This window comes from Rhodococcus sp. GQ147 (genome assembly GCF_059759155.1).
In genome coordinates this window covers 56,531-98,497 of record NZ_JCAXDU010000019.1, presented here as the reverse complement: position 1 = coordinate 98,497, position 41,967 = coordinate 56,531, and the positions used below count along the sequence as shown (strand labels likewise).

Sequence of the window (41,967 nt, the reverse complement as noted above, 5' to 3'; positions counted from 1 at the left end):
ACGGGGCACTATCGAACCGAGGAAGGTGTGCAGCAACCGACGACCGCACTCCGCTCCGGTGGACCGGATTCGTTCGTTCCGTGGGATTCTCTCGGGTGGCAGGGGCGGATCTTCGTCGGGCAGGGGCCGACCACCGAACAACTCGGTGAGTTCACCGAAGGTCCTGCCCTCGAACCGATCCGGATCTACGCCGGCCTGGCATCGGCGGACGACACCGAGGATCGCGCGTCCCTCGCTGTCGAGGACCTCACCCGGGCAGGAGGATTCGAGCGGAGCAACCTGGTCGTCGTGACGACGACGGGGAGCGGCTGGGTGGACCCTGCCCTGGTGGACTCCGTCGAGTACCTCACCGGCGGCGACGTCGCGACGGTCGCGATCCAGTACTCCTATCTGCCCTCGTGGATCTCCTATCTCGTCGATCAGTCGAAGGCGCGGGAAGCCGGACGCGACCTGTTTGACGCGGTCTACGACGTCTGGTCGAAGCTTCCCCAGGACGCCCGCCCCCGACTGCTCGTGGCTGGGGAGAGCCTCGGTTCGTTCGGCGGGGAGACCGCCTTCAGCGGCGAGTACGACCTGCGCAATCGCACGTCGGGCACGGTCTTCGCCGGACCTCCGAACTTCAACGTCCTCTTCCGGGAGTTCAGCGATCGCCGGGAGGCCGGCAGCCCCGAGATCGAACCGGTCTTCCGGGACGGCCGCACGGTGCGGTTCACGAACGACCCACAGGCGGAGATCCCGCCGACGGACGAGCCGTGGGAGGGGAGTCGGGTGCTGTATCTGATGCACCCGTCGGACCCGATCGTCTGGTGGAGTCCGCACCTGATCACGAGTGAGCCGGACTGGATCGGCGAAGCCCCCGGCCGCGACGTGCTCGAGGACATGGTGTGGATCCCGTTCGTGACCTTCTGGCAGGTCACGGCCGATCTGCCCTTCTCCACGGGTGTCCCGGCCGGGCACGGCCACAGGTACAGCACCGAGTACGTCGACGCCTGGGCTCTCGTCCTGCAATCCCCGGAGATCACGCCCGACGACATCGACGAGGTGAAATTCATTGTCGGAGCAGAGGAGTGACGAGTCCGACCGGGAGCGTCGCTCGACGGCACGTCAGTGCGCCGCGAGTCGCCGCCACCAGGAGGTCTTCGGTGCGGGGACGGAGATCTGCGGGACCGGGGTGCGCAGCGTGAAACTCCAGGTGTCGATGTTCCGTGGGTCGAGTTCGTCGTCGCGGCGCCCGACATAGCGGAACCCGAGCCACGCCCCGTGGGCCTCCTCGACGAGCTTGCGAGGGTGGAAGGGCAGGGACTCCGGGGGAGGGGGTACGTTCGGCGGCCAGCGGAGCGGATGCTCGCCCGCCCAGAACGGCCGCTCCCATACGAACGGGATTCCCTGGTCCTCGAAGAACTCGACGGTGTTCGCTCCGAAGCCGCGGCGCAGCCGGCCGCACTCCCACACGGCGAACGATCCCCACGCACCGGCCGGATCGGATGCCAGCAGGCACGTGCGTTCGGCGGCGGGCGTGCGCAACCACATCGTGGGCAGCTCCGAGGGGTGGCGTAGTGCGAATCGGGGGCTCGACACCACCGTCACACCGGGATAGCTACCGACCCGGAATTGTTCGGCGCCATCGTCCTCGCCGGTGCCCCCGGCGTCGGCGAGCGGTACCCGCGCGCCGGGATCGACCTGGAACTCCGGGAACAGACGCGACAGAAGTGCTCGCGCCGCATCGCGGTCCGGAGAGAACTCGCGCAGCACCGCTACGGGATCGGGTGCGTCGACGTACCAGAGCGTCGACACTGTCGCCGACATCGTCGACGACTTCCTCAGACGCGTCCGTTACTGCGCACACCGAGCAGCACGTCGTCCCACGAGGGGAGCGCGGGCTTGCCGCGCTTGTCCTTCGCGGGAGCCTGCGACGCGCGCGATGCATCGGCGTCGTCGGGCACCGTGACGGCGACGGTGGTCTCCTCGTCGGCGACCGGCTCCGGAGCCGGTTCATCGGAAGCGGGAGCCTCCAGCGCGATCGGGGCGTGACGGTCGGCGTTCTCCACCTCAGTGGAATCGTCGACGTCGCGCGCCGAGTAGACCGGGGTCAGGTAGCGCAGGGGACGGCCGCAATCGGGATCGACGAGATCGGCGGCAATGTCGTCGAGCGCGGTGATCGTGCCGCCGTGAGCGTCGGGCTGGTAGCGCCAGTGCGCGCGGTTCGTGGAACGACCGGCGTGCCACCGCAACTGCGCGACCCAGAAGCCCTCGTCGTCGCGCCAGGCGTCCCACTCGGCTTCGTCGAGGCTGTGCCCGCGAGCGCGGAAGGCCTGCGTGACGATCTCGTGGAGGGTCTCGACGGCGGGACCGTCGGGGCGGACGGGATGGCCTTTCTTGGCCATGTCGGCGGCCCGGGACCGCTCGAGCAGGACGGGATAGGCGAACCGTTCAACCTTGGCGACCGGGACGCCGGCCTCATCGGCCACCTGTTCGACCGAGGCGCCGCCGCGGATGCGGGCCTGGATCTCGCGAGGGCGGAGCTGGCTGGTCGTCTCGATCTGGATCTGGCCGAGACGGGCCAGATCTCCGCGAGCGGCCGCGCGCAGGGTGTCGTCGACGGGAATGCGGAACTTGTCCCCCGTCGTGGGATCGGCGAGCACCACATGCTTAGCATCGGGCTCGAGACCGACCACTCGAAGCTCTCGCACCTTGACCTCCTCGCGCCGATCGCGATTGACCCGCCCGACTGTAACCGACCTGGATATTTTTCGTGGCCGGACACGCCGCGCCACGCCGAGCGACATCGCAAGAAATCCGACGCGGCGCGTTATCGTCCAGGGTTCGCCGAAATGTCTCGATGCGAGGTCGAGACTATGACAACAACGGGGCCGGATCCGACATCGGACCCGGCCCCGCTGTGCGGCGTACTCAGAGCTGGGAGACGACCCAGTCGATGCACTTGGTCAGCTGCGTGACGTCCTCGGGATCGATGGCCGGGAACATACCGATGCGCAGCTGGTTGCGGCCGAGCTTGCGGTACGGCTCGGTGTCGACGATGCCGTTGGCCCGCAGGATCTTCGCGACTTTCGCCGCGTCGACGGAGTCGGCGAAGTCGACGGTGCCGACGACCTGCGAACGCAGCGACGGATCGGCGACGAACGGCGTCGCGTACTCGGAGGCCTCGGCCCACTCGTACAGGCGCGAGGACGAATCCTTCGTGCGCGCCACGGCCCAGTCGAGACCGCCGTTGCCGTTGAGCCACTCGATCTGGTTCGCGAACATCAGCAGGGTGGCCAGTGCCGGGGTGTTGTAGGTCTGGTCCTTGCTGCTGTTGTCGACGGCGATCGGCAGCGACAGGAACTCGGGGGTGAAGCGACCCGATTCCTTGATCTCGGCGACACGCTCGAGCGCTGCCGGGCTCATCAGCGCGATCCACAGGCCACCGTCGGCGGCGAAGCACTTCTGCGGGGCGAAGTAGTACACGTCGGTGTCGGAGATGTTCACCGGCAGGCCGCCGGCACCCGAGGTCGCGTCGATCGCGATCAGGGTGTTGTCGGAACCGGCGGGACGCTGCACCGGAACCGCGACACCCGTGGAGGTCTCGTTGTGCGCCCAGCCGATGAGGTCGGCCGATGCGTCGGCGACGATCTCCGGAGCCGAGCCCGGCTCCGAACCCACGACGATCGGATCGCCGATGAACGGGTTCTTCTTCGCGACCGTCGCGAACTTCGACGAGAACTCGCCGTAGGTGAAGTGCTGCGAGCGCTCCCGGATCAGACCGAAGGCCGCAGCGTCCCAGAAGGCGGTGGTGCCGCCGTTGCCGAGGACGACCTCGTAGCCCTCGGGCAGGGAGAACAGGTCGCGCAGACCCGAGCGGACACGGGCGACGACGTCCTTGACCGGCTTCTGCCGGTGGCTGGTGCCGAACACCGAAGCGCCGACATCGACCAGCGACTGCAGCTGCTCGGGACGAACCTTGGACGGGCCGCAGCCGAAGCGGCCGTCTGCGGGCTTGAGGTCGGCGGGAATGATCGGTGACGCGTCTGCCATCGGAATGCGTGTCCTAAGAGTCGAGGGACATGGTGCACAGGCAGTCTAGACCGCCCCCTCGGAACCCCCGCCGGGCGCTGGTCGGCCCGGCAGAGGAAGAGGCATCAGCGATGCGTGATCGAATCCCAGCCCGTGACCTCGGAGGCAGGGCGCGGATCGGGGCCGGTGTAGATCGCCGCGGGACGCACGAGCTTGCCCAGACGCTTCTGCTCGAGGATGTGGGCGCACCAGCCGGCGGTCCGTCCGCAGGTGAACATCGCGGGCATCATCGCCGCGGGGACCTCCGCGAAATCGAGGATCACCGCAGCCCAGAACTCGACGTTGGTCTCGATCGCCCGGTCGGGACGACGCTCGCGCAGCTCGGTGAGGGCGGCCTGCTCGAGCGCGGCCGCCGCCTCGAAGCGCGGAGCGTCGAGCCGCTGGGCGGTGCTGCGCAGCACCCGGGCGCGGGGGTCCTCGGCGCGGTAGACGCGGTGACCGAAGCCCATGAGCTTGTCCTTGCGGTCGAGGATGCCCTTGACCAGACCGCGCGGATCGCCGGTGCGTTCGGTCTCCTCGATCATCGGCAACACGCGCGCGGGGGCACCGCCGTGCAGAGGGCCCGACATCGCGCCGACCGCGCCGGAGAGCGAGGCGGCCGCGTCCGCGCCGGTCGAGGCGATGACCCGGGCAGTGAACGTCGAGGCGTTCATGCCGTGCTCGGCCGCCGACACCCAGTAGGCGTCGATCGCCTCGACGTGCTTGGGATCCGGGTCGCCCTTCCACCGCACCATGAAGCGCTCGGTGACGGTGCTCGCCTCGTCGATGCGCTGCTGCGGCACGGCGGGCTGGTAGATGCCGCGGGCGGACTGCGCCACATAGGACAGGGCCATCACCGCGGCGCGGGCGAGATTGTCGCGGGCGGTCGCATCGTCGATGTCGAGCAGCGGACGGAAGCCCCAGATGGGTGCGAGCATCGCCAGACCGGCCTGGACATCGACACGCACGTCGCCGGTGTGGATCGGCAGGGGGAACGGCTCGGCCGGGTGCAGACCGCGACCGAACTCGCCGTCGACGAGCAGGGCCCACACGTCGCCGAAGGTCACTCCCTTCTCGACGAGCTCTTCGATGTCGACCCCGCGATAGCGCAGTGCGCCACCGTCCTTGTCGGGCTCGGCGATGTCGCTCGTGAAGGCGACCACGCCTTCGAGTCCTGCGACGAAATCCTCGGGAACTGACGCGCGCGCTGCCATGACGGTTGGGCTCTCCTCGTTCGAGCACGGCCCGGTCCGAGCCGCGCTGCCGGTGGAATGAGGTCACCGTCAGGTGTGATCGGCGCCCCACTCGGGTCGTCGGGAAAACTGTAGCCCCCGTGGTCCGAGCGTCGCCGCCCGGATGCCGGGAGTACCGTCGTCGTTCGTGCCGTCCGATTTCCCGTTGCCGCGCCCCGAGGGTGACGACCTCGCGCGTATGCGTGTCGACTACAGCCCGGCAGGGCCGACCGACGAGTCCCCGGCCGACCGCGATCTCACCCCCGGCGATGTCGCCGAGGGCTGGCTTCCGCTGGTGCGTACGTGGTTTGCGAACGCGGTCGCCACCGCGGTGCCCGAGCCGAACGCGATGGTGCTCGCGACCGTCGACGAGCGCGGCCACCCGGCGACCCGCACCGTGCTGTGCAAGAAGATCGACGCCGACGGTCTGACCTTCTTCACCAACTTCGAGTCCGACAAGGGCCGCCATCTGGCCGGGCACCCCTACGCCTCGGCGACCTTCCTCTGGTTGCCCGTCTACCGGCAGGTGACCGTACGCGGGCCGGTCGTGCGCGTGCCCGACGAGGAGACCCTCGCGTACTGGCAGACGCGGCCGCGCGGATCCCGCCTGGGCGCATGGGCGTCGCAGCAGTCGCGTCCGGTGGCGGAGCGCGCCGATCTCGAGCACGCCCTCGTCGATGCCGCCGAGCGCTACGAGGTCGACGACGACATCCCGGTGCCGCCGTTCTGGGGTGGATTCCGCATCGTGCCCGAGTCCGTCGAGTTCTGGCAGGGACGACCCAACCGGTTGCACAACCGGATCCGGACCCGCCTGGTGGACGGTCGCTGGATCGCCGAGCGTCTGCAACCGTGAGGCGCCTGCTCGCCGACACCACACCGCTGCGCAACAAGGACTACGCCCGGCTGTGGTGGGCCGGGATCGTCACCGTCATCGGTGCGCAGATGGCGGTCGTCGCCGTACCCCAGCAGATCTACGAGATCACCCGGAACTCCGCTTATGTGGGGTTGACCGGCGTGTTCGGACTCGTGCCGCTCGTGGTGTTCGGCCTGTGGGGTGGAGCGCTCGCCGACGCGATGGACCGCCGGAAACTGCTCATCGTCACCTCCACCGGTCTCGGTGTCACGTCGCTGTTGTTGTGGGCGCAGGCCGCGATCGGTCTGAACAACGTGTGGGTACTGCTCTGTCTCTTCTCGGTGCAGCAGGCGTTCTTCGCCGTCAACCAGCCCACCCGGGCGGCGGTGATCCCGCGGTTGCTGCCGGTCGGGCAGATCGCGGCGGCCACCTCGCTGAACATGACGGTCGTGCAGTTCGGGGCGATCGCCGGTCCGTTGTTCGCCGGCGCTCTCATTCCCGTCGTGGGTCTGTCCACCCTCTACCTGCTGGACGCGATCTTCCTGCTCGCCACGCTGTGGGCGGTGGTCCGACTCCCGGCGATTCCGCCGCTCGGTGAGGTCACCAAGGCCGGATTGCGCGCGGTCTTCGACGGTTTCCGGTACCTGTCGGGCCAGAAAATCCTGCTGGCGTCGTTCGTCGTCGACATCGTCGCCATGGTGTTCGGGATGCCGCGCGCCCTGTTCCCGCAGATCGCCCACGAGTCGTTCGGCGATCCGGCGCAGGGCGGCTTCGCCCTCGGTCTGCTGTTCGCGGCCATGTCGGTCGGCGCGGTGATCGGCGGCGTCTTCTCCGGATGGCTGCCGCGGGTGCAGCGCCAGGGTCTCGCCGTGATCGTGTGCATCGTCCTGTGGGGCGTGGCGATGGTCGGCTTCGGTGTCGCGGTGTGGTGGGCCGAGCCCGACGGCAGCGGTCTGCTGCTGTGGGTCGCCCTGTTCTTCCTGGCGTTCGGCGGGGCGGTCGACATGGTGTCCGCGGCCTTCCGCTCGACGATGCTGCAGACCGTCGCCACCGACGAGATGCGTGGCCGCTTGCAGGGCGTGTTCATCGTCGTCGTCGCGGGCGGACCGCGCATCGGCGACGTGCTCCACGGCGCCGCCGCAGCGGCCGCAGGCACGGCCGTCGCGGCTGCCGGTGGCGGCGTCCTCGTCATCGTCGGCACGCTCGTGTGCGTCGTCGCCTTCCCGGCCTTCGTGCGCTACCGGGTCTCACGCACTCTCGGATGACGCGCCTGCGGAGTCGCACGGCAAGGGAGCACGCAACTCCGTGACGGCGATGCGCGCGGCCTCACCGATCGCTGCATCGACGACCGGCAGTACGGGATCCGCGCGGGCGGCGCGGGTGAACACCGCGACGGCGATCGGATACTCGCCGGGGAACTCGACGACCGCCACCTCGTTGCGGATGATGCCGATCGTGCCGGTCTTGCCGGCGATCGCGACCCCGCGATGCGGGAAGCCCGACGCGATGCGGTGCGGCCAGACCTGGGCGCGCATCACCTGCTGCGCGAAGGCGGTGCTCTCGGGCGAGAGCACCGAGCCCGACCACACGGTCTCGAGCAGCCGGGTCATCTCCTCCGGGATGGTCGCGCTCGTGTAGGCCGGGTCGTACGCCGAGACCGTCCAGGCCGCGTCGATGTCGGTGAGCGCCCGGAACGCCTCGACGGTGGTGCGGGTGTCCGTCTCCTCGACGAGGCGCTGATAGACGTCCGCCGTGCCACCGATGATCCGGGTCCGCGTGAGTCCGAGGCGCGCGAGGAGTTCCTCGACGGTGGTCGTGCCGATCTCGCCGAGCAGCACATCGGCCGCCGCGTTGTCGGACACCGTCATCATCGATGCGGCCACGTCGCGTCGGCTCATCGTCACCGGATCCCGGAAGCTCGCGATCCCGGTCGGGCCGGGGGTGCAGTCCGACGGCACGATCCGCAGCTGACCGGATGCGTCGAGTCGGCCGGCGTCCACCTCCGCGCAGAACGCGAGGAACAGCGGAAGCTTGTACACCGACGCGAGGACCACGCGTTCGTCCCCGCGCACCGACAGCGTCGCCGCACGTGGATCCGAACACCGGCGGGCGTGCAGCCATCCCGTGCACCCGGCATCCGCGAACACCGCGCGGATCCGGTCGACCGCCGTGTCTCGCCGTTCCCCGCCTTTCACCGGACGCGTTCCTTGAACAGCACGCGGTCGAGGGCGTCGACGTGCGCACCGACGTCGGCGTCGGCACGTCGCACGATGCGCACCCGCAGGGCCAGCGCGGACGGAGCCCAGTCCAGCCAGGCCACGCCGGGCACCGAGCCGGGCGGTGAGGTCGACATCCCGAAGTGGGTACCGGCGGCCACGGCGGCGAGCACCGCGCGGTCGTCCGCCGCCGGGGTGGTCTCGACATCGAGTCCGCGTTCGCGCAGCAGATCCTGCGCCGCGTCGAAGGCCGCCGGGTTCCCCGTCCGCGGCGGCGCGGCGAACGTCAGGTCGGAGAGCATCGGCAGACGGGGCCGGTCGGAGCGGGCGCTGCGGTGGTCGGCCGGCACGACCAGCCATCGCCGGAGTTTGACCACCGGGCCGGCCTCGAGTCCTTCGGTCAGAGTCGGATGCTCGACGACGGCGAGATCGCACATGCCCGAGCGGACAGCGTCGACGAGTTCGACCGTGCTCGCGGAACGCGTCGCCACCGTCGCCTCACCGCGTCTGCTCAGAACGGTGACGCACAGGGTGACCAGGCGATCGGGTAGTACGCGGGTGGCACCCCAGTGCAGAAGACCCCGGGCGCGGGCGACGCGCCCGGCCTCGGCGAGGAAACGATCGGCGTCGTCGACGAGGAGACGAGCGCGGGGGAGCAGTTCCGCTCCGGCGGGCGTGAGGACCGCTCCCTGCCTGGTGCGATGCACGAGTTCGGAACCGAGATGCTGCTCGAGTTTCCGAAGTCCTTGTGACAGAGGAGGTTGCGTCATGTCGAGCACCGCCGCGGCCCGGCCGAAGTGTCCTTCCTCCGCGACGGTGACGAAGAACCGGAGGTGGCGGATCAGGTCCATGGCAGGGGATTCAATCAGCACGGGCGGACGATTCACCGACCCGGCGTGTCGCGCGGCCGGATCCCGTCCGTCGTCCCCGCCTCCAACAGCGGCGATAGTTCTTCCGACTCGTGCGGACGGCGGGTGGGTATTGGCGGGGCGACTCCCGTCGGTGGTGTCCTGTCGGCATGACTTCCACCGATTCACTGCACCGGAAAGGATTGTCGCGCAGGGGTTTTCTCCACTCCGCCCTCGCCCTGTCCTCCGTCGCCGCGGCGGCGGCCTGCGGGTCGCCGGACGGTCCGGTCGCCAGGGGGCCGTCGACGACGGCCGATTCGGTACCCGGCACACATCTGCTCGCCGCCGGTGTCGACGAGCGTCTCCGGGAGATCGAGGACCGCTACGCCGTGCGGCTCGGTGTGGTCGCGCAGTCGCCGGTGACCGGGCGCGTCCACACCTATCGGGCCGACGAACGGTTCGCGATCTGTTCTCCGTTCAAGGTTTACGCCGCCGCCGCGATCCTGCGACTCGAGGCGGAAGGATCCCTCCGTCTCGACGAGACCCTCCCGATCGACCCGGAGGACATCGTCGTCAATTCGCCGGTGACCTCGGAACATCAGGGGCGCGTACTGCCGATCGACCGGCTGTGCGAGGCCGCGCTCACCCGCAGCGACAACACTGCCGGAAACCTGATGCTCCAACGGATCGGCGGACCCGGGGCCGTCACCGCCTTCGCCCGTTCCGTCGGGGACGAGACCACCCGGCTCGACCGCTGGGAACCCGAACTCAACGAGGCGGCACGGGGCGACGAGCGCGACACCACCACCGCTGCCGGACTCGCTCGCGGCTTCCGGGAGGTGCTCCTCGGCGCGGGGTTGCCCGCGCCGCAACAGCGGACACTGCTCGGCTGGATGCGCGCCACCACCACCTCGGACACCCGGATCCGCGGGGGATTGCCGCCGGGATGGACGTCGGCGGACAAGACGGGCGGGGGCAATCACGGGACGGTGAACGACGCCGGGGTGGTGTGGTCGCCGGACGGGCAACCGCTGCTGCTGGCGATCCTGTCGGACTCGACCACCGGCGACCCCGACGCACCCCTCGAGGGCGCGCCCGTCGCGGAGACCACCGCCGTGCTGGTCGACGCACTCTTCGCTGTGCCGTGAGTACAGTGTCCGGCGTGGGGCGCCGGATACGCGCAGATCCCCGCGTAACGACCTTGGTGAGACCCGGGTAGTATTGCCGCAGGTTATCGGCGTGTGCCGGCCTTGCGGCGCAGTCGCGGAGGGTGCGGGCGAGCGTTCGGAACCCACATGGACGACATACCGATCGGGGACTTTCGGCGGACCCTGCCGCAGCGCATACCCCGCGCTACGGCTAGGTTCTACGTGAATGTCCGGAAGTTTCTCGTAGGTCTGAGCTTGAGAGGGATCCTTCGTGCCCGCTGAGAATGACACCAACCCCACCCTCAGCTACCCCGGTGGCGAACACACGATGTCGATCGCCAAGGCGACGGAAGGCAATGACGGTATCGAGCTGGGCAAGCTCCTCGCGGCGACCGGGTACACCACCCTCGACCCGGGTTTCGTCAACACCGCCTCCACGAAGTCGGCGATCACGTACATCGACGGCGAGAAGGGCATTCTGCGGTACCGCGGATACCCGATCGAGCAGCTCGCCGAGAAGTCGACGTTCATCGAGGTCAGCTACCTACTGATCTACGGTGAGCTGCCGACTGCGGAGCAGCTCGAGGTCTTCACCGACAAGATCCGCCGCCACACCCTCCTGCACGAGGATCTCAAGCGGTTCTTCGACGGCTTCCCGCGCAACGCGCACCCGATGCCCGTCGTGTCGAGCGCGGTCAACGCCCTGTCGGCGTACTACCCCGACTCCCTCGATCCGGACGACTCCGAGCAGGTCGAGCTGTCGACGATCCGTCTGCTCGCCAAGCTGCCGACCATCGCGGCCTACGCCTACAAGAAGTCGGTCGGTCAGCCCTTCCTCTACCCCGACAACTCGCTGTCGCTGGTCGAGAACTTCCTGCGCATGACCTTCGGCTTCCCGGCCGAGCCCTACGAGATCGATCCCGAGATCGCTCAGGCGCTCGACATGCTGCTCATCCTGCACGCCGATCACGAGCAGAACTGCTCGACGTCGACGGTGCGCCTCGTCGGTTCCTCGGACGCCAATCTCTTCACGTCCATCTCGGGCGGCATCAACGCACTGTGGGGCCCGCTGCACGGCGGCGCCAACCAGGCCGTGCTCGAGATGCTCGACGGCATCCACAAGTCCGACGGCGACGTCAAGGACTTCGTCCGCAAGGTCAAGAACAAGGAAGACGGCGTGAAGCTCATGGGCTTCGGGCACCGCGTCTACCGCAACTACGACCCGCGGGCCGCGATCGTCAAGAAGACCGCCGACCGCATCCTCAAGAAGCTCGGTGCGGGCGACGAACTGCTCGAGATCGCCATGAAGCTCGAAGAGGCCGCCCTCACGGACGACTACTTCATCGAGCGCAAGCTGTACCCGAACGTCGACTTCTACACGGGCCTGATCTACCGTGCGATGGGCTTCCCGGACCGCATGTTCACCGTGCTGTTCGCCCTGGGTCGCCTGCCCGGCTGGATCGCGCACTGGCGTGAGATGCACTCGGACCCGACCCTGAAGATCGGCCGTCCGCGTCAGATCTACACCGGTTACACCGAGCGCCCGTACACGTCCCTCGAGGAGCGCTGAACCCTCGGAGCGACCGGAAAGATCGACCGAATCCCGACGAGGAGACACGCATGACAAAGCCTGAAATCGAGTTCCAGGAGGGTCCCGCCCCCACCCAGTTGGTCATCAAGGACCTGGTGGTCGGCGAAGGTGCCGAAGCGGAGCCCGGATCGAAGGTCGAAGTCCACTACGTCGGGGTCGAGTTCGATACCGGTGAAGAGTTCGACTCGTCGTGGAGCCGTGGTGAGTCCATCACCTTCCCGCTGTCCGGTCTGATCGCCGGCTGGCAGGAGGGCATCCCGGGTATGAAGGTCGGCGGCCGTCGCCAGCTGACCATCCCGCCGGAGCTCGCCTACGGTCCCGCCGGGTCGGGCCACCGCCTGTCGGGCAAGACGCTCGTGTTCATCATCGACCTGCTCGCCGTGCAGGTGCCGCCGGAGGTTCCGACGGTCGAGCCGGCGACCGGCCCGGCGCCCGCCGATCTCGTCATCGAGGACATCACCATCGGTGACGGCGACGAAGCGCAGCCCGGCGGCGTGGTCGACGTGCACTACCACGGCGTGGAGTACGACACCAACGATGTGTTCGACTCGTCGTTCGCTCGCGGCGACTCCGTCCGCTTCCCGCTCGGACGACTGATCCCGGGCTGGCAGGAAGGCATTCCGGGCATGCGCGTCGGTGGACGCCGCAAGCTCACGGTGCCCCCGCAGCTCGCGTACGGACCGGCCGGTTCCGGGCATCCGCTCGGAGGCAAGACGCTGGTCTTCGTAATCGATCTGCTCGGCGTCGGATAGCCGGACCTGCAACGACATCCGAGGCCCGCAACACCGGTGAGACCACCGGGGTTGCGGGCCTCGTCTTCGTTCAGTTACGGGGCGCCCCGAGCATCGACAATGCGAGGCCGACGTAGTTGCGGGCCAGATCGTCGACGTCCACGCGGCCGGGCCGGTACCAGCGGGCGACGTCGATCCCCAGCGACAGGATCGCCAGTGCTGCGGTGGGCACGTCGCCGACCCGGAACGCGCCGATGTCGACCCCCGAGGAGATGACCTCACGGACCACCGCGTCGGTGCGCCTGCGGATCTCCGCGATCTCGCGGTAGTGCTCCTCCGACAGCGCATGCAGTTCGTACTGCGCGACCCGGCAGGTGGTGTGGTGCACGGCGTGGATCCGCACGAAACGGTCGACGATGGCGCGGATCCGCTCGATCGGGTCGGTGGAACTCGTGGCGGCGCTCTCGACCTCCTCGAGGACGTGGAGGTGCCCGTTGCGGCCGGCCTCGAAGAGCACGGCCTCCTTGGACGGGAAGTGCACATAGAGCGCTGCGGGGCTCAATCCTGCGCCGACGGAGATGTCTCGGGTGGTGGTCGCGTGGTAGCCGCGGCGTGCGAAGGACTCCACCGCGGAGGCGACCAGCCGGCGCGCGACCTCGGATCCACCGCTCGGGAGCGCTGCGACAAGAGAGGCGTCGGGGGTCTGCTCGGGTGTGTCGGTCACGGGGTCCGTCCTGCGGGTCGCGGAGAAGGCGTCGTTGACATCATGCACCGTCGTTGGTCTACTGAGTGAGCGCTTAGTTCGTTCCTGCTGAGTTCGTTCCTGCTACGGCCGATATCCGAGTCGCCCGAAAGGATCCTCGATGCCTTCTCCAGTCCTGTCCCGCCGCGACCTGGACTTCCTCCTGTACGACTGGCTCGACATCGAGTCCCTCACCGCTCGCGACCGCTTCGCCGAACATTCACGGGAGACCTTCGACGCCGTACTCGACCTGAGCGCCGACATCGCCACCAAGCACTTCGCTACCCACAACAAGAAGGGCGACGCTCAGGAGCCTCGCATCGGCGAGGACGGTCGCGTCGAGATCATCCCCGAGGTCAAGGACGCGCTCGACCTGTTCTGCAAGGCGGGACTACTCGCCGGCGGGTTCGACGAGGAGCACGGCGGCATGCAACTGCCGGTCGCCGTGCAACGTGCCTCGATGGCGTGGTTCCAGGCCGCGAACGCCGGCACCTCGGCGTATCCCTTCCTCACCGCAGCCAACGCGAACCTGCTGGTCACCCACGGCAGCGACGAGCAGATCGAGACATTCGTGCCGCCGATGCTCGAGGGCCGCTTCTTCGGCACCATGTGCCTGTCCGAACCGCAGGCCGGTTCGTCGCTCGCCGACATCACCACCAGGGCCGTGCCCGCCGCCGACGGCACCTACCGGCTGACCGGCACCAAGATGTGGATCTCCGGCGGCGACCACGAACTCACCGAGAACATCGTCCACCTCGTCCTCGCCAAGATCCCCGGCGGGCCGGACGGGGTGAAGGGCATCTCGCTGTTCATCGTCCCGAAATTCCTCGTTGAGGCCGACGGCACGCTCGGCGAACGCAACGACGTCGCGCTCGTCGGCCTCAACCACAAGATGGGCAACCGCGGCACCACCAACACTCTGCTCAACTTCGGCGAGGGTGTCCACACCCCCGGCGGCGAGGCCGGTGCGGTCGGCTACCTGCTCGGTGAGCCGCACAAGGGCCTGTCGTACATGTTCCACATGATGAACGAGGCCCGGATCGGCGTCGGCTTCCTCGCCACCTCCCTCGGCTACGCCGGGTACCTGCAGTCGCTCGACTACGCCCGTACCCGCACGCAGGGCCGGCCGCTCGGCGCCAAGGATCCGGCCTCGCCGCAGGTGCCGCTCGTCGAACACGCCGATGTGCGACGAATGTTGTTGGCGCAGAAGTCCTATGTCGAAGGCGCTCTCGCGCTGGGGTTGTACTGCTCGAAGCTCGTCGACGTGCAGCGCACCGCCGAGAGCGACGACGAGCGCACCCGCGCCGGTCTGCTGCTGGACCTGCTCACGCCCATCGCGAAGTCCTGGCCGTCGCAGTGGTGCCTCGAAGCCAACAGCCTCGCGATCCAGGTGCTCGGCGGCTACGGCTACACCCGCGAGTTCGACGTCGAGCAGTTCTACCGCGACAACCGACTCAACCCCATTCACGAAGGCACGCACGGCATCCAGGGCCTCGACCTACTCGGCCGCAAGGTGATCATGCAGGGCGGTGCCGCTCTCGCGCTGCTCGGCGAAGCGGTGGGCGAGACGATCGCGCGGGCGACGCAGGCCGGGGGCGACGCCGCCGCCTACGCCCAGCAGTTGGGCGCGGCCGTGGCGCGCGTCGCGGAGACGACCGCGACGCTGTGGTCCACCGGCGATCCCGCTGTGGCCCTGGCCAACTCGTCGGTCTACCTCGAAGCCGTCGGGCACGTGGTGGTGGCGTGGATGTGGCTCGAGCAGCTTCTCGCGGTGGGCGACCGCGAGGGCGACTTCTTCGACGGGAAGCGCGCCGCCGCACGGTATTTCTTCCGTTTCGAACTGCCCAAGACCGGTCCGCAGTTCGATCTGCTCGCAAGCCTCGACCGCACCACCCTCGACGTGTCACCGTCGGTTCTGTAACGACACCTTCCAGATGACCGTCACCGACCCGCCGACCGGTAGCGCATGCCACCGGTCGGCGTAGTCGTCGAAGGTGTCGACGATCCGGTCGACCACCGGGGTGATATCGTGCGCGGACACATATGCCGGAAGGCCCGACGCCAGGCCGCGTCGCGCCTCCCAGACGGGAACGGCGATGCGCGCCAGTGTCTCCGACCTGATCATGTCGGCCTCCGCGCGCGGCGGCATCGCATGCTTCTTCGAGCGCCGACGCCGACCCGCTCTGGTCCGCTCCGCATTGTCGACGGGCCAGAACATGCCGTTGTCGCCCGCGGCCAACTGCCCGAAGACACCGAGTTCGATACCCGCCTCGTTCTCGACCAGCAGGTGCACGAGGTCGTGGGGGAGATAGGGGTGACCGCCCGGGCCGTTGCGCGGAGCGAGCTCCGGACCGATGTCGCGGTGCACCGCGATCTCGTACCCGATCCCGGGGCCCTTCGTGAAGACGACGCGCATGTTCGTCACGTTAGGCCCGCGGGTGGAAGATCGCATCCGATTTTCAGGCGGATGCGCGCTCGACGAGCAACGACAGGGCGTGACGCACCGTCCTCGCGAGCACGTCCTGGGGATCACCGTCGAAGCGCTGCTCCTCGCTGCGGGTGCCGTCCGGACCGGTCGTCGCGAAGCACACCGTGCCTGGCGGGCGGCCGTCCTGCGGGTCGGGCCCACCGGCTCCGCTCACGGCAACAACGATGTCCGCGCCCAGGAGGCGGGAGGTGCTCTCCGCCATCGTGCGGGCCGCGCTCTCGGACACGACGGGGCCCTCCGGAACCTCGAGCAGGCCGTACTTGACCTCGCGCGAGTACGCGACGATGCCGCCGCGGAACCAGTCGGAGCTGCCCTTCGCGGCACCCAGGCGGGCTGCGAGCGTGCCCGCGGTGAGCGACTCCGCGCAGCCGAGCGTCAGCTCCTTGTCGGAGGCGAGCTGTGCCAGCTGCTCGATCAACTCGTCGGAGGTGTCCGTCCCCTCCACCACGTCGTCATCGGCCATGCGTGTCTCCTTCCAGAGCATCGGGTCGCACCCAGCGGGTGAGCAGGGTGCCGTCGTCGTCGCACACCAGGTGCGCACGTTGCAGGGGTGTCAGAGCGGCCGTCGGCGAATGCGCGATACGCGCGGCGCTGCCGGCGGCCAGGACCGGAGCCCAGGTCAGACACAGCTCGTCGACGACGCCGTCCTCGATCATGCGGCCGAACAGATTCGGTCCGCCCTCGCACAGCACCCGGAGCCATCCCGCCTCGCCGATCGCCGCGAGCAGGGAGGGGCCGTCGATCACTGCGTCGGCGATGACGCGGACGTCGCCTCCGGCGGCCTCCACCGCGCGCCGGGCGGTCTCGGGGGCCCGTGCGGTCGTGAAGACCACGGGCGGGATCGTTGTGTCGGTGAACAGACGCAGGTCGGGCGGCAGGTCGCACGAGGCGGTCACCACCGCGACCGGCGGTATCGGAGCGAGTCCGGCCTCCTCGCGGCGCACGCGCAGGGCCTCGCTGGTCCTCGCGCCGCCGTAGTTCTCGGCCCGCACGGTGCCTGCGCCCACGAGGATCACATCGGCGAGTTCGCGCAGCAGCCCGAAGACCTTCTTGTCGGCGGGCGAGCCGAGGGCGCCCGATCGTCCCTCGACCGCCACGGCTCCGTCGAGGGAGGACACGAAGTTGATCCGCATCCACGGCCGGGACAGGTCGTCGGGATAGGCGTAGAGAGCGCGCAGCGCCGTGTCGTCCACGTGCTGCGTCGCATCGGTGCCGTCGAGTCGTCGCATGACGCCGATCAGACCACTCCCGCCCGCCGGATGCACGTCACGCGCCGTGCCCGGCGTCGAGATCACCCACGGACTTGAAGGTCATGAGGCGGTCCAGGTCGCCACGGAGCTCACCGCGTTCGGGTTCGAGGAGGAAACCGCCGTGGTCGCCGGTCGTGAAGGTCTCGAGGATCCGGCCGACGAACCACGCGCGCGGGCCGTCCAGCACGGGTAGTGCGTGGGGTCCCTCGTGCCACGAGCAGCGGTCGAACTTGTCGATGTCGTCGCCGGTGTGCTCGCCGAACAGCGCTGCCAGTTCGCGGTCTGCCGGGGTCAGGACGTGCACGGCGAGGTGCTTCGCCTTCGACGCCACCCGGTAGGTCCGGTTCTTGTTCGACAGCGCCACCAGGAAGCGGGCCGGATCGATCGCGGACTGGGTCGCGAAACCGATCAGGCAACCGCTGCGTTCCTCGCCGTCGAATGCGGTGACGATGAACATCGGGTAGTCGAGCTGCGAGGCGATGCCCGCGAAACCGTCGGCGGATCCTTCGAGTGGGGTGTCGGCCATGAGCCGAATCGTACGGCCGTCACACCGATGCGGCTGTGGTTCGGCCGCGGTGCGGCTGTGAGTTTGGTCGGTGTGCGAGGTGGGGTACCCGCCGCAGTATGGACGCCGAGCACAGAGGTGATGGATCGTCGGGTGCCACCCTCGCCCCCGATGACCCGCGCAAACCCGACTCACCGACCGATCTGTCCACGCCGTCGTGGAAATATGTGCTGCGCAGGACGATTCGGGAGTTCAGTCGGGACCAGTGCACCGATCTCGCAGCCGCACTGACGTACTACGCCGTCCTGTCGCTGTTCCCTGCGCTGCTCGTCGTGGTCTCGTTGCTCGGCGTGTTCGGCCAGGGACAGACGACGGTCGACACCGTGCTCGGCATGGTCGAGGACCTCGGCCCGTCCTCCGCCGTCGACACCCTGCGAGGACCGATCGAACAGCTCGTGTCCGCACCGACAGCCGGATTCGCCCTGATCGTCGGTATTCTCGGCGCGCTGTGGTCGGCCTCGGGATATGTCGGCGCCTTCGGCCGCGCCATGAACCGGATCTACGAGATCGAAGAGGGCCGGCCCGTCTGGAAGCTGCGTCCGCTGATGCTGCTGATCACCGCTGTGGCCCTGGTGGCCGCCGGGACGACCGCCCTGATGCTCGTGATCAGCGGCCCGGTCGCACGCACGATCGGCGACGTCATCGGCCTCGGCGACACCGCCGTGACGGTGTGGAACATCGTCAAGTGGCCCGTGATGCTTGCGCTGGTGGTCATGATCGTCGCGGTGCTGTACTACGCGACGCCCAACGTGTCCCAGCCGAAGTTCCGCTGGGTCAGCCTCGGATCTCTCATCGCGATCGTCGTGTGGATCGTGGCTTCGGTGGCATTCGCCTTCTACGTCTCGAATTTCGGCAGCTACAACAAGACCTACGGCTCACTCGCCGGTGCGGTGATCTTCCTGTTGTGGTTGTGGATCACCAATCTGGCCTTGTTGTTCGGTGCCGAGTTCGACGCCGAGATGGAACGTGGCCGCCAGCTGCAGGCCGGTATGCCTGCCGAGAAGACATTGCAACTGCCCGAACGTGATTCGCGCGCGAGCGAGAAGAACGCCGCCAAGCTGGAGGAACTCGTCGAGCACGGGCGGAAGCTGCGCGAAGCCCACAGCGCCGACGGCTCCTCCGGAGAGGCGGCCGACCCCGTGGGCCCTACCGGGCCCACGACGGAAAGGAATCCGCGATGACGACACCCGGCAATGCGCGCCCCGTAGCCGAGCAACCGAAGAACCTGTCCACTGTCGAACTCACCGAGCGGCTCACCGAACAGGTCTCGACCCTCGTGCGGACCGAGGTCTCGCACGCGCTCGAGGAAGTCAAGTCCAAAGGCACCCGCATCGGTGTGGGCGTGGGGATCTCGGGTGCGGGAGCGATCCTGTTGTTCCTCGGTCTGGCGACCCTGATCGCGACGGCCGTGCTCGGCCTCGCCACCGCCGTCGAACCGTGGCTCGCGGCCCTCATCGTCGCGCTCGTGGTGCTCGCGGTCGGTGGCATCCTCGCCGCGGTCGGTGCCTCGAAGGCGAAGAACGCCGCACCGCCCGTGCCGGAACGCACGGCCGCCAGTGTCCGCGCCGACATCGACGCCGCGAAGGGAGCAACGAAGTGACCGCATCCGACAACGGTGGTCGTCCGGACGAGGTGGCCGACATCGAACGTCAACGGGCCGAACTCGCCGCGACCGTCGGCGAACTCACCGACAGACTCGACGTGCCCACCCGGGTCAAGCAGTCCGCGGCTGAACGGGCCCAGGAAGTCCGCAACCGGCCCGATCTGATCGCGGTGGCCGGCGGGGTCCTTGCGGCCGTGCTCGTGCTGGTGCTTGTGAGGCGCAGACGGAAGAAGTGACGTAGGCGTACTCGAGCGGACGGATACTCGTGTTCTGCACCGAGTATCCGTCCGCTGCTGTGTGCAGGCTCAGCGGGGCGTGCCGTCAGCCGCCGAGCTGTTCCTTCAGCGCGTCGAGCACGGCCGGGTCCTCGATCGTCGACGGCACGGTGTACTCCTCGTGGTCGGCAATCTGCCGCATGGTCTTGCGGAGGATCTTGCCGGAGCGCGTCTTCGGCAGGGCCTGGACCACGGTCACGTCGCGGAAGGTCGCGACCGCACCGATCTGGTCGCGGACCATCGTGACGAGTTCCTGACGCAGGGTCTCGGGCTCGATCTCCACACCGGCCTTGAGCACCACGTAACCCGAGGGGCGCTGGCCCTTCAATTCGTCGCGGATGCCCACCACGGCGCATTCGGCGACAGCGGGATGCGAGGCCACCACGGCCTCCATGCTGCCGGTCGAGAGCCGGTGCCCGGCAACGTTGATCACGTCGTCGGACCGGCCGAGGACGAAGACGTAGCCGTCCTCGTCGACATAGCCCGAGTCGCCGGTGAGGTAGTAACCGGGGAAGGTGTCGAGGTACGACCGGCGGTACCGGTCGTCGTCCTGCCACAGGCCGGCCAGTGTGCCCGGCGGCAACGGCAGGCGGATGACGATGTTGCCCTCGGTGTTCGGATCGACGCGCTTGCCCTCTCCGTCGACGATCTCGACCCGGTAACCCGGCACGGGGACAGTGGGGGAGCCGGCCTTGAGCGGCATCGCCTCGAGCCCACGCAGATTCGCCGCGATCGCCCAGCCCGTCTCGGTCTGCCACCAGTGGTCGACCACCGGGCGGCCGAGCACCTTCGTCGCCCAGTGGTAGGTGTCGGGGTCGAGGCGCTCACCGGCGGCGAAGAGCGTCTGCAGCGAGTCGATGGGGTACTTCTTCAGTTCCTCGGCGTTCGGATCCGCCTTGCGCACAGCGCGAATCGCCGTGGGAGCGGTGAACAGTGCCTTGACGCCGTTCTCGGCGATGATCCGCCAGAACGCACCCGCATCGGGGGTGCCGACGGGCTTGCCCTCGTACATCACCGTCGTTGCTCCGACCAGCAGCGGGCCGTAGACGATGTAGGAGTGGCCGACCACCCAGCCCACATCGGACGCGGTCCACCACACGTCGCCCGGATCGATGTCGTAGATGTTGCGCATCGACCACGTCAGGGCCACGGCGTGCCCACCGTTGTCGCGGACCACGCCCTTGGGCTTCCCGGTGGTGCCGGAGGTGTAGAGGATGTAGAGCGGGTCGGTCGCCGCGACCGTCACGGGCTCCACAGGGGACGCGTCGGCGCACAGTTCGTCCCAGTCGAACCACGCCGCCGAGGACGTCTGGTAGTCGGCCGCCGATCCGGGGATCTGCTCGCGGTTCTTCACGATCACGGTGTGCGGCGGGGTCGGCGACAGGCCGATCGCCTGCTCGACGATCGGCAGGTACTCGACGGTGCGGCCGGGTTCGAGACCACCGGAGGCGGTGACGAGCACGACCGGCGTGGCATCGTCGATGCGGGTCGCGAGTTCCTTCGCGGCGAACCCGCCGAACACCACCGAGTGCACCGCCCCGATGCGGGCGCAGGCGAGCATCGCGATGGCGGCCTCGGGGATCATCGGCATGTAGACGATGACGCGGTCGCCGGCGGCGACACCCTGGTCGCGCAGCACACCGGCGAACTTCGCGACCTCGTCGAGCAGTTCGGCGTAGGTGTAGGTGCGCTTGGCCGGGACCATCGCCGAATCCCAGATCAGGGCCGGGCGGTCGCCGTTGCCGGCGTCCACGTGCCGGTCGAGTGCGTTGACGCTGGTGTTCAGGGTGCCGTCCGGGAACCACTTGTACGACGGTGCCGCCGAGTCGTCGAGAGCTCGCGTCGGCGCGCTCTCCCACTCGACCGCGCGGGCGGCCTCGAGCCAGAATCCCTCCGGATCCTCGGTGCTCCGACGGAACGCCTCCTCGTACGAGCCCATCGTTCGTGTCCTTCCTCGACGGCGGTTGTGGCCCGAACCACTCTATGTGACCTGCAAGGGGGTGGCTGCAGGTCTGCGTCGGACGGACACGACCAGGCGACGAACGGACGAAGTGCCTACCCTGAGCCGCATGACCTCGATCGCGGAAGACCTGCTGCTCCTGCTTCTGGACGACGAATCGGGAAAGGCTCTCGTCGACGGAGTGAAACTGCCCCGCGTTCTCGCGGGTGCGGTGCTCCTCGAACTCGCCCTCGACGACGTGGTGGCGGTCGACACCGAGGGGGAGCAGGTGAAGAAGGGGCGGATCGCGATACGCACCGAGGCACGACCCGCCGATCCGATCCTTGCCGAGGCAGTCGAGCGTCTCGGCTCGGGCAGGCCGCTGAAGCCGACGTCGGCCATCGAGAAACTGCAGAAGGACCTGCAGGAGAAGCTTCTCGCGCGGGTCGTCGAGCAGGGCTGGGTCTCGGAGGAGCGCGGGAGGATCCTCGGCGTGTTCCCGACGAAGAAGTGGCCCGCGATCGATTCCACCCACGAGCAGCGCGTCCGCGACCTGATCCGCGCGGCGTTGATCGACGGCCTGACCCCGGAGCCACGCACCGCGGCGCTGATCGCGCTGCTGTCGGCGGCGGATGCGGCGCCGAAGGTATTCCCGGACGCCGACAAGCGGACGGTGAAGAAACGGGCGAAGGAGATCGCGCAAGGCGAGTGGGCGGCCAAAGCGGTGCGCGACGCCGTCGCGTCCGTCAACGCGGCGATGACTACGGCCCTCATAGCCGGCGGAGCGGTCGCGGGTTCGAGCTGATCCGGATCGCGCCGCGTCAGGACGGGACGCCGAGCTTCCGGTACCGCTCGATCCGTCGCCGGTAGCGGTCCTCCGCGGGTTCCTCGGTGAGGATCGCGAGTTCGCGGGCCACCGCGGCACCGATCCGCTTGACGAACGAGACGGGTTCCTCGGTGGCGTCCGGATGCTCGGGGACGACCGCGTCGACGACACCGTTGCGCAGCAGATCGCGGGAGCGGATCCCCTGATCCTGCGCCATGGCCGGTGCGTGGGTGGTGTCGCGGTGCACGATTGCACTCGCGCCTTCGGGCGGGAGCGGGGCGAGCCAGCCGTGCTGCGCGCACAACACGCGGTCGGCGGGCAGCAGGGCGAGCGCGCCGCCTCCGGTTCCCTGACCGAGCAGCACCGAGACCGTCGGGGTGGGCAGAGTGACGAGATCGGCGAGGCAGCGGGCAATCTCGGGTGCGAGCCCGCGTTCCTCTGCCTCCTTCGACAGCGACGCGCCGAGGGTGTCGATGACGAGCACGAGCGGCAGGCGCAGTTCGTCGGCGAGACGCATCGCGCGGCGGGCCTCGCGCAGTGCTCCCGGCCCCATCGTGCGTTCGGGTGACTGTCCCGCGCGGTCCTGGCCGAACATCACGCACGACACGCCGCGGAACCGGGCGAGGGAGAGCAGGACGGTGCGATCGGATTCGCCCTCACCGGTCCCGGACAGGGGGACCTGCGCGGAGGCGGCGTGACGCAGCAACTGCCGGATACCGGGCCGTTCGGGCCGTCGGCTGAGCATTACCGAATGCCAGGCCGGGATGTCGGGCACGTCGTCGACGGTGGTGATCGCCGGACTCGACGTCACCTCGGGCCGGTTGCCCTCGACGAGTACGCGCAGCAGCCGGTGCACGACCTGACGCACACCGCCGAGGGGCACGACCCCGTCGATCACGCCCTTGCGGTACAGGTTCTCCGCGGTCTGGACGTCCTCGGGGAAGTTCTCCTGGTAGAGCGCCTTGTAGACGCGCGGGCCGAGGAACCCGACGAGCGCGCCCGGTTCGGCGGCAGTGACGTGCCCGAGCGACCCCCACGACGCGAACACCCCGCCCGTCGTCGGATTGCGCAGGTACACGAGATAACCGAGATGTGCGGCCTTGTGCGCAGCGACGGCGGCGGCGATCTTCACCATCTGCACGAAGGCGAGGGTGCCCTCCTGCATGCGGGTGCCACCCGAGGTGGGCGACGCGAGCAGGGGCAGTCCCTCGGCGGTCGCGCGTTCGACGGCGGTGACGATGCGTTCGGCGGCGGCGACACCGATCGAGCCTGCGAGGAAGGAGAATTCGCACACGATCAGAGCGACCCGGCGGCCGTGGACGGTGCCCGAACCGGTGAGCACGGATTCGTCGACCCCGGACTTCTCGGCGGCCCTGTCCAGATCGGCGAGGTACTTCTCGCCGGCCCCGACATCGATCGGCGGAACGTCCCAGGAGACGAAGCTTCCCGGGTCGAGCACCTTGTCGATGAACTCCTGCGCCGAGATCCTGCTACCGGCCACGTCGCCTCCACCTGTCCTCGTCCGTCGCGGTCAACCTATACCGGCGCGAACGAGGGGGAGGACATGTGCGTGTTCTTGCGACACACCGCATATATCCTCCCCCTCGTTGTGGGATCGGCTATCGGCCGAGCGCTTCCTTCCACGTGACCGTCCGGCCGATGCGCAGGATCGACCGCTGGTAGATGCGCGCGGCGATCACACTGAGCATCGCGATCGCGGCGACCATCAGCACGATGGTGCCGACGATCTGCACCGGCGTGGCCACGCCCGCCGCGATGCGCAGCGGCATGAGGATCGCGGAGAACGGCGGGATCCAGCTCAGCGTGGTGCTCCATCCGGCCTCGGGGTCGTCGACCGACGAGAACGCCGCGAAGAACATCGCGAGAATCAGCATCACCAGCGGACCCGAGGTGGAATTGACGTCCTCCTGCCGCGACACCATCGACCCCGCCGCCGCGTAGAGGACGGCGAAGAACGCGAAGCCGAGGACGAACCAGCCGAGGGTGCCGGCGAGCACGCCGAGGGCGGTGCCGGTGATCGTGAGGGTGTCGGTGGCGAGCGCCGTGCCGACACCGACCGCGCCGTAGGCGGTGAGTTGCAGGAGCCCGACCGCGCCGATGCCGAGGATCTTGCCCCACAGCAGTTGCAGGGGACGCAGCGTGGACAGCAGCAGTTCGACGACACGCGAGGACTTCTCCTCGACGACACCCATCGCGACGTACATGCCGAACATCAGGATCTGCATGTACAGCAGGATCACCGCGATGATCGAGAGGATGATGCGTTGTCCCTGTTCGGGGTCCGGCGGGTCGATGGCGTCGACGGTCACGGTCGCCGCCGAGACGTCGGCCGCGACCGCGGCGGGATCGACGCCGCGGTCGGTCAGCGCGGCGACCTGGGCCTGCTGCACGACAGCGGCCTCGACGACCGCGCGGACGTCGGTGTCGAGTTCCGATTCGGTGATCGCTGTGACGGATGCGCCGTCGCCGGGGACGAGCGCGACGTCGAGATCGCCGGAGGACACCTGCTCGCGGGCGGTGGCGGCGTCGGGAACGTCGGAGACCTCGAGCGGAGTGCCGACGGTCTCGCCGAGCGACTCGATCGTCGTCTGCAGCGCGGGCGCCCCCACGACTCCGACGGTGGGCCGGTCGTCGTCACCGCCGGACAGGATCGAGGTGGCGACGATACCGACGACGATCGCGACGAGGATGATCGCGTTGCTGATCAGGAAGCTCTTCTTCTGAACTTGCGTGACGAACTCGCGCGACGCGACGAGACCGACCGCGCGGGCGTTGCTCAACGGGGCGCTCATGCGGAAACCACCTCTCGGAACAGCTCGGTCAGGGATGGGCGTCGGAGCGAGAACTCGTGGACCGGGCCGGTGGCCAGGGCCGCCTTGAGGATCAGCTGGTCGTCGGCGCCGGGGGTGATGGTGAGCACGGTGCGCTCGTCCTCGTACTCGGCGTGCGTGACGCCCGGCAGACCGTGCGCCCAGCCTCGGGGTGCCTGCGGCGCGTGGACGACGAGGAGCGCGTCGCCCTTGGACCGCAGGTCGTCGACGGTGCCCACGGCGCGCATCCGGCCGGCGCCGATGATGCCCACGCGGTCGCACAGGCGCTGGACGAGGTCGAGCTGGTGGCTCGAGAACACCACCGGCACGCCATCTTTCGCCTTCTCGAGCAGGACGTCGCTCATGACGTCGACGGCTACCGGGTCGAGGCCGGAGAACGGCTCGTCGAGGACGAGGACCTTCGGGTCGTGCACGAGAGCCGCGGCGAGCTGCACGCGCTGCTGGTTGCCGAGCGACAGGGCGTCGACGGTGTCGCCGAGACGTTCTGCGATGCCGAGCCGTTCGGTCCACCGTTGCACCGCCTCCGACGCCTCCGACTTCGAAAGGCCGTGCAGCCGAGCGAGATAGGACAGTTGCTTGCCGACCTTCATCTTCGGATACAGGCCGCGTTCCTCGGGCATGTACCCGATGTTGCGGCGCATCTCGAGGTCGACCGGCTTCCCGTCGATGCGGACCTCGCCGGAGTCGGCGGCCAGGACGCCGAGGGTGATCCGCATAGTGGTGGTCTTGCCGGCGCCGTTGCTGCCGACGAAACCGAACAATTCGCCGGGGCGGACTTCGAAACTCACGCCGTCGAGAGCGACCGTGTCGCCGTAGCGCTTCGAGAGATTGTCGATCGTCAGTGTCACAGCAGGTCCTCCGGATCGTCGTCGGGGCGGGTCCAGGCGAGCAGAACGGCGGGCAGGCAACCGCTGAACAGTATCGAGGCGAGAGCGAATCCGCCTGCGGAATAGGCGAGTGCCCGATGGTCGATCGAGTCGATCGCCGGGCTCCACAGCAACGCGAAGATCGGGATCATCAGCAGGCCCTGCGCCACGGACAGACCGATCGAGCGGGCGCTGTTGCGCTCGGCGATCTCGCGTTCATCGAGGGCGCGACGGGGTGCATCGGACTGCCTTCCCGACACGATCTGCAGACACGTCCAAGTGGGCAGGAACACCAGCGTCACCGGCAGCCAGGCGATCGCCGCCGCCATCGTGAAGTACGACGCGATCGACGCGACGAACATCAGCGCGATCAGCACCATGACGGCGACGGCGAGGATCCGGCGGCGACGGCGGGTACGCCAGTTCGGCATCCACCCCCCGGTGATCTCCTCGTTCTTCAGGAACCTGCGGGTGCGGTACTCCTCGTAGCGATCGAGCAGGGATTCTGTGGTCATCTCAGGCCTCCTTCCGGGGCTTGTACAGCTCGGTCGACAACGGCGTGAACTCGGTACGGGAGAAGACGGCTTCGACCGGTAGTCCGAAGACATCGCAGATGCGGAAGGCGAGATCGAGGCTCGGATAGTGGTCGCCGCGTTCGAGTGCTCCGACGGTCTGCGGGTTCACATCGATGAGCGCGGCCAGTTGTGCGCGGCTCATGCCACGCTCCGCGCGCAGGACGCGGATGCGGTTGTAGATGGGGAGAGCTTCCCCACGACGTACCGGACTCATGGAACAAAGTGTTGTGAAAACCCAACGCTTTGTCAATGGGAGAGGATGGATCGATATGTCGTAGTGTTGTCAGTCGTCGGCGAAACCGCGGAGACGGTCGAGTTCGCGGCGTTCCTTCTTCGTCGGACGGCCCGCCCCGCGGTCGCGGCGGGGGAGCGCCGCGAGGATCTCCTTCGGTGGAGGCGGGGGACTGTGATCGATGTAGGCGGTCGCGGCGATCGGTGCACCCACGCGCTTGTTCACGAGCTGGGTGACTTCGACGATCTTCTCCGTTCCGTGCGCGCGTACGCGGACCTCGGCTCCGATCGTCACCGGCGTCGACGGCTTGGCCGTCACACCGTCGACGCGGACGTGCCCGGCGCGGCACGCGCTCGCCGCGGCGGACCGGGTCTTGAACAGCCGGACCGACCACGTCCAGCTGTCCACGCGCACGCTTCCACCCATCTACATCAACTCCTCGCTCAGCTTCCCGTCGTCGAGCATCCATCGACGTGTCGTCCGTGTGGTCTCCAGCATGCGGCGATCGTGCGTGATCAGCAGTAGGGTTCCCTCGAAACTGTCGACGGCCTGCTCGAGTTGCTCGATCGCCGGCAGATCCAGGTGGTTGGTGGGTTCGTCGAGCACCAGCAGATTGACGCCGCGTGCCTGCAGCAGTGCGAGTCCCGCGCGGGTGCGTTCGCCCGGCGACAGCGACGACGCCGTCCGCAGGACGTGGTGCCCTTTGAGGGCGAACTTCGCCAGCAGGGTCCGCACGTCGGCGTCCGGCCAGTCGGGCACGTTGCGCCCGAACGCCTCGACCAGCGGTTCGTCCCCCTCGAACAGGCTGCGGGCCTGATCGATCTCGCCGACGAGAACACCCGACCCCAGCGACGCGCGACCGGTATCCGGTTCGATCGTGCCGAGCAGCAACCGGAGCAGCGTAGACTTCCCGGCGCCGTTCGGGCCGGTGACGACGATGCGGTCGCCCCACTCGACCTGCGTGGTGATCGGCCCGAGGACGAAGTCGCCCCGCTGGACGACGGCCTCGCCGAGGGTCGCGACCACCGTGCCGCTGCGTGGGGCGGCGGCGATGCACATGCGCAGTTCCCATTCCTTGCGCGGCTCCTCGACGACGTCGAGCCGCTCGATGCGCCGCTGCGTCTGACGCGCCTTCGCCGCCTGCTTCTCGGTGGCCTCCGCGCGGTGCTTGCGTCCGATCTTGTCGTTGTCCTTGGACTTGCGGCGCGCGTTGCGGACGCCGTGTTCGAGCCAGTTGCGTTGCATCCGGGCGCGTTCCTCGAGCTGCGACTTGGTGTCGGCGAACTCCTCGTACTGTTCGCGCGCGTGTCGGCGCGCCACCTCGCGCTCGACGAGATACGCTTCGTACCCGCCCTCGTAGACCGAGATCTGCTGCTGCACGGGATCGAGTTCGACGATGCCCGTCACCGTGCGCGCGAGGAATTCGCGGTCGTGGCTGACGACCACCAATGCCGTGCGTGTCTCGTCCACGAAGCGTTCGAGTCGTTCGAGGCCGGCCAGATCCAGGTCGTTCGTCGGTTCGTCGAGCAGGAGCACGTCGTAGCGCGACAGCAGCAGTGCCGCCAGCCCGGCGCGGGCGGCCTGGCCACCGGAGAGCGCCGTCATCGGAGCGTCGAGGCCCGCTTCCAGGCCGAGGTCGTCGATCACCTTCTCGGCGCGCTCGGCGAGGTCGGCCCCGCCGAGCGCCAGCCACCGTTCGAGCGCCGGGGTGTACTCGTCCTCGTCGGAGTCTCCGAGTCGCTCGGCAGCGGCGTTCATGACGTGTTCTGCCGCCGCGACACCCGTGCGACGTGCGAGGAAACCGAGGATCGTCTCGCCCGGCACCCGTTCGGGTTCCTGGGCGAGATAGCCGATGGTGGCGTCGGGCGGGCTGAGGACCACCGAGCCGGTGACATCGGCGTCACCGACCCCTGCGAGGGTCGTGAGCAGCGTCGATTTCCCGGCGCCGTTGGCCCCCACGAGGCCGATCACATCGCCGGGTGCGACGGTGAGATCGAGTCCGTCGAACAGGACACGTTCCCCGCGGGAGGCCGACAGGCCGTTGATACGAAGTGTTGCGCTCACGCTCCGAGTATCCCGGGTGCGACGAATCCGAGGTCCGGCGCGGGTCGGTACCGGCCACGAGCGGCCCCTCAGCCGCCGCACTCCGCGGGCACGATCCCATCGTCGCCCACCGGGACGGCGTCGAGTGGATTGGCGATCTCGTCGCGCCGCGTCCGGGCCGCGACGATCACGATCACCGCGGCGACGGCCGGCACCAACCCGGCGATCGCGAAGGTCGGCGCGAGCCCGACCGTGAGGGCCAGCGGCCCGGCCACGGCCATGGACAGCGGCATGAACACGATCGAGACGAAGAAGTCGAGACTCGAGACCCGACCGAGCAGGTGCGCGGGCACCCGCCGTTGCAGCAGCGTTCCCCACACCCCCGGGTGACCGATCAACCGATTTTTCCGTGAGCGTCGCCGTCAGCGTGCGGGTCCGACTTCGAGAACGATTTCTGCGGAGCGTCTTTCGTCGTTCTCGGTGGTCCACTCGATCGACACGACGTCGCCGGGACGGTGACGGAGCAGACGTTCCTCGAGTTCTCCGGTCGACGAGACGCGCTCCCCGTCGAACGACACCACGACGTCGCCGGCGTCGAGACCGGCGTGATAGGCGGGACTGTCGTAGGACACCCACAGCACCTCGGCCCCGAGATCCTGCCCGTCCTTGCGGGCGGTGGTGACGCTCGCGCCCAGCCGGGGCGTCGGGCCCACGTGCACCGACCCTTCGCTCACTCCCGTCCGCACCTGCTCGACGACGGTGATCGCCTCGGTGATGGGCACGGCGTACGCCTCGGGGGTCGTATCGGGCGAGGTGTCGATGTTCCGCTGCACCGCACCCGCGGTGTTGATCCCCACGACCGTTCCGTACTCGTCGACGAGCGGCCCGCCGGAATCACCCGGCCGGATCGGGGCATCGGTGCGGATCATCCCGGTGAGGCGGTGACGTGAACCGTCCGTGGCGTCGCGCACCACCACATTGCGGTCGAACTCGACGATGGTGCCGGGGGTCGCCACGACGACCCCACCGCCCTGGGAATTGCCGAAGGCCGTGACCCGGCTGCCCACCGGCGGCAGGTCCTCGGCGATCGCGGCGGCCGGAAGATCGCTCGCGGTGCCGAGCCGCAGGACGGCGAGATCGCGCTCGCGGTCGTAGCCGAGGACCTCCGCGTCGTAGATCAGACCGTCCGCGCCGCTCACCGCGCTGATATCGGTGGCTCCGCTCACCACATGATGGTTCGTGACGACCGTGCCGTCGGGGGTGATCACGATCCCGGTGCCCGTCATGCCCGTCCATCCCGCGCTCGCGTCGATCGTCACGACGACCGGCAGGGTGCGCGCGGTGAGTTCGTCGGCGGTCAGCGGTGTCGGGGAAGGAGCGACCGGCGCCGGCGGTGGGGGAGGGAGTGCGACGTCGACCAGGGCCGGTGCCGATGCGACGAGACTGGCGGTGGTCGCGAGCGCGACCAGCAGCACCGATCCGCCCCGCCCGCTCACTGCTGCGGCACCTCGCCGGTGAGATGGTCGACCAGTTCCCGGGCCGCGGCGCGACCGGCGCGGTTCGCTCCGATCGTGGACGCCGACGGGCCGTAGCCGACGAGATGGATGCGCGGATCCTTCGCGACGCGGGTCGCGAGCCGGCCGTCCATCGTGATGCCGCCACCGGCGTTGCGCAACGACAGCGGTGCGAGATGGTCGAGGGAACTCCGGAATCCGGTGCACCACAGGATGACATCGACGTCGAGTGTCCGGCCGTCGCTCCAGCGGACGCCGGTCTCGGTGATCTCGGAGAACATCGGGGACCGCTCCAGCGCGCCGCGTTCGCGCGCGGCCCGAAGCGCCGGGGTGAGCGGGAGCGCGGTGACGGAGACGACCGATCCGGGTGGCAGTCCGCGTCGTACCCGATCCTCCACGAGAGCGACGGCGGCGTGACCGCGCTCGGCCGTGAAAGGTTCCTCGCTCCAAGCAGGTTCGCGTCGCGTCACCCAGGTGGTCTCGGTGACGCGGGAGATCTCGTCGAGGAGCTGGACCGCGGAGATGCCGCCACCGACGACGAGCACGTGCTGCCCGGTGAACTCCTCGGCCGTTCGGTAGTCCTTGGTGTGCAGCTGCCGTCCGGTGAACCGCGCGGCGCCGGGATACCAGGGGACGAAGGGGCGCTCCCAGGTGCCGGTCGCGTTGATGATGCCGCGTGCCGCGTAGACGGCCGATTCGGTCTCGACCCGCAGTCGCTCGCCGCGGTCGCACACGACCCGCACGGTGGTGGGGCGGTGGACGGGAAGGCCGAACTCCTTCTCGTAGGCGGCGTAGTACTGCGGTACCGCAGAGGCTGCCGGAACCTCGCCCGCGGAGGTGTCGACGACGTCCGCGAACGCGAGGCCGGGCAGGTCGTGGACGCCGTTGACGGTGCTCAGTGTCAGTGATGGCCAGCGGTCCTGCCATGCCCCGCCGGGGCCGAACGAGCGGTCGAGGACGACGAATCCTGTTTCGGGTGCGACTCCGAAGCGGGTGAGGAAGTAGGCGGTCGACAGGCCGGCCTGCCCGGCGCCGATCACGACGATGTCGACCGGCGCCGCATCGGCGGTCTGTACCTCGGCCGCATCGAGTGCCTCGTCGGCGAGCATCGCGAGCCTCCCTCTCGGATCGTTGTCCTTCATCATGCCGCGATCGCGGCCGGTGCGCGGAGGGAACGCTGTCCGCAGCCGTAGAAATGTGATATCACTTTAATATCGCTTTGATCCTGGGAGGTAGGAACATGGATGTCGTGCAGTCGCCCGTGACCGTCGAGCGGCCGGGTGCCTCGTCCAACGGCTGGTCGGTACTGATCGCCGCTCTGGTCGCAATCGCCGTCGGCGCCGGTCTGATCGGCTGGGGAGCAGTGGATGTCACCGTTCCGCTGATCGTCGCCGGCGCCGTCATCGTGGTGCTCGCCCTCGTGCCGCTCGCCGGACTCGTCCTCGTCGAACCGAACGAGGCCCGTGTCCTCCAACTCCTCGGCAGCTCGTACACCGGCACCCTGCGCGAACCCGGTCTGCGCTGGATGAACCCGCTCAACACCCGCCGCAAGATCTCCACCCGCATCCGCAACCACGAGACGGGCAGAGCCAAGGTCAACGACGCCGACGGCAACCCCATCGAGATCTCGGCGGTCATCGTGTGGCAGGTCGAGGACACCGCGCGCGCCGTCTTCGACGTCGACGACTTCGAGGAGTTCGTCGCCGTGCAAACCGAGGCCGCGGTCCGCCACATCGCCGGTTCGTACCCATACGACGCTGCGCCGGAAGTGATGTCGCTGCGTCAGAATGCCGACGAGATCACCACCAAGCTGTCGGCCGAGGTCCACGACCGCGTGCAGTCCGCCGGTATCCGCGTCATCGAGACCCGCATCAACCAGCTCGCCTACGCACCCGAGATCGCCCAGGCGATGCTGCGACGTCAGCAGGCCGGCGCTGTCATCGCCGCCCGCGAACAGATCGTCAAAGGTGCCGTCTCGATGGTCGGCACCGCCCTGGCCCGCCTCGAGGCCGAACACACGGTCGAACTCGACGAGGAACGCAAGGCCGCGATGGTCTCGAATCTCCTCGTCGTGTTGTGTGGAGACCAGAGTGCTCAGCCCGTCCTCAACACGGGATCGCTGTACCAGTAGGGATCATGCGGCATGGTCGAACGTAAGAAGGTGCTGCTGCGCCTCGACCCGGCAGTCCACGACGCGCTCGCGCGGTGGGCTGCCGACGAGTTGCGCAGCACCAACGCCCAGATCGAGTTCCTGCTCCGGCGGGCCCTCACCGAGGCCGGTCGGATGCCGCGCGAGGTGGGGCGCATACGCGGACCGGGCCGTCCGCGTGCCGATGCCCACGACGAGGAGTGAGCAGACATGGCCGGCACGGCACGACGGGGAGGCACCACCGACGAGACGGGTCGCTACGCGGTGCTCTATCCCGCGCTCGCCGAGGCGGCCCACCGCGTAGGCGCGACCGCGATCGGTCTGATCGACGTGGGACGCCCCGCGGCGCTGAACCTGTGCGTCGACCGCGTGGGCATCACCTACAGCGACGGGGTGTTCCTGGGCGACCCGGATTCTCCTGTGCAGGAGAGCTGTTCGATCGTCCACGGCGGGGCGGTTCCCGACCGGACGATGCCTTCGGTGGTCAGGCGCGTCGCCGTGACACGGCACCGCCCCGACGTCGAGGACGCCCTGCTCGCCGAGGACCCGCCCGTCCGGTTCTACGGCGACGTCGTGGAACTGCTGTCCGAGGCGATCGCGGCGGTACCCGAGGATGCCCTGGTCGTCGTGACGACTACCAGGGCTCTGTCACGTCTGCCGATCCCGCGGCGCCCGTCGTTCGTCGACCGCCTTCGTGAGGCGGCCACGGGACGAACGGTCGCGTGGGTGTCGGCCGAGGGTGTAGGTGTCGCGCCGTCGGTCCCGACGCTCGGTGATCGTCCGGCCTCCGGCCACAGCATCGTCGGCATCGCGTTGTACGAGGGCGCCGAGCATCGGGTGGACGCGGTGGCGCGCTGCTGGTCGCGAGGCCGAATTCTCGACTGGTTCCACTGATCTCGATTCCACTGTTTCGGTGGTTCCACCCCCGCTCGGCGGGGTCGGATCCACCGAAATCGGATCAGGCGGCGAAGGTCGGTAGCAGGGTTCGCGTGATGCGAGCGGGCCAGTCCTCGTCCACCTCGCCGCGACGCGCCTGCTCGGCGAAGTAGGCTCCGACCACGCAGTCCGGGAAGGTCTCCACATCGAGATCGGCGCAGACGGTTCCGTCGTCGCAGTGGCGTCGGATGGCCTCGGCGAGCATCTGCCGGTGGCGCATCAACAGAGATCGCATCAGCTCGGTGAACCACGGTTCCTGTTCGGTGACGAGCGCCGCGAGCCCACCGAGCCCGATGCCCTCGTCGACGGAGAGACAGGACTGCTCCACCACCCACCGCAGGAGCTCTTCGGCCGTGGCCTCCGGTTCCGGGGGTGCCGATCGGGTGAGGGGTTCCATCACCGCCTCAGCATCTCGCTGCGATCCCGGTACCGGCGGTAGATCGTCGTCCGGGCCATGCCGGCGACGTTCGCGACCGCTTCGATCGTGACGGCCTTCGGCCCCTTCGTGCGCAGCAGCAGGAGCACCGTGTCGGCGATCCGCTGTTCGGGTGAGGTGTCGTCGCGGCGTCCATCGGCCTTCGGCCTCTTCTTTCGGGTGTCGGGTCGGCCGCGCATCTTCGCGCCGTGGTCGTTGGTCGATCCGGCGCCTCGCCCACACTCGCGGGGAGGGTGGAATGATGCGGGGTGTTCGGTGACGAAGGGATGGGGCGACACATGATCGGGATCAGCCGCGACGGCGACGTCGTGACCGTGGAACTGCAACGCGAAGAGCGTCGTAACGCGCTCAACACGCAGCTGTGCGTGGAGATCCGCGAAGCGGTGGACAAGGCCGTGGCGGACGACGCGCGTGTCGTGGTGATCACCGGGCGGGGCACGAGCTTCTGCGCCGGGGCCGATCTCTCCGGCGACGTCTACGCCGAAGGGTTCACCGACAGCCTCGCCGAGATGCTGCGCACCATCGTCGAGGCTCCGATCCCGGTGATCGCGGCCGTCAACGGCCCGGCCATCGGTGCCGGCACCCAACTGACGCTCGCGGCGGATCTGAGGGTCGTGGCGCCCACTGCACGATTCTCGGTTCCTGCTGCGCGCCTGGGTATCTCGGTGGATCGATGGACGGTCCGGCGACTCGCCTCGCTCATCGGCGGCGGTCCGGCACGCGCAGTCTTCCTCGCCGCCGAACCCGTCCACGCCGAGGAAGCCCTCGCGCGTGGGCTCGCCAATCGCATCGGCGACCTCGCCGACGCGCAGGCATGGGCGCACGAGATCGCGAAGCTCGCGCCGCTGTCGCTGAACGCGATGAAGTTGTTCCTCAACGACGACGGCACCCGCGACGAGGCCACGCCCGAGCAGACCGCCGCACTCGCCGCGGCGTGGCTCAGCGAGGACGCCCAGGAGGCCAGGCTCGCTCGTGCCGAGCGCCGCGACCCGATCTTCCGCGGACGATGAACATCCGGTCCGCCGTCTCGGCAGCGCTCGCCGGAGCAGGCACGCTGTGGGTCGCGCGCGCCGTGAACGGCCTGCCCGGTTCCATCGGCGCCTCGGTCCCCGACATCCGTCCCTACGCCGCCGCGTCGCCCCGCTACCGCGACGGTCGTTTCCACAACACCGACCCTGCGTCCGTGCTCGGCGCCGAGGCGGCGGGCGGTTTCGCGAAAGACCTGCTCACCCGCGGGTCGCGGGGGAGACCTCGCACCGAGGTGCCGTTGTCGACCTATCTCGCGCCGGTCGACGCGGCGGAACTCGCCGTGACGTGGTTCGGGCACTCGACCGCCCTCGTCGAGGTCGACGGCTACCGGGTGCTGTGCGACCCGGTGTGGAGCGAGCGCGTGTCACCCTCACCGACTGTCGGCCCGGCACGTCTGCATCCGGCGCCGGTCGAACTGCAGACCCTGCCGCGCCTCGACGCGGTGGTGATCTCGCACGACCACTACGACCATCTCGACCGATTCACGGTCGAGAGCCTCGCCGTGCTGCAGCCGACCGTCCGGTTCGTCGTGCCGCTCGGGGTGGGCGCGCACCTGCGCCGCTGGCGGATCGCCGAGGAACGCATCGTCGAACTCGACTGGGACGAACACGTCGAGGTGGACGGCCTGCGCATCACGTGCACCGAGGCCCGGCACTTCTCCGGGCGCGGCCTGCAGCGCAACATCACGTTGTGGTCGTCGTGGGTGTTCACCGGGCCGACGCGCCGGGTGTTCTTCGGCGGCGACAGCGGGTACACCCCGCGGTTCGCCGACGTCGGCGAGGCCTACGGCCCGTTCGACCTGACATTGCTGCCCGTGGGCGCCTACGACAAGCGATGGCCCGACGTGCACATGAACCCCGAGGAGGCGGTGCGCACGCATCTCGACCTCGGTGGCGTCGACCGTCACGACAGTCTGTTGGTCCCCGTGCACTGGGGAACCTTCGACCTCGCCTTCCACGCCTGGTCGGAGCCGATCACCCGGCTGCTGCCCGCCGCGCGGGAGTCGGAGGTGATCACGGCGGTGCCGATGCCGGGTCAGCGGATCGACGTGTCGAAGTCCGATGCGTCGAAGTCCGTCGCGGTCGATCCGTGGTGGCTCACGTCGAGCTGATCCCCCTGCCACGGCACCGGTTGTTCGCTTTCGTGCCCTAATCTGGTTCGTCATGGCAGTAGAAGAGCCCACGACGGTGGTGGGAACGGGCGAGGCACCGGTCCTCGCATCCGACCATGCAGCCACGGGGCTGTCCACCGAGCAGGTCGCCGAGCGTGTGGCACGTGGCCTCACCAACGATGTCCCCGACCGCGCGTCCCGATCGGTCAAGGACATCGTCCGGGCCAACGTGTTCACCCGGATCAACGCGATCCTCGGGGTGCTGCTGCTGATCGTGCTGGCCACCGGCTCGATCATCGACGGCATGTTCGGTCTGCTGATCATCGCGAACAGCGGCATCGGCATCATCCAGGAGGTGCGTGCCAAGCGCACCCTCGACAAGCTGGCCATCGTCAGCCAGACGAAACCCGTCGTGCGCCGGGACGGCATCGCCGCACCGATCGCTCCGCGCGAGGTGGTGCTCGACGACATCATCGAGCTCGGCCCCGGCGACCAGCTGGTCGTCGACGGCGAGGTGGTCGAGGCCCAGGGTCTCGAACTCGACGAGTCGCTGCTGACGGGTGAGTCGGATGCCGTGCACAAGGTGCCCGGCTCGACGGTGATGTCGGGCAGCTTCGTCGCCTCCGGCTCCGGCTCCTACCGTGCGACGAAGGTCGGCCGCGACGCCTACGCGGCGCGACTCGCGGAAGAGGCGAGCAAGTTCACGCTCGTGAAGTCGGAGCTGAACGCGGGCATCAACAAGATCCTGCGTTTCATCACCTACCTGATGATCCCCGCAGGTCTGCTCATCATCTACAACCAGCTCTTCTCCAGCGGCGAGTCGCTCGGCCCCGCGCTGAGCGGCATGGTCGCCGCCCTCGTGCCGATGGTGCCCGAGGGTCTCGTGCTCATGACGTCCATCGCGTTCGCGGTCGGAGTCGTCCGCCTCGGACGTCGTCAGTGCCTCGTGCAGGAGCTGCCGGCGATCGAAGGCCTCGCGCGCGTCGACGTGGTGTGTGCCGACAAGACCGGCACGCTCACCGAGAACGGCATGCGCCTGTCCGATCTCGAGTCCCTCGACGGCAGCGGCCTCGACGAGGCCCGCGCCGCCCTGGCCGCGCTCGCGGCCGACGACCCGCGTCCGAACGCCAGCGTCCTCGCGATCGCCGAGGCGTTCCCCACCGCCCCCGGCTGGGGCGAGCCGACGGCGGTCGCGCCGTTCTCGTCGGCGAAGAAGTGGAGCGGCCAGTCGTACGGCACCCACGGCAACTGGCTGCTCGGCGCACCCGACGTGCTGCTCGACCCCGGCACCGAGGCGGCGCGACGCGCCGAGGAACTCGGCTCGAGCGGGCTGCGGGTGCTGCTCCTCGCATGCAGCGACCGCCCGGTCGACGACGAACTCGCCCCCGGCACGGTCACGCCCGTCGCGCTCGTCGTCCTCGAACAGCGGGTGCGCCCGGACGCGAAGCCGACCCTCGAGTACTTCGCCGGCCAGCAGGTCGACGTCAAGGTCATCTCCGGCGACAACGCGATCGCCGTCGGTGCGGTCGCCTCGTCGCTCGGCCTGCCGGGTAGCGCGTCTCCCATCGACGCGCGTTCCCTGCCGGAGGGCGAGAACGAACTCGCCGACGTCGTCGAAGGCTCGACGACCTTCGGCCGGGTCCGTCCCGATCAGAAGCGCTCGATGGTCGGCGCGCTGCAGTCGCGCGGTCACACCGTCGCGATGACCGGCGACGGCGTCAACGACGTGCTCGCCCTCAAGGACGCCGACATCGGAGTCGCGATGGGATCGGGCAGTCCCGCGACCCGCGCGGTCGCACAGATCGTCCTTCTCGACAACAAGTTCGCGACGCTGCCCTACGTGGTGGCCGAGGGTCGCCGGGTCATCGGCAACATCGAACGCGTCTCCAACCTGTTCCTCACCAAGACGGTGTACTCGGTGCTGCTCGCCTTTCTGGTGGGCGTGTCGGGTGTGCTGTCGCAGGTGTTCGGCTTCGAGCCGTTGCCCTATCCGTTCCTGCCCCGGCACGTGACGATCGCGGCGTGGTTCACCATCGGCATCCCCGCCTTCCTGTTGTCGCTGGCACCGAACAACGAGCGGGCACGCTCGGGCTTCGTCTCCCGCGTGATGCGACTGGCGATCCCCTCGGGCGTGGTCGTCGGTGTGGCGACCTTCGTCTGTTACGTGCTCGTCTACGGCGGTCCGGAGCAGACCGAGCAGCAGAAGATCCAGGCCGGCACCTCGGCCCTGATCACCCTGCTGATCATCGCGCTGTGGGTGCTCGCCGTGGTCGCCCGCCCGTACCAGTGGTGGAAGATCGTGCTGCTCGCCGGTTCGGTGCTCGGTTACGTGATCCTGTTCTCCGTGCCGTTCACCCGGGAGTTCTTCGCGCTCGATCCGTCGAACGTCGCGTACTCGACGATCGCGGTGACGTGTGGGCTGATCGGAGTCGTCCTCGTCGAGGCCCTGTGGTGGGTGTCGGGACGTCTCCACGGGGAGCATCGCCGCCTGTTCGCCGCCTCCGGCGATCTGCTCCCGGGCGTACACTGACCCGCAGCGCACGGATCGGTGCGCCCGAACCTCACAGCGATCCGACGAGGGAAGGACCGAACGATGGGTTTCATGGATTCGGTGAAGGGCCTTGTGAACAAGGGCAAGGACTACGCCTCGAAGAACCCCGACAAAGCCGATCAGTTCATCGAGAAGGTCGGAGACCAGGTGGACGGACGTACCGGCGGGAAGTACACCCAGCACGTCGACAAGGCGCAGGACGCCGCCCGTCAGCATCTGGGTACCACCGGCAATCCCGCACCGGGCGCGCAGCCCGGACCCGGCGGGGAGCCCGGTCCGGAGGGTGGTCCCGGACCCGAAGCGCAACCGGGTCCGCGTCAGCCCTGATCGAGGCAGGGGCGGCAGCCCCGTTCACGGCAGGTATGGCAGTACGGCGTCGCCGAAGGTGTCGATGAACGGACGCTGATCCGGCCCCACATGGTGCAGATAGATCTCGTCGAAACCGAGTTCGGCGAATTCGCACAAGCGGTCGACGTGTTCGGCGGGATCGTCGGACACGATCACCGCGCCCTCGAGAGCGCCGTCGTCGAGTTCGGCGGCGTGGGCCTCGAATTCCTCGGGCGTGGCGAGTTCTGCCATGAGTTCCGGCGGTAGGGCGTTCGTCGCCCACTGTTCCCGCGCGATCTCCCGAGCGCGTTCCCGCGTGGGCGCCCAACTCAGATGGACCTGCAGCACGGTCCGTCCGCGACCGCCCCCGTCGCGGTAGGCGCCGAGGATCCGCCGCAGGTCCTCGAGCGGGGCGTTCACGGTGACGAGACCGTCGACCCGGTCGGCGAAACGACCGGCCGTCTCGGGAGTCAGTGCGGGCAGCAGAATGTCGGGAGGAGTCTCCGGCCGGTCCCAGACCCGTCCGCGGTCGACCTCCACCGCGCCGTCGTGGTCGACGACTTCGCCCGCGTGCAGGCGTCGCACGATGTCGAGGTTCTCACCGAGGAGTTGCTGCCGTTCCTCCTTGGGTGGCCAGGCGACTCCGGACATGCGTTCGTTGCAGTGCTCGCCGCTGCCGAGTGCGAACCAGAAGCGCTGCGGGAACATCGATGCCAGAGTGGCGGTGGCCTGGGCGGTGACGACCGGGTGGTAGCGGAAGCCGGTCGCGGTGACGACACCGAAACGTAGGTCCGTGGTGGCCAGGGCCGCTCCGAGCCACGACCACGCGAACCCCGAGTGTCCCTGGCGGTGCGACCACGGTTCGATGTGGTCCGAGCACATGGCCGACCCGAAACCGGCCGCTTCTGCGAGCCGGACGTCCTCGAGCAGGCGGGATGGGGACGCCTGTTCGTGCGAGGCGTGAAAACCTATCAGCGTCATACCTGTCCGCTCCTCCGGTCGATCGGCGATCAGTACTTCTCGATGAGGGTCAGTGCAGCCGTCATGAGTGCGAGATGGCTTAGTCCCTGGGGGAGATTGCCGAGGAAGGTGCCGTCCTCGGCAATCATCTCCGAGTACAGGCCCGGGCGAACACCTTCGCGTCGGCGCCCTGATCGCGCACCACGCGGAGCAACCAGCTCATCACGGTGTGCACCTCCTCGCGATCGCCGAGACGGATGAGCGCGTGCAGGGTGTAGGCGGCGTCGCGCACCCAGGCGAAACGGTAGTCCCAGTTCTTCTCGCCGTCCGGGATTTCCGGAACGGACGAAGCCGCCGCCGATCGAGCGGCGGGCGAGCTCACCCCACGGCAACCGTCCGGCGACACCCGTGTCGATCGAATCGGTCACGCGGACCCGGCCCTGCGCGGTGGTGAAGACGGTGCTCGGCACGTTCGTACCCGTCACGTATGCGCGTTCTACGGTGAACTCGGCGACAGGCTGCAACTCGACGGAACCGCCCGCCGGTGCATCGAGCAGTCGTGCGAAGACCGGGTGCGAATCGAGGAGCGGAACCGGATACCAGTCCACCGAACCGTCCTCGGCGACGAGGGCGACGGTGTCACCGTCACCCAGCGCGGCATAGGTGCGCAGGTCCGCATAGCCGTCGTCGTCGCGGGCTGGGATCACACGCACTCCTCGCTGGGGCCGGGTACACGGCGGTCGATCGGTTGCATACCCCGGCTGCGTCGGGGCAAACGACCTGCCGGTCTCGCTGCGAGATCGGGTGTGCGGGCGCGTCGTGGAAGCAGGAGGGGCGGGGCGAACGGCATCCGGCAGGGCGGCCGAAGAAGAAGACGTGGCCGCCGTGTATCCGGGATTCGTTGTGCCACAGCGAATTTTTCACATCTTCTCGACATTGTGCAGGTAAGGGCGTGCAGCTATCGTGCGCCGTATACGTGGTGCAGACATCACCCGTCGTGCGACGACGAAGGGATCGGACGATGACCGCAGCGGCCTATGCCGAGTTCCTGCCCGAGAACTACCGATCGGCCTGTCGAGAACCGGAGTCCACCTGGTGGGACTGGCGCGGTCGCCGCCTCCACATCGCCCGCAACCCTCGCCCCGATGCTCCGGTGCGCGTGATGGGAATCCACGGCGCGGGCGGCCATTCCGCGGCGCTCTGGTCGTTCGCCTCGCTGGCCGCGGACGACGACGTGGACATCCTCTTCCCCGACATGCCCGTCTACGGACGGACCGTCGAACCCCGTCCCTCGCAGGTCCGGTACTGCGATTGGATCGACCTGCTCTGCGACCTCGTCGCAGCCGAACGCGCCGACGATCCCCGGCCGCTGGTCCTCTTCGGCGCGAGTATGGGCGGGATGATGGCCTACGAGGTCGCGGCTCGCACCGGGCAGGTGGCCGCGGTGATCGCGACCTGCCTCCTGGACCCCGGCGATGCCGAAGCCCGGGCGGCTGCAGCCCGATGGGGCTTCGCCGGAAGGATGGCACCCTCGGTTCTGCCGCCCGTGGCCCGGGTGGCGGGTGATCTCCGGTTGCCGATCAGATGGCTCGTGCGGATGAACCGGATGAGCAACGACCGTGACCTCACACGCATGTGCGAGTCCGATTCTCTCGGGGGAGGGGTCCGGATCCCGCTGGGATTTCTGGCCGACTGGTTCACCTACCCGCACACCGCACCCGAGGACTTCACCGCAGTCCCGGTGACGCTCGTGCATCCCGCCGCCGACCGCTGGACCCCACCGGAAACCAGCCTGCGGTTCCTCGACCGCATCTCCGGGCCGACGCAGGCCGTCCTGCTCGAGAACTGCGGGCACTGGCCGATCGAGGAGCCCGGCCTCACTCGGCTGATCGCCGCGACGCGCGCCGTCATCGCAGGGGTGGCCGAACAGGCGTAACCACGGAGCCGGCACCCGGACGCGGGTTCCCTTCGGGCGGCCGCCGACTGTGTCACCATCACACCGTGAACCGGACACCTGGCACGGTGCCGT

General features: G+C 68.8%; 44 protein-coding genes and 2 pseudogenes. 20 read left to right on the top strand and 26 right to left on the bottom strand.

The features are described 5' to 3' along the window. The coding region (locus AC6CID_RS20170) for an alpha/beta hydrolase (RefSeq protein ID WP_498354363.1) at positions 1 to 1,071 on the top strand (1,071 nt) is incomplete at its 5' end. Between the two features lie 33 nt (positions 1,072 to 1,104). Here AC6CID_RS20170 and AC6CID_RS20165 read toward each other — a convergent pair. From AC6CID_RS20165 to AC6CID_RS20150, 4 genes are all read right to left on the bottom strand, one after another. Next, complete coding sequence (locus AC6CID_RS20165; RefSeq protein WP_006551661.1) at positions 1,105 to 1,806, bottom strand: DUF6928 family protein; 702 nt, start codon at positions 1,804 to 1,806, stop codon at positions 1,105 to 1,107. A gap of 14 nt (positions 1,807 to 1,820) precedes the next feature. Further along, positions 1,821 to 2,690: a septation protein SepH gene (gene sepH / locus AC6CID_RS20160; RefSeq protein ID WP_024103094.1), complete on the bottom strand. Its 870-nt coding sequence runs from the start codon at positions 2,688 to 2,690 to the stop codon at positions 1,821 to 1,823. Between the two features lie 220 nt (positions 2,691 to 2,910). Next, positions 2,911 to 4,032, bottom strand: coding sequence for a phosphoserine transaminase (serC, locus tag AC6CID_RS20155; RefSeq protein WP_006551659.1), 1,122 nt, complete (start codon positions 4,030 to 4,032; stop codon positions 2,911 to 2,913). Positions 4,033 to 4,136: 104 nt separating this feature from the next. Beyond that, on the bottom strand, positions 4,137 to 5,264 hold the full coding sequence (locus tag AC6CID_RS20150; RefSeq protein WP_094980916.1) for a citrate synthase 2: 1,128 nt from the start codon (positions 5,262 to 5,264) through the stop codon (positions 4,137 to 4,139). A gap of 184 nt (positions 5,265 to 5,448) precedes the next feature. Here AC6CID_RS20150 and pdxH point away from each other — a divergent pair, with 184 nt between their 5' ends. Beyond that, a complete protein-coding gene (gene pdxH, locus AC6CID_RS20145; protein ID WP_174556313.1) occupies positions 5,449 to 6,135 on the top strand; it encodes a pyridoxamine 5'-phosphate oxidase in 687 nt (228 codons plus the stop codon). Continuing rightward, the gene (locus AC6CID_RS20140; RefSeq protein WP_006551656.1) at positions 6,132 to 7,400 is read left to right on the top strand and encodes an MFS transporter; all 1,269 of its coding nucleotides are present in this window, start codon (positions 6,132 to 6,134) and stop codon (positions 7,398 to 7,400) included. The genes pdxH and AC6CID_RS20140 overlap by 4 nt, the downstream gene beginning before the upstream one ends. On the opposite strand, the gene AC6CID_RS20135 is transcribed toward AC6CID_RS20140, so the two are convergent. Further along, positions 7,383 to 8,330, bottom strand: coding sequence for a serine hydrolase (locus tag AC6CID_RS20135; RefSeq protein WP_064060216.1), 948 nt, complete (start codon positions 8,328 to 8,330; stop codon positions 7,383 to 7,385). The two genes, AC6CID_RS20140 and AC6CID_RS20135, sit on opposite strands and share 18 nt — an antisense overlap. Then, positions 8,327 to 9,202 carry a LysR family transcriptional regulator gene (locus AC6CID_RS20130; protein WP_064060215.1) on the bottom strand — a complete coding sequence of 292 codons (876 nt, stop codon included), beginning with the start codon at positions 9,200 to 9,202 and terminating at the stop codon, positions 8,327 to 8,329. Before AC6CID_RS20130 ends, AC6CID_RS20135 begins: the two co-directional genes overlap by 4 nt. A 167-nt stretch (positions 9,203 to 9,369) precedes the next feature. Here AC6CID_RS20130 and bla point away from each other — a divergent pair, with 167 nt between their 5' ends. The 4 genes and pseudogenes from bla (at position 9,370) to AC6CID_RS20110 (ending at position 12,690) form a co-directional block, all read left to right on the top strand. Then, positions 9,370 to 10,347, top strand: a complete 978-nt coding sequence (bla, locus tag AC6CID_RS20125; RefSeq protein WP_232512401.1) for a class A beta-lactamase — start codon at positions 9,370 to 9,372, stop codon at positions 10,345 to 10,347. 271 nt (positions 10,348 to 10,618) lie between these two features. After that, positions 10,619 to 11,917 (top strand): citrate synthase, encoded by a 1,299-nt coding sequence (locus tag AC6CID_RS20120; protein WP_006551650.1) that lies wholly within the window; start codon positions 10,619 to 10,621, stop codon positions 11,915 to 11,917. A gap of 50 nt (positions 11,918 to 11,967) precedes the next feature. Next, positions 11,968 to 12,318, top strand: a pseudogene (locus AC6CID_RS20115) (FKBP-type peptidyl-prolyl cis-trans isomerase); the annotation flags it as partial. A gap of 6 nt (positions 12,319 to 12,324) precedes the next feature. Next, positions 12,325 to 12,690, top strand: coding sequence for an FKBP-type peptidyl-prolyl cis-trans isomerase (locus AC6CID_RS20110; protein ID WP_039958015.1), 366 nt, complete (start codon positions 12,325 to 12,327; stop codon positions 12,688 to 12,690). A 70-nt stretch (positions 12,691 to 12,760) separates the two neighbouring features. Here the strand turns inward: AC6CID_RS20110 and AC6CID_RS20105 are convergent, their stop codons facing one another. Next, positions 12,761 to 13,393 (bottom strand): TetR/AcrR family transcriptional regulator, encoded by a 633-nt coding sequence (locus tag AC6CID_RS20105; protein WP_037217077.1) that lies wholly within the window; start codon positions 13,391 to 13,393, stop codon positions 12,761 to 12,763. 139 nt (positions 13,394 to 13,532) lie between these two features. On the opposite strand from AC6CID_RS20105, the gene AC6CID_RS20100 reads away from it, so the two are divergent. Next, positions 13,533 to 15,332: an acyl-CoA dehydrogenase gene (locus AC6CID_RS20100; RefSeq protein ID WP_432677864.1), complete on the top strand. Its 1,800-nt coding sequence runs from the start codon at positions 13,533 to 13,535 to the stop codon at positions 15,330 to 15,332. Here AC6CID_RS20100 and AC6CID_RS20095 read toward each other — a convergent pair. The 4 genes from AC6CID_RS20095 to AC6CID_RS20080 are packed head-to-tail and all read right to left on the bottom strand — an operon-like array spanning position 15,315 to position 17,675. After that, positions 15,315 to 15,827 carry a hypothetical protein gene (locus AC6CID_RS20095; RefSeq protein ID WP_064060212.1) on the bottom strand — a complete coding sequence of 171 codons (513 nt, stop codon included), beginning with the start codon at positions 15,825 to 15,827 and terminating at the stop codon, positions 15,315 to 15,317. The genes AC6CID_RS20100 and AC6CID_RS20095 overlap by 18 nt on opposite strands. Positions 15,828 to 15,870: 43 nt before the next feature. Further along, positions 15,871 to 16,362, bottom strand: a complete 492-nt coding sequence (locus AC6CID_RS20090) for a CinA family protein (RefSeq protein WP_006551643.1) — start codon at positions 16,360 to 16,362, stop codon at positions 15,871 to 15,873. After that, positions 16,352 to 17,128, bottom strand: coding sequence for a pyrimidine reductase family protein (locus AC6CID_RS20085; RefSeq protein ID WP_024103101.1), 777 nt, complete (start codon positions 17,126 to 17,128; stop codon positions 16,352 to 16,354). Before AC6CID_RS20085 ends, AC6CID_RS20090 begins: the two co-directional genes overlap by 11 nt. A 37-nt stretch (positions 17,129 to 17,165) precedes the next feature. Further along, the gene (locus AC6CID_RS20080; protein ID WP_064060211.1) at positions 17,166 to 17,675 is read right to left on the bottom strand and encodes a flavin reductase family protein; all 510 of its coding nucleotides are present in this window, start codon (positions 17,673 to 17,675) and stop codon (positions 17,166 to 17,168) included. Between the two features lie 98 nt (positions 17,676 to 17,773). Here AC6CID_RS20080 and AC6CID_RS20075 point away from each other — a divergent pair, with 98 nt between their 5' ends. The 3 genes from AC6CID_RS20075 to AC6CID_RS20065 are packed head-to-tail and all read left to right on the top strand — an operon-like array spanning position 17,774 to position 19,553. After that, positions 17,774 to 18,895, top strand: a complete 1,122-nt coding sequence (locus AC6CID_RS20075) for a YihY/virulence factor BrkB family protein (protein ID WP_024103103.1) — start codon at positions 17,774 to 17,776, stop codon at positions 18,893 to 18,895. Beyond that, positions 18,892 to 19,314 carry a phage holin family protein gene (locus tag AC6CID_RS20070; RefSeq protein ID WP_498354362.1) on the top strand — a complete coding sequence of 141 codons (423 nt, stop codon included), beginning with the start codon at positions 18,892 to 18,894 and terminating at the stop codon, positions 19,312 to 19,314. The genes AC6CID_RS20075 and AC6CID_RS20070 overlap by 4 nt, the downstream gene beginning before the upstream one ends. Beyond that, complete coding sequence (locus AC6CID_RS20065; protein WP_060652010.1) at positions 19,311 to 19,553, top strand: DUF3618 domain-containing protein; 243 nt, start codon at positions 19,311 to 19,313, stop codon at positions 19,551 to 19,553. The genes AC6CID_RS20070 and AC6CID_RS20065 overlap by 4 nt, the downstream gene beginning before the upstream one ends. Positions 19,554 to 19,638: 85 nt before the next feature. Here AC6CID_RS20065 and AC6CID_RS20060 read toward each other — a convergent pair whose 3' ends face one another. Further along, positions 19,639 to 21,531 (bottom strand): propionyl-CoA synthetase, encoded by a 1,893-nt coding sequence (locus tag AC6CID_RS20060; protein ID WP_498354361.1) that lies wholly within the window; start codon positions 21,529 to 21,531, stop codon positions 19,639 to 19,641. Between the two features lie 130 nt (positions 21,532 to 21,661). Here AC6CID_RS20060 and AC6CID_RS20055 point away from each other — a divergent pair, with 130 nt between their 5' ends. Beyond that, positions 21,662 to 22,336, top strand: coding sequence for a GOLPH3/VPS74 family protein (locus AC6CID_RS20055; protein ID WP_064060209.1), 675 nt, complete (start codon positions 21,662 to 21,664; stop codon positions 22,334 to 22,336). A 16-nt stretch (positions 22,337 to 22,352) separates the two neighbouring features. Here AC6CID_RS20055 and AC6CID_RS20050 read toward each other — a convergent pair whose 3' ends face one another. The 10 genes and pseudogenes from AC6CID_RS20050 to AC6CID_RS20005 form a co-directional block, all read right to left on the bottom strand. Then, a complete protein-coding gene (locus tag AC6CID_RS20050) occupies positions 22,353 to 23,858 on the bottom strand; it encodes a carboxyl transferase domain-containing protein (protein WP_498354360.1) in 1,506 nt (501 codons plus the stop codon). A 118-nt stretch (positions 23,859 to 23,976) separates the two neighbouring features. Continuing rightward, positions 23,977 to 25,170 (bottom strand): ABC transporter permease, encoded by a 1,194-nt coding sequence (locus AC6CID_RS20045; protein ID WP_033096772.1) that lies wholly within the window; start codon positions 25,168 to 25,170, stop codon positions 23,977 to 23,979. Beyond that, positions 25,167 to 26,057 (bottom strand): ABC transporter ATP-binding protein, encoded by an 891-nt coding sequence (locus AC6CID_RS20040; protein WP_033096771.1) that lies wholly within the window; start codon positions 26,055 to 26,057, stop codon positions 25,167 to 25,169. Before AC6CID_RS20040 ends, AC6CID_RS20045 begins: the two co-directional genes overlap by 4 nt. Beyond that, positions 26,054 to 26,590, bottom strand: a complete 537-nt coding sequence (locus AC6CID_RS20035) for a hypothetical protein (RefSeq protein WP_006551632.1) — start codon at positions 26,588 to 26,590, stop codon at positions 26,054 to 26,056. Before AC6CID_RS20035 ends, AC6CID_RS20040 begins: the two co-directional genes overlap by 4 nt. A 1-nt stretch (position 26,591) precedes the next feature. Next, positions 26,592 to 26,864: a helix-turn-helix transcriptional regulator gene (locus AC6CID_RS20030; RefSeq protein ID WP_033096769.1), complete on the bottom strand. Its 273-nt coding sequence runs from the start codon at positions 26,862 to 26,864 to the stop codon at positions 26,592 to 26,594. A 69-nt stretch (positions 26,865 to 26,933) separates the two neighbouring features. Then, positions 26,934 to 27,308: an RNA-binding S4 domain-containing protein gene (locus AC6CID_RS20025; protein WP_498354359.1), complete on the bottom strand. Its 375-nt coding sequence runs from the start codon at positions 27,306 to 27,308 to the stop codon at positions 26,934 to 26,936. Beyond that, positions 27,309 to 28,946, bottom strand: coding sequence for an ABC-F family ATP-binding cassette domain-containing protein (locus tag AC6CID_RS20020; RefSeq protein ID WP_498354358.1), 1,638 nt, complete (start codon positions 28,944 to 28,946; stop codon positions 27,309 to 27,311). A gap of 68 nt (positions 28,947 to 29,014) precedes the next feature. Beyond that, a pseudogene (locus AC6CID_RS20015) lies at positions 29,015 to 29,305 on the bottom strand (MFS transporter); the annotation flags it as partial. 42 nt (positions 29,306 to 29,347) lie between these two features. Beyond that, positions 29,348 to 30,421: a S1C family serine protease gene (locus AC6CID_RS20010; protein ID WP_039587527.1), complete on the bottom strand. Its 1,074-nt coding sequence runs from the start codon at positions 30,419 to 30,421 to the stop codon at positions 29,348 to 29,350. After that, positions 30,418 to 31,548: an NAD(P)-binding domain-containing protein gene (locus tag AC6CID_RS20005; RefSeq protein WP_498354364.1), complete on the bottom strand. Its 1,131-nt coding sequence runs from the start codon at positions 31,546 to 31,548 to the stop codon at positions 30,418 to 30,420. The genes AC6CID_RS20010 and AC6CID_RS20005 overlap by 4 nt, the downstream gene beginning before the upstream one ends. Positions 31,549 to 31,679: 131 nt before the next feature. On the opposite strand from AC6CID_RS20005, the gene AC6CID_RS20000 reads away from it, so the two are divergent. From AC6CID_RS20000 to AC6CID_RS19990, 3 genes are read left to right on the top strand one after another with little or no spacing between them, the layout of a single operon-like run. Then, positions 31,680 to 32,570 (top strand): SPFH domain-containing protein, encoded by an 891-nt coding sequence (locus AC6CID_RS20000; protein WP_006551625.1) that lies wholly within the window; start codon positions 31,680 to 31,682, stop codon positions 32,568 to 32,570. A gap of 12 nt (positions 32,571 to 32,582) precedes the next feature. Further along, entirely contained in the window at positions 32,583 to 32,792 is a 210-nt protein-coding gene (locus AC6CID_RS19995; protein WP_006551624.1) for a type II toxin-antitoxin system antitoxin, read from the top strand. Between the two features lie 6 nt (positions 32,793 to 32,798). Next, complete coding sequence (locus AC6CID_RS19990) at positions 32,799 to 33,482, top strand: DUF2332 family protein (RefSeq protein WP_064060204.1); 684 nt, start codon at positions 32,799 to 32,801, stop codon at positions 33,480 to 33,482. A gap of 64 nt (positions 33,483 to 33,546) precedes the next feature. On the opposite strand, the gene AC6CID_RS19985 is transcribed toward AC6CID_RS19990, so the two are convergent. Both AC6CID_RS19985 and AC6CID_RS19980 read right to left on the bottom strand, forming a co-directional pair. Next, entirely contained in the window at positions 33,547 to 33,924 is a 378-nt protein-coding gene (locus AC6CID_RS19985; RefSeq protein ID WP_254707579.1) for a TetR family transcriptional regulator C-terminal domain-containing protein, read from the bottom strand. After that, entirely contained in the window at positions 33,921 to 34,139 is a 219-nt protein-coding gene (locus AC6CID_RS19980; protein WP_254707578.1) for a TetR/AcrR family transcriptional regulator, read from the bottom strand. Before AC6CID_RS19980 ends, AC6CID_RS19985 begins: the two co-directional genes overlap by 4 nt. Positions 34,140 to 34,238: 99 nt before the next feature. Between AC6CID_RS19980 and AC6CID_RS19975 the strand changes: the two genes are divergently transcribed. From AC6CID_RS19975 to AC6CID_RS19960, 4 genes are all read left to right on the top strand, one after another. Continuing rightward, positions 34,239 to 34,970 (top strand): enoyl-CoA hydratase, encoded by a 732-nt coding sequence (locus tag AC6CID_RS19975; RefSeq protein ID WP_120281582.1) that lies wholly within the window; start codon positions 34,239 to 34,241, stop codon positions 34,968 to 34,970. After that, the gene (locus AC6CID_RS19970; protein WP_064060202.1) at positions 34,967 to 36,100 is read left to right on the top strand and encodes an MBL fold metallo-hydrolase; all 1,134 of its coding nucleotides are present in this window, start codon (positions 34,967 to 34,969) and stop codon (positions 36,098 to 36,100) included. Before AC6CID_RS19975 ends, AC6CID_RS19970 begins: the two co-directional genes overlap by 4 nt. Positions 36,101 to 36,152: 52 nt before the next feature. Then, positions 36,153 to 38,630 (top strand): HAD-IC family P-type ATPase, encoded by a 2,478-nt coding sequence (locus AC6CID_RS19965; RefSeq protein WP_498354357.1) that lies wholly within the window; start codon positions 36,153 to 36,155, stop codon positions 38,628 to 38,630. 63 nt (positions 38,631 to 38,693) lie between these two features. Then, positions 38,694 to 38,978 (top strand): antitoxin, encoded by a 285-nt coding sequence (locus AC6CID_RS19960; protein ID WP_498354356.1) that lies wholly within the window; start codon positions 38,694 to 38,696, stop codon positions 38,976 to 38,978. 24 nt (positions 38,979 to 39,002) lie between these two features. Here the strand turns inward: AC6CID_RS19960 and AC6CID_RS19955 are convergent, their stop codons facing one another. Together AC6CID_RS19955 and AC6CID_RS19950 are read right to left on the bottom strand one after the other, a co-directional pair. Further along, positions 39,003 to 39,959: a TIGR03885 family FMN-dependent LLM class oxidoreductase gene (locus AC6CID_RS19955; RefSeq protein WP_498354355.1), complete on the bottom strand. Its 957-nt coding sequence runs from the start codon at positions 39,957 to 39,959 to the stop codon at positions 39,003 to 39,005. A gap of 29 nt (positions 39,960 to 39,988) precedes the next feature. Beyond that, positions 39,989 to 40,645 carry a trehalase-like domain-containing protein gene (locus AC6CID_RS19950; protein ID WP_498354354.1) on the bottom strand — a complete coding sequence of 219 codons (657 nt, stop codon included), beginning with the start codon at positions 40,643 to 40,645 and terminating at the stop codon, positions 39,989 to 39,991. Positions 40,646 to 40,959: 314 nt separating this feature from the next. Here AC6CID_RS19950 and AC6CID_RS19945 point away from each other — a divergent pair, with 314 nt between their 5' ends. Then, the gene (locus AC6CID_RS19945; protein WP_498354353.1) at positions 40,960 to 41,874 is read left to right on the top strand and encodes an alpha/beta hydrolase; all 915 of its coding nucleotides are present in this window, start codon (positions 40,960 to 40,962) and stop codon (positions 41,872 to 41,874) included. Positions 41,875 to 41,967: the final 93 nt, after the last annotated feature.

Excerpts from the sequence above, each read along its gene's own strand:
- AC6CID_RS20165 (WP_006551661.1), bottom strand. The coding sequence starts at position 1,806 with ATGTCGGCGACAGTGTCGACGCTCTGGTACGTCGACGCACCCGATCCC.
- serC (WP_006551659.1), bottom strand. The coding sequence starts at position 4,032 with ATGGCAGACGCGTCACCGATCATTCCCGCCGACCTCAAGCCCGCAGAC.
- AC6CID_RS20150 (WP_094980916.1), bottom strand. The coding sequence starts at position 5,264 with ATGGCAGCGCGCGCGTCAGTTCCCGAGGATTTCGTCGCAGGACTCGAA.
- AC6CID_RS20130 (WP_064060215.1), bottom strand. The coding sequence starts at position 9,202 with ATGGACCTGATCCGCCACCTCCGGTTCTTCGTCACCGTCGCGGAGGAA.
- bla (WP_232512401.1), top strand. The coding sequence starts at position 9,370 with ATGACTTCCACCGATTCACTGCACCGGAAAGGATTGTCGCGCAGGGGT.
- AC6CID_RS20100 (WP_432677864.1), top strand. The coding sequence starts at position 13,533 with ATGCCTTCTCCAGTCCTGTCCCGCCGCGACCTGGACTTCCTCCTGTAC.
- AC6CID_RS20095 (WP_064060212.1), bottom strand. The coding sequence starts at position 15,827 with ATGCGCGTCGTCTTCACGAAGGGCCCCGGGATCGGGTACGAGATCGCG.
- AC6CID_RS20090 (WP_006551643.1), bottom strand. The coding sequence starts at position 16,362 with ATGGCCGATGACGACGTGGTGGAGGGGACGGACACCTCCGACGAGTTG.
- AC6CID_RS20085 (WP_024103101.1), bottom strand. The coding sequence starts at position 17,128 with ATGCGACGACTCGACGGCACCGATGCGACGCAGCACGTGGACGACACG.
- AC6CID_RS20080 (WP_064060211.1), bottom strand. The coding sequence starts at position 17,675 with ATGGCCGACACCCCACTCGAAGGATCCGCCGACGGTTTCGCGGGCATC.
- AC6CID_RS20075 (WP_024103103.1), top strand. The coding sequence starts at position 17,774 with ATGGACGCCGAGCACAGAGGTGATGGATCGTCGGGTGCCACCCTCGCC.
- AC6CID_RS20070 (WP_498354362.1), top strand. The coding sequence starts at position 18,892 with ATGACGACACCCGGCAATGCGCGCCCCGTAGCCGAGCAACCGAAGAAC.
- AC6CID_RS20060 (WP_498354361.1), bottom strand. The coding sequence starts at position 21,531 with ATGGGCTCGTACGAGGAGGCGTTCCGTCGGAGCACCGAGGATCCGGAG.
- AC6CID_RS20055 (WP_064060209.1), top strand. The coding sequence starts at position 21,662 with ATGACCTCGATCGCGGAAGACCTGCTGCTCCTGCTTCTGGACGACGAA.
- AC6CID_RS20045 (WP_033096772.1), bottom strand. The coding sequence starts at position 25,170 with ATGAGCGCCCCGTTGAGCAACGCCCGCGCGGTCGGTCTCGTCGCGTCG.
- AC6CID_RS20035 (WP_006551632.1), bottom strand. The coding sequence starts at position 26,590 with ATGACCACAGAATCCCTGCTCGATCGCTACGAGGAGTACCGCACCCGC.
- AC6CID_RS20030 (WP_033096769.1), bottom strand. The coding sequence starts at position 26,864 with ATGAGTCCGGTACGTCGTGGGGAAGCTCTCCCCATCTACAACCGCATC.
- AC6CID_RS20025 (WP_498354359.1), bottom strand. The coding sequence starts at position 27,308 with ATGGGTGGAAGCGTGCGCGTGGACAGCTGGACGTGGTCGGTCCGGCTG.
- AC6CID_RS20005 (WP_498354364.1), bottom strand. The coding sequence starts at position 31,548 with ATGCTCGCCGACGAGGCACTCGATGCGGCCGAGGTACAGACCGCCGAT.
- AC6CID_RS20000 (WP_006551625.1), top strand. The coding sequence starts at position 31,680 with ATGGATGTCGTGCAGTCGCCCGTGACCGTCGAGCGGCCGGGTGCCTCG.
- AC6CID_RS19995 (WP_006551624.1), top strand. The coding sequence starts at position 32,583 with ATGGTCGAACGTAAGAAGGTGCTGCTGCGCCTCGACCCGGCAGTCCAC.
- AC6CID_RS19990 (WP_064060204.1), top strand. The coding sequence starts at position 32,799 with ATGGCCGGCACGGCACGACGGGGAGGCACCACCGACGAGACGGGTCGC.
- AC6CID_RS19980 (WP_254707578.1), bottom strand. The coding sequence starts at position 34,139 with ATGCGCGGCCGACCCGACACCCGAAAGAAGAGGCCGAAGGCCGATGGA.
- AC6CID_RS19975 (WP_120281582.1), top strand. The coding sequence starts at position 34,239 with ATGATCGGGATCAGCCGCGACGGCGACGTCGTGACCGTGGAACTGCAA.
- AC6CID_RS19970 (WP_064060202.1), top strand. The coding sequence starts at position 34,967 with ATGAACATCCGGTCCGCCGTCTCGGCAGCGCTCGCCGGAGCAGGCACG.
- AC6CID_RS19965 (WP_498354357.1), top strand. The coding sequence starts at position 36,153 with ATGGCAGTAGAAGAGCCCACGACGGTGGTGGGAACGGGCGAGGCACCG.
- AC6CID_RS19960 (WP_498354356.1), top strand. The coding sequence starts at position 38,694 with ATGGGTTTCATGGATTCGGTGAAGGGCCTTGTGAACAAGGGCAAGGAC.
- AC6CID_RS19955 (WP_498354355.1), bottom strand. The coding sequence starts at position 39,959 with ATGACGCTGATAGGTTTTCACGCCTCGCACGAACAGGCGTCCCCATCC.
- AC6CID_RS19945 (WP_498354353.1), top strand. The coding sequence starts at position 40,960 with ATGACCGCAGCGGCCTATGCCGAGTTCCTGCCCGAGAACTACCGATCG.